The 56,278-nt window shown below is 73.4% G+C and carries 53 protein-coding genes, 1 tRNA gene, 1 other RNA gene and 1 pseudogene (1 of these 56 only partly in view); 20 read left to right on the forward strand and 36 right to left on the reverse strand.

All coding sequences use genetic code 11. From position 1 onward, the window contains the following. Together NLX85_RS33255 and NLX85_RS06560 are read left to right on the forward strand one after the other, a co-directional pair. A partial coding sequence (locus NLX85_RS33255; protein ID WP_305885013.1) for a DUF4153 domain-containing protein occupies positions 1-1,772 on the forward strand: 1,772 nt, incomplete at its 5' end. Positions 1,773-1,931: 159 nt separating this feature from the next. Then, complete coding sequence (locus NLX85_RS06560; protein ID WP_254332271.1) at positions 1,932-2,999, forward strand: glycerophosphodiester phosphodiesterase family protein; 1,068 nt, start codon at positions 1,932-1,934, stop codon at positions 2,997-2,999. A 46-nt stretch (positions 3,000-3,045) separates the two neighbouring features. Here NLX85_RS06560 and NLX85_RS06565 read toward each other — a convergent pair whose 3' ends face one another. Both NLX85_RS06565 and NLX85_RS06570 read right to left on the reverse strand, forming a co-directional pair. Continuing rightward, positions 3,046-3,387, reverse strand: a complete 342-nt coding sequence (locus NLX85_RS06565) for a VOC family protein (RefSeq protein ID WP_254332273.1) — start codon at positions 3,385-3,387, stop codon at positions 3,046-3,048. A 67-nt stretch (positions 3,388-3,454) separates the two neighbouring features. Beyond that, positions 3,455-3,808 carry a metalloregulator ArsR/SmtB family transcription factor gene (locus NLX85_RS06570; protein ID WP_254332283.1) on the reverse strand — a complete coding sequence of 118 codons (354 nt, stop codon included), beginning with the start codon at positions 3,806-3,808 and terminating at the stop codon, positions 3,455-3,457. 18 nt (positions 3,809-3,826) lie between these two features. On the opposite strand from NLX85_RS06570, the pseudogene NLX85_RS06575 reads away from it, so the two are divergent. From NLX85_RS06575 to NLX85_RS06595, 5 genes and pseudogenes are all read left to right on the forward strand, one after another. Further along, positions 3,827-4,132 (forward strand): annotated as a pseudogene (locus NLX85_RS06575) (heavy metal translocating P-type ATPase); the annotation flags it as partial. Positions 4,133-4,205: 73 nt separating this feature from the next. Then, positions 4,206-4,562: a hypothetical protein gene (locus NLX85_RS06580; RefSeq protein WP_254332285.1), complete on the forward strand. Its 357-nt coding sequence runs from the start codon at positions 4,206-4,208 to the stop codon at positions 4,560-4,562. Further along, positions 4,559-5,008 (forward strand): MerR family transcriptional regulator, encoded by a 450-nt coding sequence (locus NLX85_RS06585; RefSeq protein WP_254332287.1) that lies wholly within the window; start codon positions 4,559-4,561, stop codon positions 5,006-5,008. Before NLX85_RS06580 ends, NLX85_RS06585 begins: the two co-directional genes overlap by 4 nt. After that, positions 4,992-5,297 (forward strand): hypothetical protein, encoded by a 306-nt coding sequence (locus NLX85_RS06590; RefSeq protein WP_254332289.1) that lies wholly within the window; start codon positions 4,992-4,994, stop codon positions 5,295-5,297. Before NLX85_RS06585 ends, NLX85_RS06590 begins: the two co-directional genes overlap by 17 nt. Then, positions 5,294-5,629: a YnfA family protein gene (locus tag NLX85_RS06595; RefSeq protein ID WP_254332291.1), complete on the forward strand. Its 336-nt coding sequence runs from the start codon at positions 5,294-5,296 to the stop codon at positions 5,627-5,629. The genes NLX85_RS06590 and NLX85_RS06595 overlap by 4 nt, the downstream gene beginning before the upstream one ends. Positions 5,630-5,767: 138 nt before the next feature. Here the strand turns inward: NLX85_RS06595 and NLX85_RS06600 are convergent. Together NLX85_RS06600 and NLX85_RS06605 are read right to left on the reverse strand one after the other, a co-directional pair. Beyond that, positions 5,768-5,840 (reverse strand) — tRNA-Ala (locus NLX85_RS06600). Between the two features lie 90 nt (positions 5,841-5,930). Next, positions 5,931-6,521 carry a YqgE/AlgH family protein gene (locus NLX85_RS06605; RefSeq protein WP_091259972.1) on the reverse strand — a complete coding sequence of 197 codons (591 nt, stop codon included), beginning with the start codon at positions 6,519-6,521 and terminating at the stop codon, positions 5,931-5,933. Positions 6,522-6,653: 132 nt separating this feature from the next. Between NLX85_RS06605 and NLX85_RS06610 the strand changes: the two genes are divergently transcribed. Then, on the forward strand, positions 6,654-7,457 hold the full coding sequence (locus NLX85_RS06610) for an S-methyl-5'-thioadenosine phosphorylase (protein ID WP_254332298.1): 804 nt from the start codon (positions 6,654-6,656) through the stop codon (positions 7,455-7,457). Positions 7,458-7,564: 107 nt separating this feature from the next. Further along, positions 7,565-9,160: a benzoylformate decarboxylase gene (gene mdlC / locus NLX85_RS06615; RefSeq protein WP_254332300.1), complete on the forward strand. Its 1,596-nt coding sequence runs from the start codon at positions 7,565-7,567 to the stop codon at positions 9,158-9,160. A 3-nt stretch (positions 9,161-9,163) separates the two neighbouring features. On the opposite strand, the gene NLX85_RS06620 is transcribed toward mdlC, so the two are convergent. The 10 genes from NLX85_RS06620 to pruA form a co-directional block, all read right to left on the reverse strand. Then, on the reverse strand, positions 9,164-10,144 hold the full coding sequence (locus tag NLX85_RS06620; RefSeq protein WP_254332302.1) for a hypothetical protein: 981 nt from the start codon (positions 10,142-10,144) through the stop codon (positions 9,164-9,166). A 39-nt stretch (positions 10,145-10,183) separates the two neighbouring features. Continuing rightward, entirely contained in the window at positions 10,184-10,636 is a 453-nt protein-coding gene (locus tag NLX85_RS06625; RefSeq protein WP_254332304.1) for a hypothetical protein, read from the reverse strand. A gap of 117 nt (positions 10,637-10,753) precedes the next feature. Continuing rightward, entirely contained in the window at positions 10,754-11,416 is a 663-nt protein-coding gene (locus NLX85_RS06630; protein ID WP_254332306.1) for a hypothetical protein, read from the reverse strand. A gap of 78 nt (positions 11,417-11,494) precedes the next feature. Beyond that, positions 11,495-11,870, reverse strand: a transfer-messenger RNA (tmRNA) gene (gene ssrA, locus NLX85_RS06635). Positions 11,871-11,973: 103 nt separating this feature from the next. Further along, positions 11,974-12,453: an SsrA-binding protein SmpB gene (gene smpB / locus NLX85_RS06640; protein ID WP_254332308.1), complete on the reverse strand. Its 480-nt coding sequence runs from the start codon at positions 12,451-12,453 to the stop codon at positions 11,974-11,976. Between the two features lie 113 nt (positions 12,454-12,566). Next, a complete protein-coding gene (gene ftsX, locus NLX85_RS06645; protein WP_254332309.1) occupies positions 12,567-13,442 on the reverse strand; it encodes a permease-like cell division protein FtsX in 876 nt (291 codons plus the stop codon). 65 nt (positions 13,443-13,507) lie between these two features. Continuing rightward, the gene (gene ftsE, locus NLX85_RS06650; protein WP_013284225.1) at positions 13,508-14,188 is read right to left on the reverse strand and encodes a cell division ATP-binding protein FtsE; all 681 of its coding nucleotides are present in this window, start codon (positions 14,186-14,188) and stop codon (positions 13,508-13,510) included. Between the two features lie 118 nt (positions 14,189-14,306). Continuing rightward, the gene (gene prfB, locus NLX85_RS06655; protein WP_189192756.1) at positions 14,307-15,428 is read right to left on the reverse strand and encodes a peptide chain release factor 2; all 1,122 of its coding nucleotides are present in this window, start codon (positions 15,426-15,428) and stop codon (positions 14,307-14,309) included. A gap of 45 nt (positions 15,429-15,473) precedes the next feature. Beyond that, positions 15,474-15,989 (reverse strand): PadR family transcriptional regulator, encoded by a 516-nt coding sequence (locus NLX85_RS06660; protein WP_154230130.1) that lies wholly within the window; start codon positions 15,987-15,989, stop codon positions 15,474-15,476. A gap of 177 nt (positions 15,990-16,166) precedes the next feature. Further along, positions 16,167-17,795, reverse strand: a complete 1,629-nt coding sequence (gene pruA / locus NLX85_RS06665) for an L-glutamate gamma-semialdehyde dehydrogenase (protein ID WP_254332311.1) — start codon at positions 17,793-17,795, stop codon at positions 16,167-16,169. A 427-nt stretch (positions 17,796-18,222) separates the two neighbouring features. On the opposite strand from pruA, the gene NLX85_RS06670 reads away from it, so the two are divergent. Beyond that, positions 18,223-19,233 (forward strand): hypothetical protein, encoded by a 1,011-nt coding sequence (locus tag NLX85_RS06670; protein WP_254332313.1) that lies wholly within the window; start codon positions 18,223-18,225, stop codon positions 19,231-19,233. Between the two features lie 12 nt (positions 19,234-19,245). Here the strand turns inward: NLX85_RS06670 and NLX85_RS06675 are convergent, their stop codons facing one another. Then, the gene (locus NLX85_RS06675; RefSeq protein ID WP_254332315.1) at positions 19,246-19,755 is read right to left on the reverse strand and encodes a hypothetical protein; all 510 of its coding nucleotides are present in this window, start codon (positions 19,753-19,755) and stop codon (positions 19,246-19,248) included. A gap of 209 nt (positions 19,756-19,964) precedes the next feature. Between NLX85_RS06675 and NLX85_RS06680 the strand changes: the two genes are divergently transcribed. Next, entirely contained in the window at positions 19,965-20,192 is a 228-nt protein-coding gene (locus NLX85_RS06680; protein ID WP_254332317.1) for a helix-turn-helix domain-containing protein, read from the forward strand. Between the two features lie 91 nt (positions 20,193-20,283). Beyond that, positions 20,284-20,937, forward strand: a complete 654-nt coding sequence (locus tag NLX85_RS06685) for an Rv3235 family protein (RefSeq protein WP_254333671.1) — start codon at positions 20,284-20,286, stop codon at positions 20,935-20,937. A gap of 99 nt (positions 20,938-21,036) precedes the next feature. Here the strand turns inward: NLX85_RS06685 and secA are convergent, their stop codons facing one another. Further along, entirely contained in the window at positions 21,037-23,943 is a 2,907-nt protein-coding gene (gene secA / locus NLX85_RS06690) for a preprotein translocase subunit SecA (protein WP_254332319.1), read from the reverse strand. 160 nt (positions 23,944-24,103) lie between these two features. On the opposite strand from secA, the gene NLX85_RS06695 reads away from it, so the two are divergent. Further along, positions 24,104-25,267, forward strand: coding sequence for a GNAT family N-acetyltransferase (locus NLX85_RS06695; protein WP_254332321.1), 1,164 nt, complete (start codon positions 24,104-24,106; stop codon positions 25,265-25,267). After that, positions 25,267-26,373 (forward strand): GNAT family N-acetyltransferase, encoded by a 1,107-nt coding sequence (locus NLX85_RS06700; RefSeq protein ID WP_254332329.1) that lies wholly within the window; start codon positions 25,267-25,269, stop codon positions 26,371-26,373. Before NLX85_RS06695 ends, NLX85_RS06700 begins: the two co-directional genes overlap by 1 nt. 67 nt (positions 26,374-26,440) lie before the next feature. Here the strand turns inward: NLX85_RS06700 and hpf are convergent, their stop codons facing one another. The 5 genes from hpf to mtrA all read right to left on the reverse strand — a co-directional run bounded on the left by hpf (position 26,441) and on the right by mtrA (position 32,318). Beyond that, positions 26,441-27,085, reverse strand: a complete 645-nt coding sequence (gene hpf / locus NLX85_RS06705) for a ribosome hibernation-promoting factor, HPF/YfiA family (RefSeq protein ID WP_254332331.1) — start codon at positions 27,083-27,085, stop codon at positions 26,441-26,443. 249 nt (positions 27,086-27,334) lie between these two features. Beyond that, positions 27,335-27,988: a ComF family protein gene (locus NLX85_RS06710; RefSeq protein ID WP_254333673.1), complete on the reverse strand. Its 654-nt coding sequence runs from the start codon at positions 27,986-27,988 to the stop codon at positions 27,335-27,337. Between the two features lie 49 nt (positions 27,989-28,037). After that, positions 28,038-29,864 carry an LpqB family beta-propeller domain-containing protein gene (locus tag NLX85_RS06715; RefSeq protein WP_254332333.1) on the reverse strand — a complete coding sequence of 609 codons (1,827 nt, stop codon included), beginning with the start codon at positions 29,862-29,864 and terminating at the stop codon, positions 28,038-28,040. Continuing rightward, the gene (mtrB, locus tag NLX85_RS06720) at positions 29,861-31,537 is read right to left on the reverse strand and encodes an MtrAB system histidine kinase MtrB (RefSeq protein ID WP_254333681.1); all 1,677 of its coding nucleotides are present in this window, start codon (positions 31,535-31,537) and stop codon (positions 29,861-29,863) included. Before mtrB ends, NLX85_RS06715 begins: the two co-directional genes overlap by 4 nt. Before the next feature lie 91 nt (positions 31,538-31,628). Continuing rightward, positions 31,629-32,318 carry an MtrAB system response regulator MtrA gene (gene mtrA, locus NLX85_RS06725; RefSeq protein WP_046564340.1) on the reverse strand — a complete coding sequence of 230 codons (690 nt, stop codon included), beginning with the start codon at positions 32,316-32,318 and terminating at the stop codon, positions 31,629-31,631. 212 nt (positions 32,319-32,530) lie between these two features. Here mtrA and NLX85_RS06730 point away from each other — a divergent pair, with 212 nt between their 5' ends. The 5 genes from NLX85_RS06730 to NLX85_RS06750 are packed head-to-tail and all read left to right on the forward strand — an operon-like array spanning position 32,531 to position 37,596. Then, on the forward strand, positions 32,531-33,370 hold the full coding sequence (locus NLX85_RS06730; RefSeq protein ID WP_254332339.1) for a hypothetical protein: 840 nt from the start codon (positions 32,531-32,533) through the stop codon (positions 33,368-33,370). After that, a complete protein-coding gene (locus NLX85_RS06735) occupies positions 33,367-34,014 on the forward strand; it encodes a DUF4129 domain-containing protein (protein ID WP_254332340.1) in 648 nt (215 codons plus the stop codon). The genes NLX85_RS06730 and NLX85_RS06735 overlap by 4 nt, the downstream gene beginning before the upstream one ends. Continuing rightward, positions 34,011-35,303, forward strand: coding sequence for a DUF4350 domain-containing protein (locus NLX85_RS06740; protein WP_254332342.1), 1,293 nt, complete (start codon positions 34,011-34,013; stop codon positions 35,301-35,303). Before NLX85_RS06735 ends, NLX85_RS06740 begins: the two co-directional genes overlap by 4 nt. Positions 35,304-35,314: 11 nt before the next feature. Next, on the forward strand, positions 35,315-36,289 hold the full coding sequence (locus NLX85_RS06745; RefSeq protein ID WP_374628068.1) for an AAA family ATPase: 975 nt from the start codon (positions 35,315-35,317) through the stop codon (positions 36,287-36,289). After that, positions 36,286-37,596 (forward strand): DUF58 domain-containing protein, encoded by a 1,311-nt coding sequence (locus NLX85_RS06750; protein ID WP_254332346.1) that lies wholly within the window; start codon positions 36,286-36,288, stop codon positions 37,594-37,596. The genes NLX85_RS06745 and NLX85_RS06750 overlap by 4 nt, the downstream gene beginning before the upstream one ends. Here NLX85_RS06750 and NLX85_RS06755 read toward each other — a convergent pair. Then, on the reverse strand, positions 37,574-38,527 hold the full coding sequence (locus NLX85_RS06755; RefSeq protein WP_254332348.1) for a stage II sporulation protein M: 954 nt from the start codon (positions 38,525-38,527) through the stop codon (positions 37,574-37,576). The genes NLX85_RS06750 and NLX85_RS06755 overlap by 23 nt on opposite strands. A 23-nt stretch (positions 38,528-38,550) precedes the next feature. On the opposite strand from NLX85_RS06755, the gene NLX85_RS06760 reads away from it, so the two are divergent. After that, a complete protein-coding gene (locus tag NLX85_RS06760) occupies positions 38,551-39,519 on the forward strand; it encodes an RDD family protein (RefSeq protein ID WP_374628069.1) in 969 nt (322 codons plus the stop codon). A 6-nt stretch (positions 39,520-39,525) separates the two neighbouring features. Here NLX85_RS06760 and efeB read toward each other — a convergent pair whose 3' ends face one another. The 14 genes from efeB to NLX85_RS06830 form a co-directional block, all read right to left on the reverse strand. Then, the gene (efeB, locus tag NLX85_RS06765; RefSeq protein WP_254332352.1) at positions 39,526-40,842 is read right to left on the reverse strand and encodes an iron uptake transporter deferrochelatase/peroxidase subunit; all 1,317 of its coding nucleotides are present in this window, start codon (positions 40,840-40,842) and stop codon (positions 39,526-39,528) included. Positions 40,843-40,865: 23 nt separating this feature from the next. Then, positions 40,866-41,996, reverse strand: coding sequence for an iron uptake system protein EfeO (efeO, locus tag NLX85_RS06770; protein ID WP_254332354.1), 1,131 nt, complete (start codon positions 41,994-41,996; stop codon positions 40,866-40,868). 28 nt (positions 41,997-42,024) lie between these two features. After that, complete coding sequence (gene efeU / locus NLX85_RS06775; RefSeq protein ID WP_254332356.1) at positions 42,025-42,987, reverse strand: iron uptake transporter permease EfeU; 963 nt, start codon at positions 42,985-42,987, stop codon at positions 42,025-42,027. Positions 42,988-43,280: 293 nt separating this feature from the next. Next, positions 43,281-44,780: an adenosylhomocysteinase gene (gene ahcY, locus NLX85_RS06780; protein WP_254332358.1), complete on the reverse strand. Its 1,500-nt coding sequence runs from the start codon at positions 44,778-44,780 to the stop codon at positions 43,281-43,283. Between the two features lie 312 nt (positions 44,781-45,092). Then, positions 45,093-46,244, reverse strand: coding sequence for a mannose-6-phosphate isomerase, class I (manA, locus tag NLX85_RS06785; protein WP_254332360.1), 1,152 nt, complete (start codon positions 46,242-46,244; stop codon positions 45,093-45,095). Positions 46,245-46,246: 2 nt separating this feature from the next. After that, entirely contained in the window at positions 46,247-47,257 is a 1,011-nt protein-coding gene (locus NLX85_RS06790) for a cation diffusion facilitator family transporter (RefSeq protein WP_254332362.1), read from the reverse strand. A 108-nt stretch (positions 47,258-47,365) separates the two neighbouring features. Then, positions 47,366-48,562 carry an SIS domain-containing protein gene (locus NLX85_RS06795; protein ID WP_254332364.1) on the reverse strand — a complete coding sequence of 399 codons (1,197 nt, stop codon included), beginning with the start codon at positions 48,560-48,562 and terminating at the stop codon, positions 47,366-47,368. After that, positions 48,559-48,768 carry a Trm112 family protein gene (locus NLX85_RS06800; RefSeq protein WP_254332365.1) on the reverse strand — a complete coding sequence of 70 codons (210 nt, stop codon included), beginning with the start codon at positions 48,766-48,768 and terminating at the stop codon, positions 48,559-48,561. Before NLX85_RS06800 ends, NLX85_RS06795 begins: the two co-directional genes overlap by 4 nt. Positions 48,769-48,948: 180 nt before the next feature. Then, positions 48,949-49,932 (reverse strand): hypothetical protein, encoded by a 984-nt coding sequence (locus NLX85_RS06805; RefSeq protein WP_254332367.1) that lies wholly within the window; start codon positions 49,930-49,932, stop codon positions 48,949-48,951. 307 nt (positions 49,933-50,239) lie between these two features. Beyond that, the gene (nfi, locus tag NLX85_RS06810; protein ID WP_254332369.1) at positions 50,240-50,980 is read right to left on the reverse strand and encodes a deoxyribonuclease V; all 741 of its coding nucleotides are present in this window, start codon (positions 50,978-50,980) and stop codon (positions 50,240-50,242) included. Positions 50,981-51,052: 72 nt separating this feature from the next. Further along, positions 51,053-51,502 (reverse strand): hypothetical protein, encoded by a 450-nt coding sequence (locus NLX85_RS06815; RefSeq protein WP_254332371.1) that lies wholly within the window; start codon positions 51,500-51,502, stop codon positions 51,053-51,055. Then, positions 51,493-55,800 carry a toxin glutamine deamidase domain-containing protein gene (locus tag NLX85_RS06820; RefSeq protein ID WP_254333683.1) on the reverse strand — a complete coding sequence of 1,436 codons (4,308 nt, stop codon included), beginning with the start codon at positions 55,798-55,800 and terminating at the stop codon, positions 51,493-51,495. Before NLX85_RS06820 ends, NLX85_RS06815 begins: the two co-directional genes overlap by 10 nt. A 24-nt stretch (positions 55,801-55,824) precedes the next feature. Further along, positions 55,825-56,181, reverse strand: a complete 357-nt coding sequence (locus tag NLX85_RS06825; RefSeq protein WP_254332373.1) for a hypothetical protein — start codon at positions 56,179-56,181, stop codon at positions 55,825-55,827. A gap of 5 nt (positions 56,182-56,186) precedes the next feature. Beyond that, positions 56,187-56,278 carry the final stretch of a YbaB/EbfC family nucleoid-associated protein gene (locus NLX85_RS06830; protein WP_254332375.1) on the reverse strand. It continues 322 nt past the right edge of the window, so 92 of the gene's 414 nt are visible here — the last part of the coding sequence; its start codon lies beyond the right edge, outside the window; the stop codon is at positions 56,187-56,189.

The following is a 56,278-nucleotide window of genomic DNA, read 5'->3' on the forward strand; positions in this document are numbered from 1 at the left end:
GCACCGCGGCCCCGACCACCGGACCGGCGAGCACCGCGGCCCCGACCACCGGACCGGCGAGCACCGCGGCCCCGACCACCGGACCGGCGAGCACCGCGGCCCCGACCGCCGCTGCGGCGACGACCGGCACGCCGGCAGCGCCGCCCGGCGTCGTCCCGGCCCCGCCGGTCGCCGCGCCGCCCTATCCGGGGGCGGTCCACGGGCCGCAGCCCTGGGGCGGCTACGCGCCCGACACCGTCTGGACGCCCCGGCCGCGGACGCCCCGGACCTCGTTCCTCGGCGCGCGCTGGCCGGGCCCGAAGCAGGCCACCGGCCGCGCGGTCCCCCTCTCCGTGCTGGCCGGCGCGCTCGGCACCGCGTTCTTCGTGCCACTGAGCCGGGTCGGCATCGGCTGGTTCCTGGGCTGGCTCGCGCTGACCCTCGGCGTGCTGGTCGCGGTGCGCCGGCGTACCGCCGAACTGCCCCGCACCGAGCGGCTGATCCGCGGCGGGTGGGCCGCTGCGGCGCTGGTCCTGCTGGCCGTGCTGGCCTTCCGCAACGCGTGGTGGCTGGTGACGTTCTGCGTGCTCGGCGCCCTGGGCTGCGCCACCCTGGCCATCGTCGGCGGCCGGCTGGTCCGCTCGATCCTGTTCGGCCTGGTCGCCACGCCGTTCGCGGCCTTCCGCGGCCTGCCCTGGGTGCGCCGGCACGTCACCGCCTCCCCGGAGGCCGGGACCGTCCGCAAGGTCACCGGCTCGGTGGTCGCCACCGTGCTGGTGCTGCTGGTCTTCGGCAGCCTGCTCTCCTCGGCCGACGCGGCCTTCTCCGAGGTGCTGACGGCCATCGTCCCCGAGATCAACATCGGTACGGTGTTCCGCTGGATCTTCCTGGCCGCGGTCGGCGGGCTGATCGCGGTCGCGGCCGTCTACACCCTGGCCGCCCCGCCCGACCTGTCCACCGTGGACCGGCCGAGCAGCCGCCGGCTCGGCGCGCTGGAGTGGGCGCCGGCCATCGGGGCGCTGACGCTGCTCTTCGTCGGCTTCGTGATCGTGCAGTTCACCGTGCTCTTCGGCGGCCAGCGGCACGTGCAGAAGGTCGCCGGCCTCAGCTACTCCGAGTACGCCCGCAGCGGCTTCTGGCAGCTCCTCTTCGTCACCCTGCTGACCCTGGCCGTGCTGGGCGGGGTGAGCCGCTGGGCCAGCCGCGAACGGCCGGTCGAGCGCCACCTGCTGCGCGTCCTGCTGGGCCTGCTCAGCGCGCTCAGCGTGGTGATCGTCGTGTCGGCGCTGTCCCGGATGTGGACGTACCAGAAGGTCTACAGCTTCACCGGCGAGCGGATCTTCGTGATGGCGTTCGAGCTGCTGCTCGGCGCGGTCTTCCTCATGATCCTGGCGGCGGGTGTGCGGTGGCAGGGCCGGTGGATCCCGGGCACCACGGTGGCGCTGGCCGTGGCCATGCTGCTCGGCCTGGCCGTGCTGAACCCCGAGGACTACGCGGCGAAGCGCAACATCCTCCGGTACGAGCAGACCGGCAAGATCGACGCCTGGTACCTGCGCGCGCTCTCCGCCGACGCCACGCCCGCGCTGACCGAACTCCCCGACCCGGTCCGCCGGTGCACGCTGAGCTGGATCGCCGACGACCTCGAGGAGTCCGACCCCTGGTACGCCTGGAACCTGGGCCGGTACCGGGCCCGCCAGGCCCTCGACCGGGTCGGGCCGGACGCGATCGGCGGCCCGAAGGACTGCCGCCGGGCCGACCAGTTCGACCTGCCCAAGTCCCGCCGTACCCGGTGACGTCGCCGGCCGGGCCGCGGAACGCCGTGGCCCGGCCGGCGGCGCATCCTGCCCGTCCGCGAACGTTCACCGCCCCCTCACGTCAGGGCCACGACGGACACCGACCCCGCACCTAGCTTCGGCTGCGCGAACGTCAACCGAGGTAGCGGAGGTTTTCCCATGTCCGTCCGTCAGCTCATGACGGTGCTGGCCGCCGGGGCGGTGCTGGCCGTGCCGACGGCCGCCCACGCGGCCCCCGTCGCCGGCCCCGGCGTGCTGCCGCAGAAGACCCACTTCGACCTCCAGGCGCACCGGGGCGGGATCGGGTTGACCACCGAGGAGACCCTGGCCGGTTTCGCCAAGGCCATGCGCCTCGGCGTCACCACGCTGGAGCTGGACACCCAGGTCACCCGGGACGAGAAGGTGGTCGTCACGCACGACCGGCAGGTCAGCGCGCAGAAGTGCCGCGACACCGGGCCGGTGACCCCGGGCGACCCGATGTACCCGTACGTCGGGAAGTACATCAAGGATCTGACCCTGGCCCAGATCAAGACCATGGACTGCGGCTACCAGCAGCTGCCCGGCTTCCCGGAGCAGGAGCAGGTCGCCGGGGTCCGGATGGCCGAGCTGCGGGACGTGCTGGACCTGGTGAAGACCTGGCGCGCCCACCAGATCACGCTGAACATCGAGACGAAGGTGGAGGCCGGGGCGCCCGAGCAGACCGCCCCGCGCGAGCTGTTCGTCCGCCGGGTCTTCGAGGAGATCCGCGCCTCGGGCATCGAGGACCAGGTCACCATCCAGTCCTTCGACTGGGGCGCGCTGCGGGTGATGCACCGGCTCGCGCCGCGGTGGCCGCTCGTGGCGCTGACCAACTACGACTTCCTCCAGGTCGGCAGGCCCGGCGCCTCGCCCTGGCTGGGCGGCCTGGACGCGGACGACTTCGGTGGCGACTTCGTCCGGGCGGCCGCGGCGATCCCCGGCGTGACCACCCTCTCCCCCAACTACGGCTTCCCGCAGAACGGCACCGTCGCCGACCCGGCCTTCCGCTTCTACCCGGACCCGAAGATGATCGCCGACGCGCACGCCCGCGGCCTGAAGGTCGTGCCGTGGACCTGCGACGACCCGGCCACCGTGGCGGCGCTGATGGACCTGGGTGTCGACGGGATCATCACCAACTACCCGGACCGGGTCCGGCAGCTCATGGCCGAGCGGGGCATGCGCCTGCCCAAGGCGTACCAGCCGCGCTGAATCCCGTGGAGGCGTCCGTCCCGCGGGCGGACGCCTCCCGGCCCGGTCAGGCCGGGCCGCCGCCGAAGCCGATCTCGTTGCCGTCCGGGTCGCGGAAGATGGCCTTGCGGACGCCGTTGTCGTAGGTCTCCCGCTCGGCCGGCGTCAGGCCGCGCTCGGCGATCTGCGCGAGGCGGGCGTCGAAGTCGTCGACGAAGACGGTGTGCATGGCGTGCCCGGCGTGGTCGGGCCGCACCTCGATGAACAGGTACCGGTGCTCGGCGAGCTCCCACACCGCCTCGGTGTCGTTCGGCAGGAACGAGGGCGGGGCGCCGAGGAGCCGCTCGTACCAGGCCGCCGCCGCGCGGTAGTCACGGACGGGCAGGCCGGCGAACAGATCTACGGTCATGAGGCCATGCTGCCACTGATCACCGACATGACCTCGGGCGGAAGACGGCCGGCGCGGCGGACGCCTGTCAACGGGGGCCGGCTGCCGGCCTCGGCTCGTGCACGTGCGGCAGGTCGTCGTGTGAGTCCGGGTTGTCCGCGTGGTCGGCGTGGAAGAGGGCTTCGGCGAGCAGGGCCCGTACGTGGCTGTCGGCCGCGGAGTAGTGCACGAAGGTGCCTTCCCGGCGTCCCTTGACCAGGCCGGCGAGGCGCAGTTTGGCGAGGTGCTGACTGACGGCGGTGGGGCTGGCTCCGACCAGTTCCGCGAGGCAGGCCACCGACGACTCGCCCTGGAGCAGCGCCCAGAGGATCTTGATTCGGGTCGGGTCGGCGAGCAGCCGGAAGCCCTCGGCGGCCAGGTGGACCTGTTCGTCGTTGGGCATCTGGAAGGTGGGCACGCCGCCGACCTCGGTGTGACGATGGGCCGCCAGGGATCGGATCTCGCCCTGCAGACCGCTGACGCCGTGCTCGTACGCGACGACCTCAGCACCCTGCCCGCCGTGATCGCCCTGTCGCGGCGAGCCCGCCGAGTGGTCAAGGCCAACCTCCTGATCGCCGCGGCCTTCATCGTCGTCCTCGTGACCTGGGATCTCATCGGCCACCTGCCCCTCCCCCTGGGCGTCGCCGGGCACGAAGGCTCCACCGTCATCGTCGGCCTCAACGGGCTCCGACTCCTCCGCCGATCCGCCTGGCGGAAAACCAGATAAGAGGGTCAGGCATCGGTTCACCGACCACCTCGGGCTTGCATCCGATACCCAGGTACAGGCTTACCGTCGGAGAATGAACGACGGACAAGTAACAACCGATGACTCCTGGGCGCCGGATGCCTGCACCCTGCCGACGGCTGAACGGCCACTGCGGCTCGCCGAGTTCGATCAGTTCTTCCGCGAGGCGGTACGGGGTGCCGACCGAGTCTCCGCGCAGCATCTGCGGTTGCACCTCGCCGGAGGCGCGCAGGTCGAGGAGGCAGCACGGGACCTGACCGCCCGGGAGTCCTCGTGCTGCTCGTTCTTCGCCTTTGCCATCTCCCGGTCCGGCCCGGATGCGCTGACGCTGGACGTTCGGGTGCCCGCGGCCCACGTGGACGTGCTCGATGGCCTCGCCGGCCGTGCCGTGTCAGCGGCGGGCCCGCGATGAGCGAATCGGGGCTCCGCAGCGGCCAGCTCGCCGGCGCGGCCGGGGTCAACCTCCAGACGCTGCGCTACTACGAGCGCCGGGGACTTCTCGCCGCCCCGCGGCGCTCCCCCGGCGGCCACCGGCTCTACCCGGCCGACACCGTCACCCTCCTGCGGGTCATCAAGACCGCGCAGCGCCTCGGCTTCACCCTCGACGAGGTTGCCGACCTGCTCGACGCCGGCCGGCACAGGCACCGCGGCCGATCCGACAGCGGCCTCCAGGTGCGGGCCAGGGAGAAGCTCGTCGAGGTGGAGCAGAAGCTGGCCGACCTCACCGTCATCCGCGACACCCTGCGCGCCGCCATCTCGGCCGGCTGCGACGACCTTGTCGCCTGCGCCGGCAGTTCCTGCTGCCCCCTGCCGTTCGCCGAACTCGCCGGGAGGAACGACCGTGCCGGCACCTGCTGACCGGCTGCGCCGCCTGCTTCCCTCCGGCATGACGGGCCTCGCCGGAGCGGCCTGCGCCGCCTGCTGCGTGGTGCCGACGCTGCTCGCCGCCGGGATCCTCGGGGGCGCCGGATGGGCCGCGGTCAACCGTTTCCTGCCCGGCGTCGCCGTCGCCCTGGCCGTGCTCGCCGGCGTGTCCTGGTGGTGGGCCGGCAGACGCCGCCACACCCGCTGCCCCGGCGGCACCTGCTCCTGCGGCCAGCGTGACCGGAAGGACCGCGAGGTGGTGAAGATAGGGTCCGACGCATGACGGTTGCCCGCTCGATCCTGCTGTTCGTCATCGCCGCTCTGGCCGAGATCGGCGGGGCCTGGCTGGTGTGGCAGGGCTGGCGGGAACATCGCGGGCTGCTCTGGATCGCCGCGGGAGTCATCGCGCTCGGGCTCTACGGCTTCGTCGCCACCTTCCAGCCCGACCCGAACTTCGGCCGTATCCTCGCCTCCTACGGCGGCATCTTCGTCGCCGGCTCCCTCGCCTGGGGCATGGTCGTCGACAAGTTCCGCCCCGACCGCTACGACGTCGTCGGCGCCGCCATCTGCCTCGTCGGCGTCGCCGTGATCATGTACGCCCCACGGGCCAGCTGACCACGTGATCACTTCGCCTGGCTGGAGCAGCCGGGCTCGCACCCGCAGGCGTCGGCGCCCTCAGCCTGGGACCACCTTCGGCTCGGGATACGACGAAGGGCGTCCGTCATCGCTGACGAACGCCCTGATCGCTAAGGGTGGAGCCGAGGGGACTCGAACCCCTGACCCCCACACTGCCAGTGTGGTGCGCTACCAGCTGCGCCACGGCCCCTTGCGGTGTCCCCGGTCGCCCGGGCACGGAGAGAACTATACACACGCCGGTCGGCATGGTCATCTCGCGGGGGTACCCCCGGCCGGCGGCTCAGTTCAGGGCCACATCCGGCGGGAAGTGGGCGACCGCCGCCATCATGCCGCCCTGCCGGCGCAGCACCATCGGCCAGAGATCGTCCGGGCGGTCGACGAAGGCGTCACCCGGGAGGGCGTCGAGCACGAACCAGGACCCGTCCTCGATCTCCCGCTCCAGCTGACCGGCGCCCCAGCCCGAGTAGCCGGCGAAGACCCGGATCCCGCCCACGGCGTCGCGCAGCTTCTCCGGGTCGACCGAGAGGTCGATGGTGCCGACCGCGCCGGAGACCCGGTGGAAGCCCTTCACCGGCTTGATCGGGTGACGCATCCGGGCCAGGCAGATCGCCGAGTCGGGCTGCACGGGACCGCCCTCGAAGAGCACCGCGGGGTGTCGGGCCAGGTCGCTCCAGTCGCCCAGGACGTCGGCCACCGGGACCTCGGTGGCCCGGTTCAGCACCACGCCGAGGGCGCCGCCGGGCTCGTGGGCGACGAGCAGCACGACCGTGCGGTCGAAGTTCGGGTCCTTCAGCGCAGGCGTCGCGACCAGCAGCCGCCCGGTCATGGAATCCATGGCTCGGCCACCGATCGCCTGTCCCTCACCCTGCATGTCCGACACCCGTCAGCCGTACGCCGCGACCAGCCGCGCTGTCAACGCCATGCAAGGCACCATAGCTTGCGGTCCGCCCGCTGGCTAAGGTCTGACCGGCGGGTGATCGCGACGGAATTGAGGGAGGCCCGGATGGCGGCTACGGCCGAACTGGCGGTGATCGGCGGGTCGGGCCTCTACGCCCTCCTCGACGGCGCCACCGAGCACGTGCTGGAGACGCCGTACGGCGCGCCGTCGGACCCGGTCACGATCGCCGAGGTGGCGGGCCGGCGGGTGGCGTTCCTGCCCCGGCACGGGCGCGACCACCGCTACCCGCCGCACCTGATCCCCTACCGGGCCAACCTCTGGGCGCTGCGCTCCCTGGGCGTACGCCAGGTGCTGGCGCCCTGCGCGGTCGGCGGGCTGCGGCCGGAGCTGGGCCCGGGCACGTTCGTGGTGCCGGACCAGCTCGTCGACCGCACCAGCGGGCGCACGCAGACCTACTACGACCACGGCGCGGTGCACGTGTCGTTCGCCGACCCGTACTGCCCGGTCGGGCGGCGCACGCTGCTCGACGCGGCGGCCGGGCGGGGCGTGCCGGCGGTGGACGGCGGGACGGTGGTGGTGGTCGAGGGGCCCCGTTTCTCCACCCGGGCGGAGTCGCGCTGGTTCGCCTCGATCGGCGGCACGGTGGTCAACATGACCGGGCACCCGGAGGCGGTGCTCGCCCGCGAACTGGCCCTCTGCTACACCTCGATCGCCCTGGTCACCGACCTGGACGCCGGCGTCGAGGCGGGCGGGTCGGTCACCCAGGAGGAGGTCTTCCGGGTCTTCGGGGAGAACACCGACCGGCTGCGCGGGGTGCTGCTGGACGCGGTCGCCGCGCTGCCCGCCGAGCGGGACTGCCCCTGCGGGCGGGCGCTGGACGGGATCAAGCTTCCGTTCCCGCTGCCCTGAGCGCCGGGAAGCGCCCGAAAAGTCGGCCTCGGCCCGATAGATTCGGCTGGTCGGGACACTGATCACCGGGCCGTCTCCCGGCACGCGGGGGACGGGAGGAGCCGGCGATGGCAACGGTCCGCGACACGACCTACGACCTGCTCCGCACGCTGGGCCTGACCACCGTGTTCGGCAACCCCGGTTCCACCGAGGAACCCTTCCTCGCGGACTTCCCGGCCGACTTCCGCTACGTGCACGCCCTGCAGGAGGCCTCGGCGATGGCCATGGCCGACGGCTACGCGCAGGCCACCGGCCGTCCCGCGCACGTCAACCTGCACACCGCCCCGGGCATCGGCAACGGCATGGGCAACCTGGTCACCGCGTGGCACAACAAGACGCCACTGATCGTCACCGCCGGCCAGCAGACCCGGGAGATGCTGCTCATCGAGCCCCGGCTGGCCAGCCCCCGGGCGATCGAGCTGGTCCAGCCGTACGTCAAGTGGGCGCACGAGCCGGCCCGCGCGCAGGACGTCCCGGCGGCCTTCATGCGGGCGTACGCCTCGGCGGTGCAGCCCCCCGCCGGGCCGGTCTTCCTCTCCCTGCCGATGGACGACTGGAGCCAACCCGCCGACCCGCCGCCGCAGGTGCGGACGGTGGCCACCCGGATCGCGCCGGACCCGGACCGGCTGCGCGGCTTCGCCGACACCCTGGCCGCCGCGCGCGCCCCGGCGCTGGTGCTCGGCGCGGCGGTGGACCGGGCCGACGCCTGGCCGGCCGCCGTGGCGCTGGCCGAACGGCTGGCCGCCCCGGTCTGGGCCGCCCCGGCGCCGGAGCGGGCCGTCTTCCCCGAGGGCCACCCGCAGTTCCGGGGCGTCCTGCCGTACGCGATCGGGCCGCTGGCCGAGGCGTTGCGCGGCCACGACGCGGTGCTGGTGGTCGGGGCGCCGGTGTTCCGCTACTACCCGCACGTGCCGGGCGACTACCTGCCCGCCGACGCCCGGCTGCTGCACGTCACCGACGACCCGGACGAGGCGGCACGCGCCCCGGTCGGGGAGAGCCTGCTCGGCGACGCCGGGCTGGCCATGGACGGGCTCGTGGAGCTGCTGCCGCCGGCGGACCGGCCCCCGCCGCCGGCGCGGGACGCCCCGGCGCCGCCGGAGGCCACCGACCCGCCGAGCGCCGACGCCGTCTTCGCGGCGCTGGCCGGGCAGTGGCCGGCCGACGGGGTGCTGGTGCAGGAGTCACCGTCCAACCTGGCCGCGCTGCGCCGCCGGCTGCGGATCGACCGGCCCCGGTCGTACTTCACGATGGCCAGCGGCGGCCTGGGGTTCGGCCTGCCGGCGGCGGTGGGCATCGCGCTGGCCGAGCGGGACACCGGGCGCGGCCGGCCGGTGGTCGCGGTGATCGGCGACGGCTCGTTCCACTACTCGGTGCAGGCGTTGTGGACCGCCGCGCGGCTCGGCCTGCCGCTCCCCGTCGTGGTCCCGGTCAACCGGCAGTACGCGATCCTCAAGGCGTTCGCCGACCTGAAGCACACGCCCGGGGTGCCGGCGCTGGACCTGCCCGGCCTGGACGTCATGGCGGTGGCGCGCGGCTACGGCTGCGCGGCCGAGGTGGTGGAGTCGCCGGACCGGCTCGGCCCGGCGCTGGCCGCCGCGCTCGCCGCCGACCGGCCGACCGTGCTGCCGGTGCCGATCAGCACCGACGTGCCGCGGATCCTCTAACGGTCAGCGGCGCACGACGAGCGGGGTGCCGCTGGCCACGTCGAGCACGGTGCGGTCGCCGAGGGGTGCCTTGAGCGTGACGCTCACCGGCTTCATCACGAGCTGCATCGTGCACGGTCCGGTCGAGCGGACCACCCCGCCGCCGAGCACCACCACGTCGTCCCGCTCCAGCACCAGCGGCGTGGGTTCGCTGTCGCAGGCCCCGGTCCCGACCCGGTAGTCGACCCGGTTACCGGTCACCGCCCGCAGGTCGAGGGCCGCCACGATCCCGTCGTCCACCGGGCGGCTCGGCGCGGTCCCCACCGGCGCCGTGCCGACCGCGCTCGGCGCGACGGCGAGACGGGCCACCGGCGCCCGGAGCCCCTCCACGGTGAACAGCCAGGCGGGCACGGTGGCCTCGCCCCGGCTGGTCCGCACCGACGCGCTGCCCAGCTTCGCCCCGGTGACCGTCAGCGGCACGCACGGACTGGCCGCCTGGGTGGCGACCGGCCCGTCGGGGCCGGGCTCGACGGTCGGGCCACCCTTGGGCCGCGGCGCCGGGGCCATCGGCCGCCCGTCGCACGGCGGCGGGTCGCCCTGGTCCAGCTGGGCGTACGCCTCGGCGGCGCTGACCAGCGGGACCCGCAGCGTGCCGTCCGGGAAGCGGATCGTCCCGTCGGCGGGGCGGGCGGCCGGCAGGTCGATCTGGTCCCGGTACCAGCCGTTGAGGAAGGCCTGCTTCGTCTCGTCGGTGAAGCCGGGGTCGCCGACCAGCACGGTGGCCTCGTCGAGCGGGACGTACCCGCTGCGCCAGGCGGGGCCGGGGCGCCACGCGTCGGCCACCTCGGTGGCCCGCTGGCCGAACGCCTCCCAGCGGTGGTCGGGGCCGGAGGCCGACGGACCGCTCGGGCCGGCGGCCGGCGGGCCGGCCGGGTCGGCGCCGGGCGCGGCGCAGCCGGCCAGGACCAGGAGCGGCAGCCCGAGCAGGGCGAGGTGGCGACGCATGCCGGTTGGACGCGACGCTCCCCCGACCGGTTCCCCGGATCAGTTCTCCCCGCCCAGGTCGGCCTGGTACGCCTCCCAGAGCAGGTCCGCGCCGCGCTGCCGGTGCCGGTCGAGCGCCCGCAGCAGGTTCCGGACCTGCTCCCGCAACTCCTCGGCGGGCACCGCGGGGAGCCGTGCCGCGTGCTGGAGCGCGGCGATCGCCGCCGCGATGGCGGTGTGCTCGCCGGCCAGCAGGCGTACGCCACGGTCGAGCCGGGGCGCCTGGTGGAGCAGTTCGGCGTAGAGGCCGGCCGGCCCCTCGGTGACCCGGACGTGCTCGGCGAAGCCCTGCCGGACCGGGCCGAGGCGGCCGATCAGGTGCTCCCGCCAGCGCGGCTCCGCCGGTGCCGCGGCGAGCGCCCGGGCGAGGGCGTGCACGTCGCCGGGGTGGGCGGGCCGCGGCAGGGGCACGGCGGTGACGGTGGACGGCTGCTGGATCGGATTGGTGACCATGGCACCTCCCGCGCTGCTGCGCTACCGCGTACAGCGATGGTGAACCCGGTCACCCGACCTGTCCAGGAGGGGCGGGCGCCTCATCTGCCCCTTCCGCCCCTTCGACCCCACCGGCCTCTAGAGCCCCAGCGGATCGGCCGCCATGCTGCGCAGCCGGCCGGCGAGGGCGTGCGCGTCGGCGTCCCGGCCCTGGTCCGGCCGGCCAGCGGCGATCGCGTCGGCGAGCGCCCGCAGCTCGGCCGGGGGCAGGCTGCCCAGCCCGGGGCCCTGCAACGGGATGGTGACCCGCCGGCCGCTGTCCCGGTCCCGGGCGATCAGCGTGGGCACCCGCACCACCCCGTCGTCGCCGATCCGGTGGGCGACCGCGCCGCCGCGCACCTCGGCGGTGGCCAGGTCGACGGTGCGGGTGCCCAGCGCGCCCCGGACCGAGGCCCGGGTCCCGTCCAGCCAGGCGGCCGTGCACAGCACCCGCAGCACCAGGTAGAGCCCGAGCAGGACGAACGGCAGGCCGCAGAGTCCGGCCCAGCGCAGCGGCGCGGGCGCGGCGGTGGCGCCGTCGTGCAGGTCGGGCGGGAGCAGTTCGGGCGGCAGGTCGCGGACGTCGTCGTACGAGGGCACCGGGTCGCCGAAGCCGGTGACCCGGCGCAGCAGGCCGTCGGCGACCATCGGCAGCAGCACGAAGGCCGCGCCGACGGCGGTGAAGAGGACACCCACCACGGCGGCCACGGCGCGCGGGCCGGACGCCGCGCCGACGGAGAGTCGGATCCGCTCGTTCGTCACAGGCGGCAGCCTAGAGCCCGACCGGGCCCGGACACGACTGTGCGCCCCGGTCCGGTGGACCGGGGCGCACAGGTCAGGTGGTGGAGGTGCCGGGAATCGAACCCGGGTCCTTCGCCGCCTTGTCAGGGCTTCTCCGAGCGCAGCTCGCTGTGCCTCTACTCGGCCCCTCCGATCACGCGAGCGAGTCGGTGTGACGGGCCCAGTCGCTGATTAATCTCGCCGCACGGACCCCGCGACCGGGTCCGGTTGGCCAGCCTTCTAGCTGATGCCGGCTAACTGGGTCGAAGGCGCTCCCAGGCCGACAGACTTGCTACTCGCCTCAGGCGGCGAGAGCGAAGTCAGCGCGATTGTTCTTGGCGCTTATTGGTTTCCGACGAACGATTCTCGAGACGACGTCGGCTTCCTCGGCTCGCTTCCCCTGCCGCAACGTACGAAGTCGAAACCAGTCACCCCCTCGACGGGCTGCCCTGTCGGCAGCAACACCAAGCCTAACGCCTGGCGCAACCGGATTCATTCCGAGGCCGGCCGGAAGCCGGCTGCCGGACGAACCGGACGTTTCACTCACTCATGCCCTTGCCGCGCCGGCCCACCACCCGGGCGATCTCCCGGTCGGCGTCCCGCTTGGCCAGGTCCTGGCGCTTGTCGTACGACTTCTTACCCTTGGCCAGGCCGATCTCCACCTTCGCCCAGCCGTCGGAGAAGTAGACCTGCAACGGCACCATGGTGAGGCCGCTCTCCCTGGTCTTGCCGATCAGCCGGTCGATCTCCAGCCGCTTGAGCAGCAGCTTCCGGGTACGCCGGGGCTCGTGGTTGGTCCAGGTGCCCTGGGTGTACTCGGGGATGTGCATGCCGTGCAGGTAGAGCTCGCCGTCACGTTCCTGTGCGAACGCGTCGACAAGCGACGCCCGCCCGGCCCGCAGCGACTTGACCTCGGTGCCGGTCAACGACATGCCCGCCTCGTACGTGTCGAGGATGGCGTAGTCGTGCCGCGCCTTCTTGTTGGAGGCGACCACCTTGCGACCCTTTTCCCGTGGCATCGGCGCCACCTCCCTTCCGATCGCGGAGCGCGGATCATGCTACCGGAAACACAAGGACCCTCCCGCGCGGTTTATTCCGCGCGGGAGGGCCCTCGGAGAGCCGTGCGGTGGAGCTAGACGCGCAGGTAGAAGCGGAGCGTGACCCAGGCGGTCACCGCGCTGACCAGGCCACCGACGGCGGCCATCAGCGGGAACGTCAGGAAGATCTCGGACCAGGAGATCGGGGTGATTAGGCCCTCCAGGGCCGCCATCGAACTCCCTGCCGCGAGCACCTTCAGGGCGATCAGCGCGACCAGGCCGAGGATCGAGCCGATCAGACCGGCGACCACCGCCTCCAGCACGAACGGCGCCTGGATGAACCAGTTGGAGGCGCCGACCAGCTTCATGACCGCGACCTCACGCCGCTTGCTGTACGCGGCCACCTGGATGGTGTTGGCGACCAGCAGCAGGGCGGCCATCGCCATCACGATCGCGATGACCAGCGCCCCGTTCTGGAAGCCGCTGAGCACGCCGAAGACCTTGTCGAGCAGCTTGCTCTGGTCGACGATCGTGTCGATGCCCTCGGAGGTCTTGTACTCGTCGTAGATCTTCTTGTACTGCTCCGGGTTGACCAGCGTGAGCCGGAACGACTCGGGGAGCTGGTCGGGCTTGACCGCGTTCACCAGGTCGGGCGCGTCGGCGTACATCTGCTGGAAGCGCTTGTACGCCTCGTCCTTGTTGACGTACGTGACGTCCTTGATCATCGGGTCGGCCTTGAGCTTGGTCTCGAGGTCGGTCCGCTGCTGCTCGTTGACGTCGGTCTTCAGGAAGATCGAGACCTGGACGTTCTCGTAGTAGAGGTCCTTCATGTCGCCGACCTTCTGGTACAGAAGGCCGCTGCCGCCCAGCATGAACAGCGACACCGCCATGGTGATGATCATGGCGAGGGTCATGGTGACGTTGCGCCACAGTCCGACCAGTACCTCGGACAGGACGTACTTCATCCGCATCGGGATATTCCTCCGGCTCTCCGGCGTGAGGTGTTCGTCGTCAGGGTCAGCGGATCGTCAGCGGCTCAGCCGTAGACGCCGCGGGCCTGGTCGCGCACGATGCGGCCGCTCTCGATCTCGATGACGCGGCGGCGCATCTGGTTCACGATGTTGGAGTCGTGCGTGACCATCACGACGGTCGTGCCGGTGCGGTTGATCCGGTCCAGCAGGCGCATGATCTCGATCGAGGTGTCCGGGTCCAGGTTTCCGGTGGGCTCGTCCGCCAGGAGGATCAGCGGCCGGTTCACGAACGCCCGGGCCACCGCGACCCGCTGCTGCTCACCACCGGACAGCTCGTGGGGGTAGCGGTGCTCCTTCCCACCGAGCCCGACCAGCTCCAGCACCTCCGGCACGACCCGGCGGGCGACCGCCTTGGTCTTGCCGATCACCTCCAGCGCGAACGCCACGTTCTCGTAGGCGGTGCGGTTCGGCAGGAGGCGGAAGTCCTGGAAGACACAGCCGATGGAACGCCGGAAGTGGGGTCGCTTCCAGGAACGCATCGACGTGACGTCCTTGCCGTTGACGACGACCCGCCCCTTGTTGGGGGTGACCTCGTGCAGCAGCAACTTGATGATCGTGGACTTGCCGGAGCCGGATGGACCGATGAAGAAGACGAACTCGCCCTTCTCGATCGAGACGGACACGTTGTCGAGCGAAGGCCGGGACGCCTTCGGGTACGTCTTCGTCACTTGCTCAAGCTGAATCACGGGTCGAGAGTCTACGCGGTGTAACCGGAGAGCCAAGCCCCCCGCCCCTCCGAAGCGAGTCGCGTCATCGATTCAGCCGGTCAGACAGAGATCGATGACGCGCTGCGTCCGAGATCGATCACGCACCGTCAGCGGTGAGCTGCTGCTGCTTCCGCCAGCGGATACCCGCCTCGATGAAGCTGTCCAGCTCGCCGTCGAAGACCGCGGACGGATTGCCCGTCTCCTGCTCGGTCCGCAGATCCTTCACCATCTGATAAGGGTGCAGAACGTACGAGCGCATCTGGTCGCCCCAGGAGCCGGCGGCGTCGGTCTTCAGGCCCTGGAGCTTGGCCTGCTCCTCCTGCCGCTTGCGCTCCAGCAGCCGGGCCTGGAGCACCCGCAGCGCGGAGGCCTTGTTCTGCAGCTGGGACTTCTCGTTCTGGCAGGTGACCACGATGCCGGTCGGGATGTGGGTGATCCGGACCGCCGAGTCGGTGGTGTTGACGCTCTGCCCGCCCGGGCCGGAGGAGCGGTAGACGTCGATCCGCATCTCGTTCTCGGGGATCTCGATGTGGTCGGTCTGCTCCACCACCGGAAGCACCTCGACGCCGGCGAAGCTGGTCTGCCGGCGGCCCTGGTTGTCGAACGGGCTGATCCGGACCAGCCGGTGGGTGCCGGACTCCACGCTCAGCGTGCCGAAGGCGTAGGGCACCTTGACCGTGAAGGTGGCCGACTTGAGGCCCGCCTCCTCGGCGTACGAGGTCTCGTAGACCTCGGTCGGGTAGCCGTGCCGCTCGGCCCAGCGCAGGTACATCCGGAGCAGCATCTCGGCGAAGTCCGCCGCGTCCACGCCGCCGGCGCCGGCCCGGATGGCGACCAGCGCCTCCCGGGAGTCGTACTCGCCGGAGAGCAGGGTGCGGACCTCCATCTCCTGGATGGCCTTGGTCAGCCCGGTGATCTCCGACTCCACCTCGACCAGGGTGCCGGGGTCGGACTCGGCCTGGGCCAGCTCCAGCAGCACCCCGGCGTCGTCGAGGCGGGAGCGGAGGGTGCCGAGCTTGGAGATCTCGCCGTTGACGTACGACAGCTGCGAGGTCACCTGCTGCGCCTTGGCCTGGTCGTCCCACAGGTCCGGCGCGGAGGCCTCCTGCTCCAGGCGGGCCTTCTGCTCGCGCAGCTTGTCGAGGTCGAGCACCGCCTCGATGTTGCGTAGGGTGGCGTCGAGTTCCTTGAGCTGTTCGGCATAATCGGCAGCGGTCACGACAGACAAGCCTACTGCCTATGCTGGCCGGTCCGGCGCAGGTGGTCAGCCGACCGGTGCGCTCTTGAGCCAGGACAGCGCGGCCCGGTGGTAGGCGACGGCGAACTCCAGCGCGCTGGCGTCGTAGTTGTCACCCTCCTTCTTGGCGTTCTTGACCTGCTCGCGCACCGCCGCCAGGGCCTCGGTGTGGTACTCGTTCGCCGAGGCGTACAGGTTCTTGAGCTGGCTCGCCGAGTGCAGGCCGCCGAAGGCGATCCGCAGCGCTATCGGGTTACGGATGGTGTCCCGGCCGGGGTTCTCCGCCAGCCAGCGGGAAAATGTCCGTTTCCCGGCCGCCGTGATCGCGTACGGCTGGCTCAACCGCGGCCCGGGCTTGCCCAGCCGCACGAGACCCTTCTCGGCCAGGACGGGAAGCTCCCGGTAGACCTGGCTGCGGGTCATCGACCAGTACGGCGCCAGCCGGCGCTCGGCGGCGGCCATGAGTTGGCCGCCTGTCATCGGGCCGTCGTGCAGCAGGCCCAGCAGGGCCGCCGCCGTCGGGTTGACTCCGGATTCCGCCATGCCCTCTAAGCTGCCACTTTGTCGGACCTGGCGTCCACGATTTGCCGTTTTAGCCACCCGTTGGCTGGTCCGATGTGCACTGTCGGCGGACGACAGTCCGCCGGGGACGCCCGGGCCCTCCCCCGGCCGGCCGGTCGCCGGTGACGCTGCGTGCGCCACCGGCGACCGTCACGCAGGTCAGCCCATGTGCGGGTAGCCGTGGTCGGTCGGCGGGACGAAGGTCTCCTTGATCGTCCGCGGCGACATCCAGCGGACCAGGTTGTGCCAGGAGCCCGCCTTGTCGTTGGTGCCGCTGGCCCGGGCGCCGCCGAACGGCTGCTGCCCGACCACCGCGCCGGTCGGCTTGTCGTTGATGTAGAAGTTGCCGGCCGCGTACCGCATCTTCTCCGCCACCTGGTCGACCACCCGGCGGTCGTTCGCGAAGATCGACCCGGTCAGCGCGTACGGCGCGATCGACTCGGCCTGGTGGACCACCTGGTCGAAGCGGGCGTCGTCGAAGACGTGCACGCCGAGGATCGGGCCGAAGTATTCCGTGGTGAAGGTCTCGTGCGCGGCGTCCGAGCACTCGAAGAGGGTCGGCCGGACGAAGTAGCCGACCGAGTCGTCGGCGGTGCCGCCGGCCAGGACCCGGCAGCTGTCGTCACCCTTGATCAGCTCCAGCGCGGCGGTGTGCCGGCCGAACGCCTTGTCGTCGATCACCGCGCCGCCGAAGTTGCTGAAGTCGGTGACGTCGCCGTAGGTGAGCGATTCGGCGGTGGCGGCCAGCCGGTCGCGCAGCCCGCCCTCCCAGATCGACCGGGGGATGTACGCCCGCGAGGCGGCCGAGCACTTCTGGCCCTGGTACTCGTAGGCGCCCCGGATCAGCGCGGTGTGCAGGGCGTCCACGTCGGCGCTGGTGTGCGCCACCACGAAGTCCTTGCCGCCGGTCTCGCCGACCAGCCGGGGGTAGCCCCGGTAGCGGCCGATGTTGTCGCCGACGGTCTTCCACAGGTGCTGGAAGACCTTGGTGGAGCCGGTGAAGTGGATGCCGGCCAGGTCCGGGTCGGCGAGCACGACGTCGGAGACCTCCTCGCCGCGCCCCGTGACCATGTTGATCACGCCGGGCGGCAGGCCGGCCGCCTCGAACAGCCGCATGGTGAAGTGGGCCGCGAACTGCTGGGTCGGGCCCGGCTTCCAGACCACGGTGTTGCCGAGCAGGGCCGGCGCGGAGGGCAGGTTGCCGGCGATCGCCGTGAAGTTGAACGGGGTGACCGCGTAGACGAAGCCCTCCAGGGGCCGGTGGTCGAAGCGGTTCCACACGCCCGGCGAGGACATCGGCTGCTCCGCCAGGAGCTTGCGGGCGAAGTAGACGTTGAACCGGAGGAAGTCGATCAGCTCGCAGGCCGCGTCGATCTCGGCCTGGACCACGGTCTTGGACTGGCCCAGCATGGTGGCCGCGTTGAGGGTGTCCCGCCAGGGCCCGGAGAGCAGGTCGGCGGCGCGCAGGAAGATCGCCGCCCGCTCCTCGAACGGCAGCGCCCGCCACATCGGCGCGGCGTCCTTGGCGGCCTTGACGGCGGCGCGGGCGTCGTCGTGGGTGGCGTGGCCGGTCACGCCGAGCACGTGGGCGTGCTTGTGCGGCTGGACCACGTCGATCGGGTCGCCGGCGGCCATCCGCTGCTCGCCGGCGATGGTCATCGGCAGGTCGATCCGCTCGGCGGCCAGGTCGGCCAGCCGCCGCTGGAGCCGCTCCCGCTCGGCGCTGCCGGGCTCGTAGGTGTGGACCGGCTCGTTGCGCGGCTCGGGTACGGAGAACACGGCGTCCATCACAGGCTCCTGTGCGATCTCGACGGCGGTGGCGAGTTGGGGCCCGCGGGCGCCGGCCGGGAGGCCGGGTGCCGGGCACCGCGCGGCGGACCGGTCGCGGCGGCGGGACCTCGGCCAATTCTTCCATGCGAGGGGCCCGGCCCCGCCTCCACCGCCCCGGTTCCGGCCGCCTCCGTCGGCGCACCCGGACGCACCACCGCACACCGGACCGTAGGCGACAAGCCGCCCGCCCCCGACGAATCCTCGGCACGGCCCACGCTCTGCCTGCGATCCGTCACCGGACGAGGTGCGAGCACCGAGCCCCGATTCAAGATCGACAGGACCGGACAACCGGGTCCGGAGGGGGACCGGGAGGGCCGCGTACGCTGGATGACCGGTGACCTGCCCGGCCGTCGCGGCCGATCCGGCGTCCGTCGAGAGGGAGACGATGAGCAAGCAGCCCGGCAGCTCCACGGCCGCGGAGCCGGACCAGCCCGCCACCGAGCCGACGGTCGGGTCCCCCTCGGACGGGACCGTCGAGGCCGCGCCCGCCGGGAGCCCTCTCGCGCACGCGCCCGGCGCCCTGGTGCTGGCCGTGCTGTCGCTCGGCTGGCTGGCCGCCATGCTCTGGTCCACCCGGGCGGCGATCACCTCGGCCGCGGCCGGGGTCACCGCGATCAGCCTCTCCGCGTACGCCCTGCCCGGCGTGATCACCGCCGCCCTGGTGGCCGGCGCCGCGGTCGCCCTGGCGGCGACCAACCGGCTGGGCCGGGCCACCCTGCGCTTCCTGGCCGCCGTCGGCGCCGGCCTGCTGGTCGGGCTCGCAGCCGCCGTGGCGGTCAACCTGACGTACGCCGACAACGCGACCACCAACACCATCGCCGGCACGACGGCCGCGGCGGCGATCATCGGCGGGGCGATGGCCGGGGCGCGCAACGCCCGGGTGGTCGGCGGGCTGGCCGCCGCCACGCTCGCCGCGCAGGTCTTCGTGGTTGTGTTCAGCCGCGCCCGGGACCCGCTCTCCGACCTGTTCGGCGCCGGGGACACCCAACAGTCGATGCTCGACGCCGCGAAGTGGGTGTCCCGCACCGAGTCGCTCCTCGCCGGGCTGATCGCCGGCCTGGTGGCGTACCTCTACCTGGCCTGGGCCCGCCGCCGCGCCGCGCGGCGGGACGGCGCCGCCGCGCAGGTGCGCTGGCCGGGGTACCTGATGGCCGGTGCCGGCGCGGGCCTGCTCCTGCTGCTCACCGAGGTGATCATCCGGATCGGCGGGCGCGGGCTGCTCGACCTGGCCGCCGCACTCAGCGAGGCGGACCAGGTGGCCCAGACGGCGCTCGGCACCTCACGGGTGGACAACGGCATCTGGGTGCTCTTCGTGGGGGCGCTCACCGCGCTCATCCTGTTCGGCCGCACCCTCGGCCCGCGCGCCGTGGAGGACGGGGACGAGTCCGACTCCTGAGCCCTGCGGGGGTCAGGAAACCTCGCGCAGCAGCAGGTCCAGCTCGGTCACGTCGTACCACTCCAGCTCGTGGTCCTCGGCCCCGTCGACGGTGAACTGGGCGTCCGGATCGCCGGCCTGCGCCTCCGCCACCACCTCGGCGGCGGCGGCCACGTCCTCGGCGGCCTCCGCGCCGTCCACGTGGATCGCGGCCACGGACCTCACCGGCACCGGTCCAGAGAGGCGCACCACGCTGGACCCCAGCTCGCCGCCGATCCGGCCGACCGCGTGCACCGGCAGGTCCACCGAGACGACGACCCGCCGCCGGGGCGCGCCCGGATCGGCCCGGAGCAGCAGCAGCGCCTCCTGGGCGGCCCGGGTGAAGGCGACGTACTCCAACTCCTCCTCGTCGCCCTCGGCGTACCACTCGCGCAGCTCCGGGGTGACCGCGTGCGCCTCCCCGCCGGCCAGGCCCTCCTCGCGCAGCCGGGCCAGCATGGGGACGGTCGCCGGCACGTACACCCGGACAAGCTCGTCGGTCACCGGTCTCTCCCCGCCCTCAGGCTCCGGCCGGCGGACGCCGGCTCCGGGCGCCGATCATGCCGTACGCCGTGACCGTCATACACCTCGCACCCGCCGGGGGAGAAGTTCCGCGCCGGTGTGTCCCCCGGCCGGATTCGCCGTGGCGGGCCTGGGGCGACCGCGCTCCTGATGGCAAACTGAGGCAAACGAAGCGAACTGTGGGAGTCACCGTGGAGCCGAGGTTCCTGCTGCTGTCCGACGTGGCCGCCGAGCTGAATGTCTCGGACTCGCAGGTCTACCACATGGTGCGCAGCGGCGAGCTGCCCGCCATCAAGATCGGCGGCCGGGGCCAGTGGCGGGTCGAGCGCGCCCGGCTGGAGGAGTACATCGAGCGCAAGTACGCCGAGACCGCCGACTGGGTACGCGGCAACCCGCTCACCGACCGCGACGCGGAGTGAACAACCGGTATTGACGGTCGGCATTGTCCTACCCGAAGATGGAAACCTGTCGGAGGCAAACGAAGGCAAACGCAAGGAACAGGGGTTGAGGATGGTCGACACCCGCCGCCCGCTGGCGCCGCGTCCCCCGGTCCGGCTGAGGCCCGCCCCGCCGCTCGACCGGCCCTGCACCGATCAGGACCCGGCCTGGGGCGACGCCTGGGGCAGCGTCGACCAGCTCGCGCTCGACCTCTTCGACGCGCGCCGGGACCTCGACCGGCCCGCCGGCCGCGCCGCCGACCGCCCGACCCGCCGTCCCGGTCGCTCGCTCGATCGGGCCACCGGCCGGGCCGCCGACATCCGGCCGGCGCCGACCGGTCCGGGGCGCTCCGCCGGCCCGCCACCGGCCGCCCTCGTGACCGCGACCCCCGAGGCGGCCCGGGCGGCGCACCGGTTCGTCCGCACCTTCCTGGAGATCGTCAACGGCTACCGCCCACCCGGACAGCTCCGGCCGCTCTGCCTCCCCGAGGCCGCCGCCCGAGTGGCCGCCGAGCTGACCCGCGCCGCCCGCCGGGTCGGCCCGGCACGCCGCCGCGCCGCGCGACCGGTCCTCCAGCTCCGTCGCCTGCGGGTCTGCGAGCCCCGCGCGGGCGCGGTCGAGGCCGCCGCCGTGCTCGCCGGCGCGGGCGGGGCGAACTGGGCGGTCGCCCTGCGCTTGGAGCACCGCCGCGGCACCTGGCTCTGCACCGTCCTCACGGTCCTCTGAACCACCACCCCGCCCATCCGGGCGGGTGGCACGAGGGTGGGGACGGGGACGGGCCCCGGCCGGTGGCCGGGGCCCGTCGTGTCGGGGCGGGGTGGGCGGTCAGTTGCCGCCGTTGGGGGAGCCGTGGCAGCGCTTGTACTTGCGGCCGGAGCCACACGGGCAGGGCGCGTTGCGGGATGGGCCCTCGCCGGCGCCGTCGACCTGGCCGGGGGCGGCCCGCCGGGCGGTGCTCGCCGCGACCGCCTGGCCGCTCGTCCCGGCCGTCGACCGGCGCGGGGTGGCGGCGGCCGGGCGCTCCGACGTCTCGGGGCGGCCGATGCCCAGCGCCGGCGCCTGCTCCTCGGCGCGCTCGATCACGGGGGCGCCGCGGCCGGCCTCGCCGTCCACCGAGGGCGCCGAGTACTGCAGCCCCTGCTGCTGCGGCGCACGGTTGAGACCCTTGGCCCGGATCTCCACCGGCTTCTCCAGCAGCTGGACCTCCTCGGCCTCCGGCGCGGGCTCCTCGACCTGGACCTCCAGGTTGTAGAGGAAGCCGACCGTCTCCTCCTTGATGCCGTCCATCATGGTGGCGAACATGTCGAAGCCCTCGCGCTGGTACTCGATGACCGGGTCGCGCTGGGCGTACGCCCGCAGGCTGATGCCCTCCTGGAGGTAGTCCATCTCGTAGAGGTGCTCGCGCCACTTGCGGTCGATCACCTGGAGCAGGACCATCCGCTCCAGCTGGCGGACCGCCTCCTCACCGAGCGTCTCCTCGCGCCGTTCGTACGCGGCGTGCGCGTCCTCCTTGAGGCGGGCGAGCAGGAAGTCCTGGTCGAGGCCGGCCCGGGAGCCCACCTCCTCCTCCAGCTCGTCGACGGTGATGCCCACCGGGTAGAGCTGCTTGAGGTTGGACCAGAGCTGGTCGAGATCCCAGTCCTCGGCGTAGCCGTCGCTCGTGGCGCCCACCACGTACGCGTCGACCACGTCGTCGATCATGTTGCGGACCTGCTCGGAGAGGTCCTCGCCGTTGAGCACCCGGAGACGCTCGGCGTAGATCACCTGGCGCTGCTTGTTGAGCACCTCGTCGTACTTGAGGACGTTCTTGCGGATCTCGGCGTTCTGGCCCTCGATCTGGGCCTGCGCGCTCTTGATCTGGCGGGTGACCATCTTCGACTCGATGGGCACGTCCTCCGGGATGTTGAAGCGCTCCATCACCGCCTCGACGGCACCGGCCCGGAAGCGCTTCATGAGGTCGTCCTGCAGCGACAGGTAGAAGCGGGACTCGCCGGGGTCACCCTGCCGGCCGGCGCGACCGCGCAGCTGGTTGTCGATCCGGCGCGACTCGTGCCGCTCGGTGCCCAGCACGTAGAGGCCACCGGCGGCGGCGACCTCCTCCGCCTCGACGTCGCAGGCCTGCTTCCACTTCGGCAGGATCTCCTCCATCGCCTTCGCGTACTCATCCGGCTGCTCGACCGGGTCGAGGCCGCGCTGGCGGAGTTCGTTGGCGGCGAGGAACTCGGCGTTGCCGCCGAGCAGGATGTCCGTGCCGCGGCCGGCCATGTTGGTGGCGACGGTGACCGCGCCCTTGCGCCCGGCCTGGGCGACGATCTCCGCCTCCTTGGCGTGGAACTTCGCGTTCAGCACGGAGTGCGGGATGCCCCGGCGGCGCAGCATGTGGGAGAGGATCTCGGAGTTCTCCACCGAGACCGTGCCGACCAGCACCGGCTGGCCCTGCTCGTGCCGCTCGGCGATGTCCTCGACCACGGCGTTGAACTTGGCCTTCTCGGTCTTGTAGATGACGTCCGCGCGGTCGAGGCGGACCATCGGCCGGTGCGTCGGGATGGTCACGACGCCGACCTTGTAGACCTTGTTGAACTCGCTCGCCTCGGTCTGGGCCGTGCCGGTCATGCCGGAGAGCTTCTCGTAGAGGCGGAAGTAGTTCTGGAGGGTGATGGTGGCCAGGGTCTGGTTCTCCTGCTTGATCTCCACCCCCTCCTTGGCCTCGATCGCCTGGTGCATGCCCTCGTTGTAGCGGCGGCCGTGCAGGATGCGGCCGGTGAACTCGTCGACGATGAGGACCTCGCCGTCGCTGACGATGTAGTCCTTGTCGCGCTTGTAGAGCTCCTTGGCCTTGATCGCGTTGTTCATGTAGCCGACGAGCGGGGTGTTGACCGACTCGTAGAGGTTGTCGATGCCGAGCCGGTCCTCGATCTTGGCGACACCGCGCTCGGTGATGGCGATCGTCCGCTTGGCGTGGTCGACCTCGTAGTCGCCCTCACCGTCGGTGCCGGGCTGGAGGCGGGCCACCACGGAGGCGAACTCCTGGTACCAGCGGGCGGAGTGCTCGGCCGGCCCGGAGATGATCAGCGGGGTGCGGGCCTCGTCGATGAGGATCGAGTCGACCTCGTCGACCACCGCGAAGAAGTGACCGCGCTGGACCAGCTCGTCCCGCGACCAGGCCATGTTGTCGCGCAGGTAGTCGAAGCCGAACTCGTTGTTGGTGCCGTAGGTGATGTCGCACTCGTAGGCCGCCCGGTGCTCGCTGGCCGGCCGGTTGGGCAGCACCACGCCGACGGTGAGGCCCAGGAACTCGTGCACCCGGCCCATCCAGGCGGCGTCGCGCTCGGCCAGGTAGTCGTTCACCGTGACCACGTGCACGCCCTTGCCGGCGAGCGCGTTCAGGTAGACCGGCATGACCGAGGTGAGGGTCTTGCCCTCACCGGTCTTCATCTCGGCGATGTTGCCGAAGTGCAGCGCCGCACCGCCCATCACCTGGACGTCGTAGGGCCGCTGGCCGAGCACCCGCGAGGCGGCCTCCCGGCACACCGCGAACGCCTCGGGCAGCAGGTCGTCGAGGGTCTCCCCGTCGGCGAGCCGCTCCTTGAACTGGTCGGTCATGTCCCGCAGCTCGTCGTCGGTGAGGTTGACGTAGTCGTCCTCGATCGAGTTGACGGCGGCGGCGATGGCCTTGAGCCGACGCACCATGCGGCCCGCGCCAGCGCTAAGGACCTTTTCCAGAATCGACACGGATCAACGCTCCCCTAGACAGTCTCGAACCATCGTAGGCGCTCCGGCACGGCGATGGTCACTGGTGGCGGCGGTCCGGAGCCGCGAACCCGACATAACGCCGAGCCGGGGCGCTGAGCGGCGGTAATCGGGTTACGCCGTACGCGAACGATCCGGCACGATGGCTCGGGTGGAGCCTGTGGAGATCACCGAGGACGGCCTGCTGCTGCGACCCTGGCGGGCGGAGGACGCCGACGCGGTGTACCGCGCCTGCCAGGATCCGGACATCCAGCGCTGGACCACCGTACCTCGCCCGTACCTGCCCGAACACGCCCTGGGATTCGTGACCACGATCAGCGGGACGGCCTGGGCGGAGGGCACCGGCGCGCCGTTCGCGGTCTGCGACGCCGGGACCGGTGAGCTGCTCGCCTCCTGCGGCCTGGTCGCGATCGACCGGGGCCTCGACTCGGCCGAGATCGGCTACTGGACCGCGCCCTGGGCCCGCGGCCGGGGCGTGGCGGTCCGGGCCACCCGGGCGGTCGCCCGCTGGGCGTTCGACGCGCTGAAGCTGCGCCGGTTGATCTGGCAGGCCGAGGTCGGCAACCACGCCTCCCGACTGGTCGCGCTCCGCGCCGGCTTCCGCGTCGAGGGCGAGCTGCGGATGGCCCACCCGGCCGTCGACGGCCGCCCGGAGGGCTGGATCGGCTCCCTCCTCCCGGCCGAGCTGGCCGCGCCCGGCGAGCCCGCCCCGCACGGCCCGGACACCCTCCAGGCCCGCCGGGCGGCGGTCTTCGGCCGGCCCCAGCCGGTCCTGTTCGCCACCGCCGGCGCCACCGAGCTGCGGCTGCGCCCTCTGGAGGAGCGCGACATCGACGCGCTCGTGACCACCTGCCGCGACGAGGAGACCATCCGCTGGACCACGGTGCCGCACCCCTACCAGCGGGAGCACGCCGAGGGCTTCCTGCGGGACATCGCGCAGGCGGCCTGGGCCCGGGGCACCGGCGCCTCCTACGCGGTCGCCGATGCCGACGACCGGTACGTCGCCTCGATCGACCTGCGGATCTCCCCCGGCGCGCCGCTCGTCGCCGACGTGGGCTTCATGACGGCGCCGCACGCCCGGGGCCGGGGCTACCTGCCGGCCGCGCTCGCCGCGCTCTGTGCCTGGGGATTCACCACGCTGGGGCTGGCCCGGATCGAGTGGCGGGCCAACGTCGGCAACACCGCGTCCCGCCGGGCCGCCGAGAAGGCGGGCTTCACCGTCGAGGGCACCCTCCGCAGCGGCGTCCAGCACCGCGGGGAACGGCACGACGTCTGGGTCGGCGGGCTGCTCCCGCAGGACCTGTGATGACGCCGGAGACCATCGAGGCCCACGGGGTGCGGCTGCGGCGGAATCGGCTCAGCGATCTGGCGGACACGGCCGCCGCCTGCGCCGACCCGCTCACCCAGCGGTTCCTGCCCGGCCTGCCCGACCCGTACACCGAGGAGAGCGCCCGGTGGTGGATCACCGAGGGCGCCCCGGCGGCCTGGGCCACCGGCGGCGCGGCGTACGTGATCGCCGACCCGGCCACCGACCGGTTGATCGGCGCGGTCGGCCTAAGCCACCCGGTGGCGGAGCGCGGGCAGGCGGAGATCGGCTACTGGGTCGCGCCGTGGGCGCGCGGCCGGGGCGTCGCCACGGCCGCCACCCGTGCGCTGGCCGAGGCGGCCTTCGCCGCCGGCACCGTCCGGCTCGAACTGCTCACCGAGGAGGAGAACGGGGCCAGCCAGCGGGTGGCGCTGGCCGCCGGGTTCCGGCACGAGGGGGTACGCCGGTCGGCCGGCCAGGGCCGGCACGGTCGGCACGACCTGGTCGCCTGGGTACGCCTCGCCGACGACCCGCCCGGGCCGACCGCCCGGCTGCTGCCGGACCTGCCCGATGGCCGGCTCACCGACGGCGTGGTGACGCTGCGCCGGGTGGGGCCGGCGGACGCCGAGGCGCTGTACCGGCTGCACTCGCTGCCGGAGGTGGTGGCGAACCGGGTCCCGCCGGTGGCGCCGACGCGGGCGTCCATCGAGCGGCGCTGCCGGCTGGCGGAGAGCCGTTGGCTGGCCGGCCTCTCGGCCGATTTCGCGATCCTCGACGCGGCGACCGACGCGATGGCCGGCGGCTGTGCCCTGATGTACGACGAGCCCGCCACCGGCCAGGGCATGCTCGGCTACAGCCTGCTGCCGGAGGCGCGCGGCCGGGGGCTGACCACCCGGGCGGTGCGGCTCGTCGCCGGCTGGGCGTTCGACATCGGGCTGGCCCGGCTCTGGGCCGGCACCCGACCGGAGAACGTCGCCTCGCAGCGGGTCCTCGACAAGGTCGGCTTCCGGCGGGAAGGGCTGCTGCGCGGCCGGCTCCCCGGCCCGGACGGCAACCGGGTCGACTCACTCATCTTCGGGTTGCTGCCGGACGACCGCACCACCTGACGGCGGAAGCCGCGGTGGTCGCCCACCACGGCTTCCGGCCGGTCGTGTCCTGCGGGGTGGTCAGGGGTCAGGTGTCGAGCGAGATGATCCCGTAGTCGTAGGCGTGCCGGCGGTAGACCACGCTCGGGCGGCCCGACTCCTTGTCGTGGAACAGGTAGAAGTCGTGGCCGACCAGTTCCATCTGGAACAGCGCGTCGTCGACCGTCATCGGCTCGGCGGGGTGCACCTTCGCCCGCGCGATGTGCCACGGCTGGTCGTCGTGCTCCTCGTAGTCGCCCTCGTCGGGCCGTTCCGCGACGGCGGTGGCCGTCCCGTGCCCGTTCAGGGACGCCGGGCCGGCCCCGTCGAGGTCGGCCACCGGCAGGTCGGCGGTGGCGGCGGCGACGGAGAGCGGCGCGTGCCGGCCGCGGTGCACCCGGCGGCGGTCGGCCGCCCGGCGGAAGCGGGTGTCCAGCTTGGCGATGGCGGCGTCCAGCGCGCTGTAGAAATCATTCGTGCAGGCCTCGGCCCGGATCACCGGGCCGCGCGTCACGCAGGTGATTTCCACCCGCTGGCAGTGATCGGCCTGGCGCGGATTGCGCTCGTGGAACAACTCGACGTCCACGCGAATGAGCTTGTGGTCGTAGCGTTCGATCTTTGCGAGTTTCTCGGCTACGTGCACCCGGTAATGGTCCGGCACTTCGACGTTACGGCCCTTGACCACGATGTCCACGTGACCTCCCTTGTTCGGACGGTCGTTCGGTCCGGATCTTCCGGTCGACGCACCCAGGGAGAACCCCGTTCGGCGTCGACCGATGGTGTACGGCTACGCCTCCTTCCAGTGCCGGGGAAGGTTGGAGACCTCCTACCCCCGACACGAAAACGCTAACTCCTGTTCGGCCACCAGTCACCCCTAGTCGCCGGGAGAGGCCGCGAAATTTAACAGCTCATACACCATGGGGTGAAACGGAAACACGAAGCGTCACTGATGGTGCCGCTTTTGCGTTGCGGCGAGCACCGCCGCGACCTTTGGCGTCATTCCCGCCTCGCGCAGAACCCGACTCACCGCCGCCAGGGTCGCCCCCGTGGTGACGATGTCGTCGAGCAGCACCACGGACCCGTCCGCCCCGCCGGCCCGGCGCAGCCGGAACGCCGCGTCGGCCGCGGCGGCCCGGCCGGCGCTGTCCAGTGCCACCGAGTCCGGCCGGGGCAGCGCGCGCAGCGGGCGGAGCACGCGTACCGGCCAGCCGGCCGCGCGCAGCCGGTCCGCCGCGTGGCGGGCCAGCCGGTCCAGGTGGTCGCCGTAGCGGGCCCGGGCCGCCCGCGCAGTGTCCGGCACCGCCACCAGGGTCACCGCCCGGCGCGAGCCCGCCGCCGCGGCGACCACCTCGGCGAGCAGCGCGCCCAGCGGCCGGGCCAGCCCGTGCCGGCCCCGCTCCTTGTACGCCAGCAGCCCGTGGCGCAGCGCGCCCGCGTACGGGCCGAGGGCGACGCAGGGCGGCAGGCCGGGCGGGGCCGGATCGGGGCGGGTCGGGGCGGGTCGCAGCGACTCCAGCTCGGCGACGCATCGCGGGCAGAAACCCTGCCGCAGGCCGAGTGCCCGCTCCGCGCAGCCGGCGCAGCCGGCCGGCAGCACCAGGTCGGTCAGGTCCGACCAGAATCCGCCCAGGCCCGGCACCGGCGCCTCAGTAGAGGAAGAAGGGGGCCGTCGGGTTGGTCGCCCGGCTGCCCGCCGGCACGTCCAGCACCTGTTCCCGCTTGATGATGTCGATCGGGTTGTTCCGGTAGGCCGCCCGGTTCGCCTCGTACATGTACGACAGCGCTGGCGGCCCACCGACCGCGCTGCCGGGGTACGCGGCCAACTGGGTCACTTCGGCGCCGATGTCCCGCTTGAGCGCCGTATCCTGGGCGCCGTCGACCGTGATCTGGTGGATCGCCGGCCGCCGGTCCGCCTCGTTGCCGGCAAGCACCAGGTCGTTCTCGGCCACCCAGTCGACGGCACTGATGCCGGTGAGCAGGGTGGTCAGTTGGCGCAGCTGGCCCACGCTCACCACGCCGCCGTCGACGTTCACCGCCGCCACATAGAGGGCGCCCCCGATGACCAGGGCGATCCGGTGCCCGTCGAGGGACCCGGCGACCGCCACGACGGGACCGGTGACGGCCAGCGGGACGGGGCTCATCCCGGCCGCCCCGTCGAACCGGTAGAGCTTGCGGTCCGCGGCCACGAGGCCGGCGGGGTGCCGCTCGTCGAGCGAACGGAGCCAGCTGGGTCGGCTGAGAGTGCCGTACGTGTCCTTGCTGATGTCGAACACCGCCACCGGGTCCGGGCCGGAGCCGACCTTGAGCCGCTGCCGGCGGTCCGTGCCGGTCACCACCAGCGCGGCCAGCACCTGGTCGTCGGCGCGGGCCAGCGCCGCGGCGACCACGTTCTTGTTGTCCTCCGGCGCCAGCGGGACGGCGGCTCTCGCCTCGTTGGCGATGGCGAGCGGGCGGACGGCGCCGTCGTAGACGCTGTACCGGACCGGTCGGTCCCCGGTGGGGTACACGGCGTGTTCCGCCCGCTCCTGCTCGAGGTCGATGGTCCGCCGCTTCTGGTTCTGGATCTTCAGGTCGAGCTGACCGCTCAGCTCGGGCAGTGACCAGGCGAGCTGGGTGGCAAGGAGGCCGAGCTTCTTGTCGTCGGCCCCCGGCATGGTGAGGTTGACCTCCCAGTGCCCGTCCGCGCCGGTGGCGTTGTTGATCGGCCGGGTGCCGTCGGGCAGCCCGGTCACCCCCTGCGCCAGCCACTTCGACGGGCCCCCGGTCAGCCACTTCACCACGTCGGTGACCCGCCGCTCGGTCGGCACCGACGAGGGCAGGTAACGCAGGTCGGGCACCAGCCGTGACCGGTCGGAGTTCCAGAAGTAGATGGTGCGCGACCGGTAGTACTCCCGCAGTGCGGTGTCGCTGACCAGCAGCACGTTGGGCACGTTGGAAAGGAGCAGCCCGGAGCCGGCCGGATCCGCCCGGCGCAGCTGGAACTGGTACTCGGTCTCGCTGGCCTCCGGCGAGTCCAGGGCGCCGTCGGCGCGCAGCACGCCGACCTGCTGCACCTTGACCGTCACGTCGCTGGTGCCCTGGTTGTTCGGCGGCGTGACCTCCGGCTTCTCCAGCAGCCGCACCACGGTCAGCTCGATCTCGCTGCTCTGCGGCTTCTCCCGCAGCAGGCCCTTCGCCTCCTGCCCGACGAACTCCTTGACCCGGGCGTAGGCCTGCTCGCGCTCCCCGGCGGCGGCCGCCCGCAGGTAGTTCTCGATGAACGGGACGGGCTCGACGCTGTCGCCCGGGGTGGGCGGCCGAGCGGGGCTGCCGTTCAGCGCGCCGGCCTCGGCGGCCGGGCCCGAGCCGTCGACCTGCACCTCGGTCTCGTTCGGGATCCCGCATGCGGCCAGCCCGGCGGGAAGCAGCACGCCGCCCAGCAGCGCGACCAGCACACGCCGCCTGAGGGTGACGGGCTGACGTCTCGCACTCATGGCCCCACCTCCGCCCGTTCGCCCGGCTCCGCCGGCCCGACGGCAAGCGCCCCGGCGCCGCTGCCCGGACCGATGGCGAGCAGCCCGCCGGAGCGCGGGCCGCCGAACGGCAGGGTGGCGTCGGCCGGCACGAGCCGCAGCGGCGACGTGGTCAGTCGGTCGCCGGCCCGGACCGGCAGGGTCAGCCGGAACTGGGCGCCCTGCCCGGGCGCGCCCCACGCCTCCAGCCAGCCGCCGTGCAGCCGGGCGTCCTCGAGGCTGATCGACAGGCCCAGGCCGGTGCCACCGGTCTGCCGGGCCCGGGACGGGTCGGCCCGCCAGAACCGGTTGAAGACCAGCTTCTCCTCGCCCGGCTTGAGCCCGACGCCGTGGTCCCGCACGGTGATCGCCACCGCGCTCTGGTCCATGCCCAGGGTGATCCGCACGGGCTTGGCCTCGCCGTGCTCGACCGCGTTGCCGACCAGGTTGCGCAGCACCCGCTCGACCCGGCGCGGGTCCACCTCGGCGATCACCGGGCTGTCCGGCAGGTCCAGCTCGATGGCCACCCCGACCCGCTCGGCCAGCCCGGCCAGCCGCTCGGCCACCCGGTGCACGACCGGCACCACGTCGGTCGGCTCGCTGTCGAGCATGGCGAAGCCGGCGTCGAAGCGGCTGATCTCCAGCAGGTCGGTGAGGAGTTCCTCGAACCGGTCCAGCTCGGCCTGGAGCAGCTCGGCGCTGCGCGCCACGGCCGGGTCGAACTCGTCCCGCTCGGCGAAGATCAGGTCGGCGGCCATCCGGACCGTGGTCAGCGGGGTCCGCAGCTCGTGGGAGACGTCGGAGGTGAACCGGCGTTGCAGCCGGGACATCTCCTCCAGCCGGAGGATCTGCCGCTGCAGGTTGGTCGCCATCTGGTTGAACGAGGCGGCGAGCAGGGCCAGGTCGTCCTCGCCGTTGACCACCATCCGCTGGTCGAGCAGGCCGGCCGAGAGGCGCTGGGCGGTCCGGGCGGCCACCCGCACCGGGGTCACCACCAGGCGGGTGACCAGGGCGGCCAGCAGGCCGAGCAGCAGGACCAGGGCCGCGCCGGTGGCCACCACGGTGGCCCGGGCGTCGGCCGCCGTGGCGTCCTGCCGGGCCAGGGGTACGAGGTAGTAGAGCTCCACCTGCCCGAACCGGGTCGGCACCGGGGAGCCGTAGACCAGGTACTTGGTGCGCTGGCCGTCGAGCGTGCCGGTGCGGACCTGGTGTGCCACGTTCCCGGCCGCCACCGAGGCCCGCAGCTCCCGGCTGATCAGCGGACGTACCTGCACGTCGGGTGAGGTGCGCGACTCGATGTAGCCGGCGAAGTTGTCGGCGGTGATCGCCACCACCACGCCGCTGGTCTGCGCCGGGTCACCGCCGGCCAGGTAGTTGACCGTGCCGTCGATGGTGTCCTGGAGCTGGGCCTCCTGCGGCTGGCTGTAGAGGTTGAACTGCTTCGAGGCGTAGTCGCTGCCGTTCTGGAGCCGCAGCAGGACGTCGGTCTCGGCGTTCTCCAGCAGGATGTTGGTGAGCTTGTCGGCGATCAGGTAGGCGAACCCGCCCACCAGCAGGCTGGACGCCACCAGTGTGATGGATACCACACGGACCTGGAGCGAGCGGCGCCAGGTCTGGTGGACGCCCGCGGCGAGCCGGGCCGCACGGCCGGCCAGCACGCGCCACAGCGCCCGCGCGGCGGGGAGCCGGCGGGACGCGGCGGTCGGCGAGTCGGGGCGCGGGGAGGTCACCACAGTGCTGACCAGGCTATCCGGTGCCCGCCTTGTAGCCCACGCCTCGCACGGTGAGGATGATTTCGGGTCGCTCCGGATCCGGCTCGATCTTGGCGCGCAGCCGCTGCACGTGCACGTTGACCAGGCGGGTGTCGGCGGCGTGCCGGTAGCCCCAGACCTGCTCCAGCAGCACCTCCCGGGTGAAGACCTGGCGCGGCTTGCGGGCGAGCGCGACCAGCAGGTCGAACTCCAGCGGCGTCAGCTTCACCTCCTCGCCGTCCCGGCTCACCGTGTGCGCGGGCACGTCGATGGTGATCTGGTTACCGGGCGGGCCGATGGTGAGCAGCTCCGGCGCCACGTCCTCGCCCCGGCGCAGCCGGGCCCGCATCCGGGCCACCAGCTCCTTGGGCTTGAACGGCTTGACCACGTAGTCGTCGGCCCCGGACTCCAGCCCGAGCACCACGTCGACCGTGTCGCTCTTGGCCGTCAGCATCACGATCGGCACGCCGGACTCGCCCCGGATGGCCCGGGCCACGTCGATGCCGCTCATGCCGGGCAGCATCAGGTCGAGCAGGACGATGTCGGGCCGGCTGTCACGGAACGCGGCCAGTGCCCGTTCTCCGTCCGCGACGAAGGAGGGCACGAAGCCCTCGCTGCGCAGGACGATGCCGAGCATCTCGGCGAGTGCTGGGTCGTCGTCGACCACCAGTACCCGGGCTCTCATGGGGTTTATCGTTCCATCCCCGTTCGTTCGTAGGGTCCGCCGTCTTCACGGCACCGTAGCGCCGAGGGCCGTCCGGCACCACAGCTGACGGCGTGGCCGCCCGCGTGGCGCGTCGTGGCGGACGGGTCCACCGGGCGCGGACGCGCCGTGCAACCATGATCCCTCGGGCGTGTCGCCGCCCGCCACCTCGACCCGCTCGCCAGGAGTACCCCGTGCCCGACGTCGGCCCGACCGCGGTGCTCCCACGCCGTCCGCTGACGGTCGGTGAGCTGCTCGACTCGGCCGTCCTGCTGCTGCGCAACCAGGCCCGGGTGCTCGTCCCGCTCGCCGTCCTGCTGGCCGTCGGTGAGCAGGCCCTGCTGCACCCGCTGCGGGTGCTGGCCGGCGCCCGGCCGCCCGGGTGGTGGTTCGACCCGGACCGGCTCGGCTGGTACTGGCTCCTGCTGGCGCTCGGCGCCGGCACCGAGGCCATGATCATCGCGCTGCTGGGCAACCCGGCCGCCCGGAGCGCCGGGGCCGCCCTGCTGGGCCGCCGCACCGGGGCACGCGAGCTGCTGCACGGCGCCCGCTGGGGGGCCACCCTGCTGGCCGGGGTCGCGGTCGGGTCGACCGTCCTGCTCGCCGGGCTGGCCGGGCCGGCCTGGTTGGTCGCGTACGGGCTGCTCGGCGCCGTGGTGCCGGTGCTCGTGGTGGACCGGGTGGCGGCGCACCGGGCGCCGGGGCGGGCGCTGCGGCTGGCGGTCCGGGTCGGCGGGCGGGCCGCCGCGATCCGGCTGCTCGGCTACCTGGGCTGGTGGCTGATCCGGCTCGGCATCGGGCTGGGCGTCTACCACGGCCTCGGCCTGCTGGGGCTCTTCGACGTCTCCGCCTGGGCGCTGCCGGTCGCCACCGTCGCCTGGGCGGCGGTCAACGCGGTCGCGTACCCGGCGCTGGCCTGCCTGGACGCGGTGCTGCACCTGGAGACCCGGATGCGCACCGAGGGGCTGGACATCCGGCTCTCGCGCGCCCCGGCCGGCACCCCGGAGCCCGTCCTGCTGGCGGTGCCGAGGTGAGCCGGTGGTGGACCGAGTCGGTCGCCGCGCTGGGCGACGCCGTACCGCTGCCGCTGGCCGCCCTGCTCCTGCTGGCCGGGGCGCTGCTGGTCGCGCTCGCCTGGTACTTCTTCCCCGCCTGGGTGCCCCGCCGGCTGCCCCGGGTCGGCCGGCCACGGCTCCCCCGGCTCCCCCGGCTCCGCCTGCCCCGGCTCCGGCTGCCCCGCCTGCGCCTGCCCCGACTGCGGCGGCCGAAGCTGCGGCTGCCCCGGCGCCGCCGCCGGGCCCGGCCGGACACGCCGGCGGTGCCGCTGCCCGCGCCCCGGTTGCCCGAGCCGGGGCCGGCCGCCACCACCGGCCTCGCCGACCGGCTCGCCGCCGAGGGCCGGTACGCCGAGGCGGTCCGGGAACGGCTGCGCGAGATGGTGCGCCTCCTGGTGGCGCGGCAACTGGTGGAGCCCCGCCCCGGGCTGACCGTCACCGAGCTGACCGCGGCAGTCGCCCGGGTCCGGCCCGGCGTGCACCCCACCCTGCACGCCGCCGGGGTGATCTTCTCCGACCTCTGGTACGCCCAGCGCCCGGCCACCGCCGCGCACGACCACCGGATGCGTGACCTCGCCGCCGACCTGCGGCGCGAGCTGGCCGTGGAGGGGGACCCCCGGTGACCGCCACCCTCGACCCGGCCCGCCCGGCAGCGCCGCCCGCGCCCCGCCGCCGGTGGCACCGGATGCTGGTCCCGCTCGGGCTGGCCGTGCTGCTGATCGTGACCACCCTGGTCCTGCACGCCGTGGACCAGCCCGACCCGGCCGACCGGGGCTTCCTGTCCCCGGTCGCCACCGGCGGCGACGGGGGCAGCCGGCTGGCCGAGGCGCTGCGCGGCCAGGGGGTGCCGATCCGCCGGGAGACCGACACGCGGCAGGCCCTGCGGGCCGTCGGGCCCGGCCCGGTCACCCTCTTCGTGCCCGCCCCCGAGCTGGTGCACCCGGACACCCTGGCCGCCCTGACCGTGCTGCCCGGCGGCAGCCGGCTCGTGCTGGTCGAGCCGTCCCGCCGGGTGCTGACCGGCCTGGCCCTGCCGCTGGAACCGACCGACCGCCGGTGGGCCACCCGGGCCCTGCCGCCGGACGCCGACGGCTCGTCCTGCCGGCTGCCGGAGGCGCTGCGCGCCGGCACCGCCGCCGTCGACCACCAGCGGTACGCCGGGCCGTCGCTCGTCGACCGGTGCTACGCGGGCGCGCTGCGCCGGGTCTCCTGGGGCGCCGAGGTGGTGGTGATTGGTGCCAGCGACCCCTTCCGCAACGACCGGATCGACGAGTGGGGCAACCGGAGCCTCGCCACTGGCCTGCTCGGCGGCGACCGCCCGCTGGTCTGGCTCGACCTGCCCGGACCCGAGCCGGCCCCGACCGGGCCGAGCTGGTCGCCGACCCCGGACGGCGACGGGACCCCGGTGCCCCGGCGCACCGGCGGGCGCGCGGAGGACCGGGCGGACCCGCCGCCGAACTGGCACAACCCGCTCTGGGACGCCTTCCCGCCCTGGTTCTGGGCGGTGCTGGCGCAGCTCGCCGTGGCCGGGCTGCTGCTGGTGCTCTGGCGGGCCCGCCGGCTCGGCCCGCCCGTGCCGGAGCCGCTGCCGGTGACCGTCCACTCCGCCGAGACGGTGCTCGGCCGCGCCCGGCTCTACCGCCGGGCCGGCGCCCGGGACACCGCCGCCGCGACGCTGCGCGCCGCCGCGCTGGACCGGCTGCTGCCCCGGCTCAACCTGCCCCCGGACACGCCGCCCGACGAGGTGGCCGCCCGGGTCGCCGCGCACGCCGGGGCCGACCCGGAGCGGGTGGCCGAGCTGCTGCACGGCGCTGCCCCGGAAGACGACCGGGAGCTGCTGGAGCTGGCCCGCGACCTGGACGCCCTGAGCCGTACCCTGGCCCCCCACCCGACCGAAGGAGATCCCCGGTGACCGGACCCGTCATCGCCGCCGCGTCGCCCGCCGCGCAGCCCGACGCCCGCGCCGCCCTGCACCGGCTGCGAGCCGAGGTGGCCAAGGCCGTCGTCGGGCAGGACGCCGTGGTCACCGGCCTGGTCATCGCGCTGCTCTGCCGGGGGCACGTGCTGCTGGAGGGCGTACCCGGGGTGGCCAAGACCCTGCTGGTGCGGACCGTGGCCGGCGCGCTGGACCTGGAGTCCAAGCGGGTGCAGTTCACCCCCGACCTGATGCCCGGCGACGTCACCGGGTCGCTGATCTTCGACCCGCGCACCGCCGCCTTCACCTTCCGCGAGGGGCCGGTCTTCACCAACCTGCTCCTCGCCGACGAGATCAACCGCACCCCGCCGAAGACCCAGTCGGCGCTGCTGGAGGTCATGGAGGAGCGGCAGGTCTCCGTCGAGGGTGAGCGCCGCCCGCTGCCCGACCCGTTCATCGTGGCGGCCACCCAGAACCCCGTCGAGTACGAGGGCACCTACCCGCTGCCGGAGGCGCAGCTGGACCGGTTCCTGCTCAAGCTGACCGTGCCGCTGCCGCAGCGGGACGAGGAGCTGGGCGTGCTCCGGGCGCACCATGCCGGCTTCGACCCGCGCGACCTGCGCGCCGCCGGCGTACGCCCGGTGGCCACCGCGGCCGACCTGGCCGCGGCCCGGGCGGCGGTGCGCGCGGTGCACGTGGCCGAACCGGTGCTCGGCTACATCGTGGACCTGTGCCGGGCCACCCGGGTCGCCCCGGCGCTGGAGCTGGGCGCCTCGCCCCGCGGCGCCACCGCCCTGCTGAGCACCGCCAAGGCGTGGTCCTGGCTGGCCGGCCGGGACCACGTCACCCCGGACGACGTGAAGGCGGTCGCCCGGCCCACCCTGCGGCACCGGCTCCGGCTGCGGCCGGAGGTGGAGCTGGAGGGCGTGACCGTGGACGCCGTGCTGGACGCGGTGCTGGCCACCGTGCCGACGCCGCGATGACCTGGCGGGCGGGTCTGCTGCTCGCGGCGAGCGCGGCGACCCTGCCGGCCTGGCCGGCGCCGTTCCTCGGCGTCGCCGTGCTGACCGCGGCGGTGCTGCTGCTGGTCGTCCTCGACTGGACCCTCGCGGCGCCGTTGCACGGGGTCACCGCCACCCGCGCCGGTGACCGGGCGGTTCGGCTCGGCGGCACCGCCACGGTCACCCTGCACCTGGCCAACTCCTCCGCCCGGACGCTGCGCGCCCAGGTGCGCGACGCCTGGGTGCCGTCGGCCGGGGCGCGACCCGACCTCCCCGACGGGCGGGTGCTCACCGTCGCACCGGGCGGCACGGCCACCCTGCCGGTCCGGCTCACCCCGGCGCGACGCGGCGACCGGCCCGCGGTGGCGTTGACCGTGCGCTCCCTCGGGCCGTTGCGGCTGGCCTTCCGGCAGCGCGCCGGCCACCCGGCCACGCCGCCGTGGACGCTGCGCGTGCTCCCCCGGTTCGACTCGCGCCGGCACCTGCCCGAGAAGCTGGCCAAGCTGCGGATCATCGACGGCGTCCAGGTGACCCGGGGGCGGGGCCACGGCACCGAGTTCGACACCCTCCGCGAGTACGTGGTCGGCGACGACGTGCGCTCGATCGACTGGCGGGCCAGCGCCCGCCGCTCGGACGTGCTGGTGCGTACCTGGCGGCCGGAGCGGGACCGGCGGCTGGTCTGCGTGCTGGACACCGGCCGCACCTCGGCGGTCCGGCTCGGCGACGAGCCTCGGCTGGACACCGCGATCGACGCGGCGCTGCTGCTCACCGCGCTGGCCGCCCGGGCCGGCGACCGGGTCGACCTGCTCGCCGCTGACACCGTCGTGCGGGCCCGGGTGACCGGCAGCGGCCGGCCCGCGCTGCTCGCCCGGCTGGTGGACGCGGTCGCCCCGCTCCAGCCGGCGCTCGTGGAGACCGACTTCGAGCTGATCGCCGGGGAGGTGCTGCGCCGGGAACGGCAGCGCAGCCTCGTGGTGCTCTTCACCGCCCTGGAGGCGGGCGCGCTCGGCGAGGGGCTGCTGCCCGTGCTGCCCCGGCTGGCCGCCCGGCACCGGGTGGTGCTCGCGGCCACCCACGACCCGGTGCTGACCGGGCTCACCACCGCCCCGCCGACCGGCCCCGACGACGCGTACGCCGCCGCGGCGGCCTGGCGGGCCCTGGCCGAGCGGGACCGGGTCCGGGCCGCGCTGTCCCGGCACGGGGTGACCGTGGTGGACGCCCCAGCCGACCGGCTCGCCCCGGCGGTCGCCGACACCTACCTGCGGCTCAAGTCCCTCGGCCAGCTCTGACCGCCCGGCCGCCGAGGAGCAGCGCGTACGCCAGGAAGGCCAGCCAGACCGTGGCGCCGATCCCCACCCGGACGGCGACCGGCAGCGGCGCCGGGGTCACGAACGCCTCCAGCAGCGCGGAGACCGCGAAGAGGCCGACCAGGCCGGCGGCGACCACGATGGCGGAGCGGCCCGCCTCGGCGACCGCGCGGCCCCGGCTCAGGTGTGCCGGCGGGGCGATCCAGGCCCACGCGGTACGCAGCCCGACGCCGGCCGCCACGTATATGCCGGTGAGTTCGAGCAGCCCGTGCGGGGTGATCATGCCGAAGAACACGTCGGCCCGGCCGTAGGAGATCATCACGCCGCCCACCACGCCGATGTTCAGGGCGTTCTGCCAGAGCAGCCAGAGCACCGGCACCACGAGCACCCCGGCGGCCAGGCACTGCGCGGCCAGCCAGGCGTTGTGCGTCCACAGGTGGAACGCGAAGGTCGGCGCGGTGAACTCGGTGTAGTAGCCGGCGAAGCCGGAGTCGACGAGCTGCCGGGCCGCCTCGGCGCCGATGAACGCGGCGGCGGTGTCCGGGTGGCCGGCGACGAACCAGATGAGGAAGGCGGTGAGGGCGCTGAAGCCGGTGGCCACCGCGCACCACCAGGGCCAGGCCCGGTAGAGGGCGGCCGGCAGGTCGCCGACGAGGAACCGGCCCACCGCCGCCCAGGAGGGCCGGGGGCGGCCGGTGATCCGGGCCCGTGCCGCGAGCACCAGGTGGGAGAGGCGGCCGACCAGGGCCGGTTCGGGGGCCCGGCTGCGCAGCGCGGACAGGTGGGTGGCGGTGCGCTGGTAGAGGCCGACCAGCTCGTCCACCTCGGCCGCGTCCAGCTTCCGCCGGCCGGTCAACTGCTCCAGCCGCCGCCACTCGGCGCCGTGCTCGGCCACGTACGCGTCGAGATCCACTCGTCCTCCCCCGTCCGGCGCACATAGTGTTCACTGTCGGGGTGCGCGCGCAACCTCCCCCACCGGCCCGGTGGGCCGACGCCGGTCTGGTCAGCGGCGAGGCGGTGGAGCTGGACGTCCGGGCGGCCCGGCTGGGCTCCCGGGTGCTCGCCCTGCTGATCGACCTGGTGGCCCAGCTCGTGGTGGCCATGCTGCTCAGCGCGGCCCTGTCGGTGCTGGTGTTGAGCCTGCCGCGCGACCTCATGGACGCCGCGCTGGCCGGCGCCCTGCAGCTCGTGGTGCTGGTGCTGGTGCTGGTCGGCTACCCGGTGCTCATGGAGCGCTTCGCGGGCGGCCGGACGCTGGGCAAGCTGGCCGTGGGGCTGCGGGTGGTCCGCGCCGACGGGGGCCCGGTCGGGGTCGGCCAGTCGCTGACCCGGGCGCTGGTGGGCGTGGCCGTGGAGTGGCCGGGGCTGGTGCTGCCGCTGCTGAGCTGGGCGGCGAGCGTGACGGTGATGCTGACCGACCCGCGCGGGCGGCGGCTGGGCGACCTCGTCGCCGGCACGCTGGTCGTGCACACCCGCGGCGCCGGGGTGTGGCGGCCGGCCCCGCCGCCCGTGCCGCCGCTGCTCGGCTGGGCGGCCACCCTCGACCTGAGCCGGGTGGACGACGGGCTGGCCCTGGCCGTCCGGCAGTACCTGGGCCGGTTGCACCAGCTCGCCGAGCCGGACCGGAGCCGGCTGGGCCGGGGGCTGTGGGCCGAGGTCGCGGCGGTCACGTCGCCGCCCCCGCCGTGGGTCGCGCCCGAGTCGGCGTACCTGGCCGCCGTGCTCGCCGAGCGGGGTCGCCGGGCCGCGTACCGGCTGGGCCGCGCCCGGGCGGTCACCGCCACGCTGTGGCCGGAGCTGACCTCCACGCCGGCCACCCCGGCGCCGGCCACCCTGCGGCCCGCCGTCCCCACCCAGCCCGATCCGGTACGCGGACAGCCCACCTCGGTTCGCGCCGGGCGCTGACCCCGGTCAGGAGAACAGTTCCCGGCCCCACCAGTCGGCGGCGTCGCGGACGCCGGGCGGGCAGGCGAACAGGCCGCTGGAGACGTGCCGCAGGTATTCGTTCATGGCGTCGTTGCGGGCCAGCCGGGTCTGGATCGGCACGAACTGCTTGCGCGGGTCCCGCTGGTAGGCGATGAAGAAGAGCCCGGCGTCGAGCCGGCCCAGCCCGTCCGAGCCGTCCACGAAGTTGTAGCCGCGACGCAGCAGGCGGGCGCCGTCGTTCTGGTCCGGGTGGGCGAGCCGGACGTGCGAGGTCTCGGCGATCACCGGCTCGCCGTCGTCGCCCTTGGCGGCGAAGTCCGGCTCGTCGAACTCGGCGCGCTTGCCGAGCGGCGCTCCGCTGCCCTTGGTCCGGCCGACGATCATCTCCTGCTCGGCCAGGGGGCTGCGGTCCCAGGTCTCGACCAGCATCCGGATCTTGCGGGTGACCAGGTAGGACCCGCCGGCCATCCAGGCGGGGCCGTCGCCGGGCTGGGCCCAGAGCTGCTCGCGGAGCAGGTCGGCGTCCTCGGCCTTGAGGTTGGCGGTGCCGTCCTTGAAGCCGAACAGGTTGCGCGGGGTGGCCTGCCCCCGCGACGTCGACGAGGTACGCCCGAAGCCGAGCTGCGACCAGCGGACGCTGACCACGCCCATGCCGATCCGGGCCAGGTTGCGGATGGCGTGCACCGCCACCTGCGGGTCGTTGGCGCAGGCCTGGACGCAGATGTCGCCGCCGGACAGTTCCGGCTTGAGCGCGTCCCCGGCGAAGTGCGGCAGGTCGGCCAGGGCGGCGGGCCGCTTGTCGGCGATGCCGAAGCGGTCCCGGCCCTGGGCGTCGCGGAACAGCGTCGGCCCGAAGCCGACGGTGATGGTGAGCTGCGACGGGGGGAGCCCGAGCGCCTCGCCGGTGTCGTCCGGCGGGGCCTCCGGCACGCCGTCGACCGCGCCGATCAGGCCGGCGTCCTTGCCGGCGGTCATCCGGGCCGCGGCGGCGCTCCACTCCTGGAGCAGCGCGACCAGCCGGGCCCGGTCCTTGGTGATCACGTCGAACGCGACGAAGTGCAGCCGGTCCTGGGCGGGGGTGATGATGCCGGCCTGGTGCTCGCCGTGGAACGGGACCGCGCCGGCGGCCGTCTCGGTGGCCGACGCCTGGTCGCCGCCGCCGAACAGCGCGCCCGCGCCGACCGCCACCCCGGCGACACCGGCCACGCCGGCTCCGGCCAGGGTGATGGCGCGGCGCCGGGACACGCCGGTACCGCGGGTCGTCTCGTCGGTGTTCGTCTCGTCGGTGTTCGTCTCGCTCATCACGTCACCTCCGGACCCGGTCGTCATCGGGCGACGACCGCGGCAACCTTGCTGATCGGCTCGGCCAGGGCGTTGATGCTGTCCGAGAGTTCCTTGAGCTCGGCCTTGCTGAGCTGGGTGTGCAGCTTCCAGCCGTCGCCGGCACGGTGCTTGCCGAGCGCGGCCTCGACGTTGGCGAACTCGGTGTCGAGCTGCTTGACCAGGTCGGGCGAGCGCTGCTCCAGGGCGGGGCGCAGCGCGGCGATGGCCGCCTTCGAGCCCTCCAGGTTGGCGTTGAAGTCCCAGAGGTCGGTGTGCGAGTACCGCTCCTCCTCGCCGGTGATCTTGCCGCTGGCGACCTCGTCGAGGAGCGCCTTGGCGCCGTTGGCGAGCTGGAGCGGGGTGAGCTTCTCGGCGTTGGCCTTGGCCACGATCGCCTTGACGTCGACGAGGAGCTGGTCGGCGATGGCGCCGTCCTTGCTGACGTCGCCGGTGGTCCACAGGTCCTTCTCGATCCGGTGGAAGCCGGTGAACGGCATGCCCTCCTCGACGACCTCCTCGCGGCCGTCGATCTTCGGGTCGAGGTCGCCGAAGCTCTCCGCCACCGGCTCGATCCGCTCCCAGTAGGTGCGGGCCACCGGGTACAGCTCCTTGGCCTTGGCCACGTCGTTGGCCTTGACCGCGGCCACGAACTCCTCGGTCTTCGTGAGCAGCGCGGCCGTCTGGCTCTGCACGTAGCGCTGGTAGCTGGCGGTGGCCTGGCTGAGCGCCGCGTCGGGCGCGACGGTCGCGGCGGTGCCGCTGACCTTCAGGGCGGCCCGGATGCCGCGGCCGCTCATGCCGGGCTTGCAGGCGGTCTCGTACGTGCCGGCGGGCAGCTCGACGTGGAGCTCGCGGCTCAGGCCGGGGGCGATGTTCTCCACCTCGCCCATCACCCGGTCGCCGGCGGCGTAGACGTAGAACTCGTTGACCTTGGACCCGGAGTTGGTCACCTTGAAGGTCACCTGCCCGGCCTCGACCTCGGTGACGCCGACCTCGCAGGCGCTGTCGGTGGCCTTGACGGCGATCGGGCCGCCGGCCTTGGCGTCGGAGTCGTCACCGCCCCCGCAGCCGGCCAGCCCGGCGACGGCGAGCACCCCGGCGGCGGCGGGCGCGACGAATCGAGTGGTACGCATCGGTGGTGTCTCCTCGGAAACGGGCCGGTCAGGCGCGCTGGGTCGCGGTGGTGGTGGGAGCCTCGGCGGCGGCCGGCTCGGCCGGCTCGGCCGGCGTGGTCGCGGCGGCCGGCTCGGCCGGGGAGGTCGCGGCGGCGCCGGTCGCGGCCGGCGGGGCGGCGGGTGCGGCGGGCCGGGCCGGGGCGGCCGGCTTGCGCAGGAAGAGGACGAGCACCGGGACCGCGTAGGCCACCCAGGCGATCATCTCCAGCACGGTCGGGGCGGCGGTGATGTTGAACATGCCGGCGAGCAGCGCGCCGTACCAGGCGTTCGGGTCGAGCGTCGAGGAGATGTCGAAGGCCTGGTTGTTCAGGCCGGGCAGCACGCCGGCCTCCTGGAAGTCGTGCACGCCGTACTTGAGGATGCCGGCGGCGACCAGGATCAGCAGCGCGCCGGTCCAGGTGAAGAACTTGCTCAGGTTGATCTTCAGGGCGCTCCGGTAGAGCAGGAAGCCGATCACCACGGCGGTGGCGACGCCGCCGGCCAGCGAGAGCAGCGCGCCGGCGCCGGTGCCGCCGGCCGCGCTCTGCGCGGCGGAGTAGAAGATCAGCGCGGTCTCCAGGCCCTCCCGGATCACCGCGAGGAAGGCCATGCCGGCGACCGCGAGGGAACCGACGGCGAGCGCCTCGGTGAGCTTGCCGCGCAGCTCGCCGGCGATCGTCCGGGCGGCCCTGCGCATCCAGAAGATCATCCAGGTCACGAAGACCACGGCGGCCACCGAGGTGACGGCCTCGAACAGCTCGCGGTCCTCGGAGCGCGCCAGCAGCGAGGTCGAGGTGTACTCGATCAGCCAGCCGAAGAAGACGGAGAGCGCCACGGCCAGGCCGACCCCGGCCCAGACCTGCGGCAGGCGGTCACGCCGCTGCGACTTCACGAGGAAGGCGACCAGGATGCTGACCACGAGGGTCGCTTCCAGTCCCTCCCGCAGGCCGATCAGGTAGGTGGCGAACATCGGTACTCCGTGTTTGGTTAGGCACGCCTCAGTTAACTTAGGGCAGCCATACCTTGCTCCTGATCGGGCACCGAGTCAAGTCGATCGGCCGAACGTCACCCCACCCGTCGACATGCTGACATGCCCTGGTCACCTCACCTTCGCCCGGCGGCGGTCACACCCGCCAGGGTCGTTCGGCCCCACCCGGCACCGGGAGCCGGCGCGCAGCGCCGGAGCCGCCGGCGCCCCGCGTACGCGAAGGGGACCGGGACGGCCGCGCGGCGGCCGACCCCGGTCCCCTCCGGGTGCGGAACTCAGTAGCGGTAGTGCTCCGGCTTGAACGGGCCCTCCGGGGACACACCCAGGTAGGCGGCCTGCTCCTTGGTGAGGGTGCTCAGCTTGGCGCCGAGCGCGCCCAGGTGCAGGCGGGCGACCTTCTCGTCCAGGTGCTTGGGGAGCACGTACACGCCGACCGGGTATTCATCCGTCTTGGTGTAGAGCTCGATCTGGGCGATGGTCTGGTTGGCGAACGAGTTCGACATCACAAAGCTCGGGTGGCCGGTCGCGTTGCCCAGGTTCAGCAGGCGGCCCTCGGAGAGCACGATGATGGCGTGGCCGTCCTCGAAGCGCCACACGTCGACCTGCGGCTTGATGTTCTCCCGGGTCACGTCGGAGCGCTTCGCCAGACCGGCCATGTCGATCTCGTTGTCGAAGTGGCCGATGTTGCCGACGATGGCCTGGTGCTTCATCCGGGCCATGTGCTCGTGGGTGATGACGTCGAAGCAGCCGGTCGCGGTGATGAAGATGTCGGCCTGCTCGACCACGTCGTCCAGGGTGGCCACCTGGTAGCCGTCCATCGCCGCCTGGAGGGCGCAGATCGGGTCGACCTCGGTCACCACGACCCGGGCGCCCTGGCCGCGCAGCGACTCGGCGCAGCCCTTGCCCACGTCGCCGTAGCCCATGACGACCGCCATCTTGCCGCCGATCAGCACGTCGGTGGCCCGATTGATGCCGTCGATGAGCGAGTGGCGGCAGCCGTACTTGTTGTCGAACTTGCTCTTCGTCACCGAGTCGTTGACGTTGATGGCGGGGAAGAGCAGGGTGCCGGCGCGGTGCATCTCGTAGAGCCGGTGCACGCCGGTGGTGGTCTCCTCGGTCACGCCCTTGATGCCGGCGGCGATCCGGGTCCAGCGCTGGCCGTCCTCGGCGAGCGAGCGGTGCAGCAGCTGGAGGATGACCGCGTACTCCTCGGAGTCGGCGGACTCGACCGGCGGCACGACGCCGGCCTTCTCGAACTCGGCGCCCTTGTGCACGAGCAGGGTGGCGTCACCGCCGTCGTCGAGGATCATGTTCGGGCCCTGCCCGTCGGGCCAGGTGAGCACCTGCTCGGTGCACCACCAGTACTCCTCCAGGCTCTCGCCCTTCCAGGCGTAGACCGGGACGCCGGCCGGGGCCTCGGGGGTCCCGTCCGCGCCGACGACGATCGCGGCGGCGGCGTGGTCCTGGGTGGAGAAGATGTTGCAGGACGCCCAACGGACCTGCGCGCCGAGCGCGACCAGGGTCTCGATCAGGACGGCGGTCTGGATGGTCATGTGCAGCGAGCCGGTGATGCGGGCGCCGGCGAGCGGCTGGGCCTCGGCGAACTCGCGCCGGATCGCCATCAGGCCGGGCATCTCGTGCTCGGCGAGACGGATCTCCTTACGCCCGAACGCGGCGAGCGACAGATCCGCCACCTTGTAGTCGCCCTCGGCGAGGGTGCTCGGCCGGGCTCCGGACGACGCGCCACGGGGGGCCGCCGGGAGGGTGCTGGTCATGGAAGCTCCTGTCGAACGATGACTGCGCAGCCTTCCACCTTACGCGCGTGGACTTCTTCTCCCGTGCCCGGTTGACCGACGAGGCGGCGGTCCGGTCGGCGGACAGCGCACGGGGCGGTCGGTCGTGAACGGACTTTCCGCTCACGGCCCGGCCGCCCCGTGCATCCCCCCGGTTTGGTTCCCCCGCGCGTTACCGGACCTTCGTCGCGACAACGCTGCGTACCCATAGAGTCACACCAGGTCAGGGTCGCGTCAAGCCATTTCGGGAAAGTCGGACTTAGGGCGGAGCTGAGCCGCCGCGCAGCGCGCCGGTCAGCGCAGGCCGGAGGTGGCGACGAACGCCACGCCGGCCCCACCGAGCACGAGCGGGCCGCCGGCCGCCGTGCCGATCGCCGCCTGGCCGGCCGCCAGGGTGACCGTCCCCACCCCGTCGGCCACGGTGACCTCCCCGGCGCGGCACAGCACCACCCGCGGGCCGGGCACGTCGAGCCGTGCCTCCGGACCACCAGCAGTCACCTCGACCCGGTGCAGCGCGAAGTCGTCCACGGGCACGAGCCAGGTCACCACCCCGGGCGCCACCTGCTCCGGCCGGACCACCGGCTCGTCGAGCACCTCGAAACGCAGCACCCGCAGCAACTCGTCCACGTCCACCCGCTTCGGGGTGAGCCCGCCGCGCAGGACGTTGTCGCTGGCCGCCATGATCTCCACGCCGGTGCCCCGCAGGTAGGCGTGGAGGTTGCCGGCCGGCATCCAGATCGCCTCGCCCGGCGCCAGCCGGACATGGTGCAGCAGCAACGCCACCACCACACCCGGGTCGGCCGGGTAGTCGACCGCCAGCGCCCGGGCCAGCCCGGCGTCCGGACCGGCGGCCTCCGCCGCCAGCACGTCCGCCACCAGCCCGGCACGCTCCGCCTCCGGCCAGCTCAACAGCAGGCGTACGGCCTCGCGCAGCCCTTCCGGCCCGGTCCGCAGCGCCGCCACAACGGGCTCCAGCGCGGGTACGCCGAACGCCGCGATGGCCGCCGCCGACTCGGCCGGGTCCCGGAACCCGCAGAGCGCCTCGAACTCCGAGAGCGCGACCAGCAGCTCCGGCTTGTGGTACGGGTCCACGTAGTTGACCCGGCCGGTGTCCGCGGCGTAGCCGGCCCGGGCCTGCTCGGCGTCCGGGTGGGCCTGGAGGCTCAGCGGGGCGTCCGCGGCGAGGACCTTCAACAGGAACGGCAGCCGGGTGCCGAACCGGCCGACCAGGCGCTCGCCCAGCCAGTGCTCCGGCTCCCCGACCAGCAGCTCGGTGAGGCTGACCGGGTTGCCGTCGCGGTCCACCGTGGCCGGTGCGCCCGGGTGGGCACCCAGCCACAGCTCGGCCTCCGGCCCGGCGCTCGGCACCGACCGCCCCTGCAACTCGGCGATCGCCGTGCGGGAGCCCCAGGCGTAGTCCCGGATCCGGCCCTGCAACAGCTCCACGGTCAGCTCCCGGGCCGTCCGGCCACTTCGTCGCCGGTGTCCGCGTCCGGCTGCGGGACGGCGGTGTGCGCCGCCTGCCCCGTGCCCGCCCGGTCCGCCGCCGCGCTGTAGATGTCCGGCTCCAGGTAGATGACCCGGGCGATCGGCACCGCGGCACGGATCCGCGCCTCGACGGCGTTGATGCCCCGCGCCACCTCCTCGGCCGTCTCGCAGGCCGGCACCCCGATCTTCGCGGCCACCATCAGCTCCTCCGGGCCCAGGTAGAGCGTCTTCATGTGGATGATGCGCTCGACCTCGGGCCCCTCGGTCACCGCTTGCGCGATCTTCGCCAGATCGTGGCGCTCCGCGCCCTCACCGAGGAGCAGGCTCTTCGTCTCGATGGCCAGCGTGATCGCGATGATCACCAGCAGCACGCCGATCATCGCGGTGCCGGCCGCGTCCCACATGCCGTTCCCGGTGATCAGGGTCATTCCCACGCCGAACAGCGCGAAGACCAGACCGATCAACGCGCCGAAGTCCTCCAGCAGCACCACGGGCAGCTCCGGGGCCTTGGCCCGGCGGATGAACCGCACCCAGGACTGGTTGCCCCGGATGTGGTTGGACTCCTGGATGGCGGTCCGGAACGAGAAGCTCTCCATGCCGATGGCGATCACCAGGACGACCACCGGGACCCACTGCCAGCTGGTGATCGGCTCGGGGTGCTGCGCCTTGTGGTACGCCTCGTACAACGCGAAGAGGCCACCGACGCTGAACAGCACGATCGCCACGATGAACGCGTAGATGTAGCGCTCCCGGCCGTAGCCGAACGGGTGCTCCGGGGTGGCCTCCCGCTTGGCCCGCCGGCCGCCGAGCAGCAGCAGGCCCTGGTTGCCGGAGTCGGCGACCGAGTGGATCGACTCGGCCAGCATCGACGAGGAGCCGGTCAGCAGGAACGCGATGAACTTGGTGACGGCGATGCCGACGTTGGCCGCCAGCGCGGCGACGATCGCCTTCGTCCCCCCGTTGGCGCTCACGCCGCCGCCCCGCTTCGCTTCCCGGCGGCGCGAGGCGCCGCGCTGCCGAGCCCGATGGTGAGCCCGCTCCGCTCGCTCACGCTTCTCCCCGCCCGATGCCGCACGTGCTCACTGGTTCGCCAGCTCCTTCATCTCGGTGATGGCCGGTACGGCCATCGGGTCCAGTCCGTGTGCCAGGGCGAGGTAGACCGAGGCGAAGTCCGGGACCGCCATCAGCGACGCGAGCCGCTCCAGCGCGGACCCACCCTCCGCGGTGACCACGTCGCAGCGCACCCCGCGCCGCTCGGCGAGCGTCTGCACCGCGTCCGCGCGGCGCTCCTCCACCGCCAACGGCTCGTCCGTGTCGTCCTCGGCGTTGAGGCCGCCGTCGCGCAGCAGCACCAGCCGCAGCCGGGTGGCGTCGCCGTCGGTCTCGTCGGGGTCGGCGAAGATGTCCCGCTCCCCCTCGACCAGGCCGCCGAAGACGCCGTCGAGCAGGCCGACCCGGCCCCGGCCGGCCTCGCCCAGCGCCCCGGTCACCACCGGATAGCGGGCGTTCGCCGACAGCGTGTCACCGAACCGGCGGGCCGCCACGGTGGCCAGCGGCGACGAGCCCCAGACGATCGGGATCGACCCGGACAGGCCCAGGGCCAGCGACTTCGCCGGGTTGACGAAGGACTCGGCGGTGGGCCGGCACCGGTCGGCGTCGGCGTCCAGCCGGGCCGCGGTCTCGGCCAGGTCCGCCTCGTTGACCTTCACCAGCCCGAGCGTACGGGCGGCGAGCAGGACCGGCACGGTGAGCGCCCAGAGGCTGGCCCGGGCCGGGGCGCGCCGCGGCACCGGGATGAACGGCGCCCGGGCCCGCTCGGCCACCGACTGGAGCTGGGAGTCCGGCGCGCCGACGGCGACCAGGCGGGCGCCCCGCCGGTGCGCGGCCTCGGCGGCGCCCAGCGCCTCAGGGCTGCGACCGGAGGCGCTCACCGCGATGACCACGTCCGCCGCGCCCACCCAGCCCGGCACGCCGGCGCTGCGGTGCGGGATGACCGGCACCGGGCAGCGCGGGCCGGCAACCGTGGCCAGCACGTCCCCGGTCCGCCCGGCGGTGCCGATGCCCGCGATGACCACCGCGCGGGGGCGGCCCTCGTCGGCGAGCACCGTCAGGTTGGCCTCGGCGGCCAGCGCCGCCGACTCCCGGACCTGCGCGCCCCCGGAGGCGGTGAACCGCAGCATGCCACCCGGGTCCTGCTCGGCCAGCCGGTCCGGATCGTCCAGCAGTGACTCGTCGGCGTGCCGGTGGCCGCTGACCCCGGCCGTACCCTCCATCATCGCGACGACCCGGAGCCGCCGCGCGCGTCGTCGGCGGGGCCGCCACGCGCCTCGTCGAGCAGCAGCACCGGGACGTCGTCCCGGACCTCGAAGATCCGACCGCACTCGGTGCAGGTCAGCGTCTGCGCCTGCGCGTCGTAGTCGAGCGGTGCGTGGTGTGTGTCCGGGCAGGCGAGAATCTCGAGCAACTGCGGGTCCAGGGCCACGGCGCGGCTCCTTCCACGTATGTGGTCTCACCGGTCGGCGGTGCCGTCCGGCGCACGCGATCTTATCGGCGAACCGGCGCGGGCACCGTGCCACATCTCGGCACCCGGCGGGCACGGCCACCCGGTCAGGTCGCCGTCACCCATCGTCACCGTAACCCCGGCGACCGGCCGGGTTCTGGCTCAGCGGGGCATGCGGGGCAGCACGGTGGTGGCGTCGCCGCCCGCGGCGGCCGGCGGCTCGCCGTCCGGCCCGTCGGCCGTGGCCGCGGGGGCGCCGTACACGTTCCCGGCCGGGCGGGGCGGCGCCGGGGCGGGCGGCTCCTGCCCGTACACCTGACCGGCGGGCGCGCCCGAGCGGTAGGTCGTGCTGCTGCGCGGCAGCGGGACCGGCGGGTGACCGGCCCCCGGCTGCCCGTCCGTCTTCTCCGCGCGGTTGCGGCGGACCAGCAACACGATCAGCGCGACGCCGACGAGCACCAGTGCGATGCCGAACCACATGATCGGGGAACCTCCGGAGGACGATTCGGCGGCCGCGGTGCCGGCGGCCGGGTCGAGCGCGGCGGCGGCCACCGTCGAGGTGGTGTCGGCCTCGGCCGGCGTGGTGGCGACGGCGCTCGGAGTCGGCGAGGGCTTGCGGGACGGCGTCGGGCTGGGGCTGGCGGTGCGCTCCGCGCCCACCACCCGGGCCGCGGTGGCGGACCGGCCCAGCACCCGGCCGCTCGCGGCGCTCGCCTCGCCGACGACGGCCAACCGGCCGCCGACCGTGCCGGCCAGGAAGGCCACCCGGTAGCGGACCGTGATCCCCTTGCCCTTGCACAGGGCCGCGTTGGCGGGCGACGTCTGCGCCGTGGCGACCGCGCCGCCACCACCGGAGACCGGCACCGGCACCCACCGGCCACCGGTCGCCACCTGCACCTGGACCTGGTCCGCCCGCAGACCGTCGAGCCGCAGCCCGAGCGCGGTACGAAGAAGTACGCAGCCGTCGGTGCGCTTACGCACCTCGACCGCCACCGTGCCCGCCGAACCACCGGCCGTGAAGCTGCTCGCCGAGCGCACCTCCACCCGGTCGTCGGCCGCCAGCGCCGGCGACGCCGCGCCGGCCACCAGGCCGCCGAGCATCACGCCGACCGTGGCCCACCGCGCCGCGTGCCGCCTCACCGACATCTCCACCTCACCGTTTCCACCCGGACGGATCCGCCGGTCAGGTTACTACCGGGCCGTGGGGGCACCCGCCCATCGAGCGCTCCGCATGTGTGCCGCGACACGCCGGGGCACCCGCACCATCTTCGCTGCGGCGGGGCCCGCCCGCATGATCATGTCCAGCGCTCGCCGGCGGGCCGTCGGCGGGACCGGCCGCTGAGCGCGGCCGGAGATCTTGGGCACTTACCGTTCACCACGAACGGCAACTGTCCAGGATTCACCTCGGCCCGCGACCGCCACGTCGACGCCAGCTCGGCGCGGCGGCTCGCCGTCACACGCTCGCGGCCGGGTCGTCGTCGCCGGCCCGTGTCGCGGCTCGGCGGTCAGCGTCGGCGAGGGCACGGCGGCAGAGGTGGTCGGCTGTCCTGGTGGTCTCCGGCAGCCGGTAGCGAGGCGTCAACCCCAGCACCCGGTCGACCGCGTTGTCCAGGCTCATCCGGTGCCCGACGCTGACGAAGACCGGCTTCACCCCGTCCCGCGTCCGCAGCACCCGGCCCACCACCTCACCGCCGTCGCGCAGCGGCGTCCAGGCGCCCCGCTGCGGCGCCGGCTCGTCCCAGACCCCGACCAGCGGCGTCTTCCCCACCCCGATCGCCGGCAGCCCCGTCACCAGCCCGAGGTGGCAGGCCAGCCCGAACCGGCGCGGATGCGCCAGCCCGTGCCCGTCGCAGACCAGCAGGTCGGGCCGGACGGTCAACCGCTCCAGCGCCGCCAGCAGCGCCGGCAGCTCACGGAACGCGAACAGCCCCGGCACGTAGTCGAACGCCGGCCGGCCCACGTCCACCGCCTCGTCCACCACGGCGAGGGTCGCCGCGTCCAACACCGTGACGGCCGCCGCCAGTCGGTCACCGCTGTCCGCGTAGGCGACATCCAGCCCGGCCACCGTCGCGGGCGCCGTCGGCCCCGGCCCGACCAGGTCGACCCGGGAGCGCAACTCCTCCTGGATGCGCAGCGCTTCCGCGACGTCGGCCGGCGGCCGGTAAGCGGCCTGACGTAGAGGCGAGCGCGTCATCGGATCACCGTAGCCGCCGGGCACGTTCGAGGCCTCCGCGGCAGGCACCACGGTTAGGAGGTTGCGGCGGGGTCAGGTTGCGTTGGCGATGGTCGGGTCGGCACCAGGGTCGCCAGCCTGTTGAAGCTGTTCTTCGAACATCACAAACGTCCGTCGCCGGATGCCCGTAATCAGCGCAGCCTCCTCGGGTGTGTAGGCACGCCCCTCGGCAATGGCCATGTCCTCGATGGCGGTGACCGTTTCGTAGAGCGCGAAGACAGGCCCGTCTCCCTTGGTGTAGCGGCCACGCTCTTCCTCTACGCGCTGCACAAACCGTTCAGCCGAGCGGACGAAGATGTCTCCACCCATCGCGAAAAGAATCTCGTCGACGATGTCGTTCGCCGGTCGCCAGCCGCCTGTCTGGCGATCCAACCTCCAAGCGGAGAGCCCTCCCTCGCGGGTCGGCACGATCTTCACCGGAGTGTCGTAATAGTCGTAGTAACCGGTGCGGGTCAAGCCGTCCGTCATCTCCGTCATTCCCATCCGCCGCTCATCGTCGATTGGAGCGCAGCCCAGAAGTGCTCACGCTGACGCTGGACGATGCCCTTGCGGATCGTCGACTCCGTCTCTCCGAGAATACGGCCCTGTTCGCGGGGGACTGCTTCGAGATCACGCCACACCTCGAACAGCGAATGCTCCCACTCCGTCACCTGATCGAGTGCAGCTAGTTGAAGCCGAAACTCGCCGACATGCCCAGTCGAAGTCCGCACCAGAAATTGGATGTCGCGGTAGCCGCTGTCCTGCGGCTGGCGGAATCGGTCTTCGAACCGCACCACCTGCATCTGCGAGTTTGCGCTGAGATGCGCCAAGCCCAGGTAGAGGTCGTCCAAAGTTCGATAGGAGACGCGGCCGGCTGCGAGATCCCGAAGACGAGAGGCGTTCCCGCCGTGCTTCGCCACCTTGTCCTCGGCCCGCTTGCGCTCCTTCGGCCCGGGTCGTGGTTGGTACTCAGCCCCCCTCGATGACATCTCGGCCAACTCACGACCGAGCAAGTCAAGCTCGTGCTGTGCCGTCGCGGCGGCCTCGTACAACTGGTCCAGGTAGTGCTCTCGATACGTCATGTCGCCGGACCGTGCTTCATCGAACCCTGGTTGCAAGGCCGGCGGCCGGTCGCCATCGAGCTGAGAGCTCAGCCTTACCTGCTCCGGATTGAGCGGCGTGGGTTCGACAGGCGGTGTCGGCGCTGTCGCGACAACACCGGTGCCCCGCTCGGTAATGTCGTCCAGGACCTCGCCCAGGACGTCGATCGCCTTCTGGTGGCTGGCCAGGTGGTGGAGGGTGACCGGGCGGGCGATCAGCGAGTTGGCGAGTTCCGGGGTCGAGAGGATCATGCGGACCAGGTCGGGCCGCTGCGCAAGCTGCCGTACCAGAGTTTCGGCCAGCAACTCCTCCCGCCGGGGCGGCGCCTCCCAGGTCTGGTCGAGCATCTGCCTGACGCGAGGGTCGCCGAGCAGCCGCGTCAGGTCGTCGGCCGCCGCCGGCGCCAACTCCGGTACCAGCCGTTGCAGCGTCGGCCCGTCCAGGTGTTGCGCCAGCTCGACCGGCGTCACCCCGGCGGCGAAGACATCGTCGAGGCTTCCGCTCGCTGCCAGCGCGTCCCGGACGTAAAGCCCGGCGGCGATCCGGTCGGCGTGCGCATCGCGATGCGCGTTCCGTAGCTGCACCGCCTCCGACTCCGCGTCGGGAGCCCGCCCGGGGAACGAGGTGCCGTCGGGTCGGTGGAAGGTGGTGGATTCGCCGAGCAGGTGGACGTGGTTGAAGTCGGGGGCATTCCTGTCGTCGGATGGTGGCGGCGGTTCGAGGGGCCGGGGTGGCGCCGGTCGTTCCACCGGGTCGGGCAGGACGTTGTAGTCGCCCGGCGGCCGGTCGGCGAGCGGCATCGGGTGACCATCGGGCCCGAGTACGAGCGCGTCGATGCCCACCACGTTGTGGGGACCCCGGATACCGCTGTGTGAGTAGAGCGGATGCCTGCCTATCCGGCCCGTCTGGGGGTCGAGATAGAGGACCGTGCCGTTCTGGTTCAGCGCCACCCAGGCGTGTGAGCCGCCGCCCTCGATGGCCGTGATGAGGAAGGCGTAGCTGCCGTGGCCACCCGCCAACAGCTGCGCCTGCAGGTCGCGGTAACCGTCCTCGATCATGTCGCGTGTCTCGGGATCGGGGACGCCCGGCAGGGCTGTCGGGCACAGGTTCTGGAACCGGCCGCCGGTGATCTCCTCGACGCGGCGCGGCCCGTCCACCTCGCCGCCCACCGGCTGGCGGACGTCCCCCTGAAGGTAGCCGTCGAAGGTCCGCGGCGCAGAGACCCGCGGCCGGCCGTGCATCCAGGTCTCGAAGAGCGACAACGTGCAGTCCAGGCAGTTGATGCCCCGGGTGGCGTCGGCGGCGGGGCCACCGTCGTTCGCCAGCCGGAACCATCCGCCCTGGCGGGGATCGGCGGTCCGCACCACACTGCCGTCGGGATTGCGCGGCATCTGTCGCTCCAGGTCGGTCTGGTGCAGCGCGAGCGGTGGCCGGAGTCCGCCCCGCACGCCGTACCGGCGGGAGCGGTCGATCGGCGGTGGGTGGCCGTGACCGGTGAGGGCCGAGTGGTCCGGTGTCTCCACAGCACCCAGCGCGAGGTCCGCGACGTCGTCATTGATCCGGTAGAAGTCGAGGTCGTCCTCGACCATCACCTCGATCGGCGCTACTGAGCCGGCGAGGACCTGTTCGGCCATCCCGCGCAGGTCGTGGGCCTCAGTGCTGGCCTCGTGAGCGGCCTGTTGCCACCGCTGCGCGAGTAGCTGGTGGCCTGCCTGATGAAGCTGGAACGCCCGCTCACCGTATTCGCCGGCGGCCCGGTGGAACTGGTCAGCTCGGACACGCAGCCATTCCGCCTCCTGTTGCCGCCGGCCTTCCTCATACCACTGCCGTTGTTCCTGAAAACCGCGTTCGTAGCGAAGTCTCTCCAGGGTTTCCCGGCCGGCTGCCAACCGCGCCGCCTGGTCGCCCTGACGGCTTCGATGCGGCGGTGGCAGCGGCTCGAAGGGACCGGGAAGCGTCGACGGATCAGCCGCGGGTCTCTGCGGGGCAAGCGTCTCCAACAGCGGAAATCGGGGACTCGGCGCGGGGCGGGCGTCCGGCACGGGGGCCGACGGCGCGGTCACCGGACCGGCGGCCGGCGCGACGTGCGGGTGCGCCGGTGGGCCGGCCGCCGGTCCGGACGGGCTTGCGGCACCGATCGCCGAGCGGTCCGGCGGCACCGACATCGGCCCGTTTGGCTGGGCAGCAGCGGTGGCCTGCGACTCCACGACCGTCGCCGCCGCCTGCACCGGCGTCGCCTGATTCGGTGCACCGATGCCGACCGCCGCTGAAGCGTTGACTGGACCGGGACTCGGCTCGGTGGCACCGCTTACGGGAGAACCCGCGATGGGCGCCTCGACGGCCACGGACGAGAGCGTCGGGCTCGCTGTGCCCAGCGCCGAGCTCGTCGTCAACTCGACGCTCGGCCGGCTCGTCGCAGCTTCCGCATCCATCCGGTGAGGTGGGGAAGCACCTACCCCCTCCACGGCCTGCGGCACGTCGACAGACGGGAGATTCGCCGGGGCAGGTCCGTCGCCGACGAGCGGTGACCGAGGGTTCGACGCCGAGAGGGAATCCGCCGCCGCAGGTTGAAGCACCGGTCCGAGGCCGGAATCCCCGAGCAGCGGTGCCGGTTCCGGGACTCGCTGGGAGGGAATGAGGCCGGCCGCGTCGCCGGACGGTGGGAGCCCCAGGTCCACCGGCTGCGTGGGAAGGCCGGCCAGCTTGTCGTCGAGCCGGTGGTGCAGGGCGCTGTCGGCCTGTCCCGTGGCGGAGCCGCTGGCGCCCGATGCCGCGGCGCGGGCAAGGTCCTCCAGCGAAAGGTCCTGTCCGGTGGCGAGCCCCGCGGCGCTCTCGGCCAGGGTCTCGCCGGCCATCTCCCGCCCGAAGCGCTCACCGATCTGGGCGAACCGCCCGTGCGCGTGCCGCCCGAGGCCGGCCAGCGGCGCCGCCGCGCCACCGGCGAAGCCACCGAGCCCGGACATGCCCACGTCGGTCAGGTCCAGGCCGTCCCGGCGGCCGGTCGAGTTCTGGTACGCCTGCGTCGCCAGGCTGGTGCCGGCCTCCTGCCCCGCCTCGACCAGCCCGGCGAGCACGGCCCGGCGGGCGAGCCCGCGAGCGCCGCTCATGACGACCTCCTTGGCGGCCCGTTCGCCGGCCTCCTTCAGCCCTTCCTTCACCGCCTTGCGGGCCAGCTGGGCCACCAGCCGCTTGAAGATCTGCTGCACGGCGACCCGGCTGGCCGTGATCGCGGCACCGGCCGCCGGCGAGGCGGCGCCCATGGTCAGCACCGTGGCCACCGCGAGCGAGAGCAGCTCGACGACCAGGATGCCCAGCTCGATCCAGGCTTCCAGCTTGGCGCCCTCGATGTCGCAGCCGCACGAGTCGACAAGCCGGCCCAGCTCGCCGGTGGCCGCCACGAGCACGTGCAGGGGTGCGTCTTCGCCCTCGGCGACCTTGCCCCAGGCGACGTCGAACGCCTGCGCCACGAGCCCGACGCCGCCGTACCCGCTGCGGACCTCGCCCGCGGCCGTGGTGGCGTCGTTCCGTGGGCCGGCCAGGACGTCGGCGACGCCGTACCACTGGTCGGCCAGGTCCCAGACGGCGCGTTCGTCGCCCTCCGGCCATTCGACGCCGACCACCCAGTCCAGCGCCTCGTAGATCCAGCCGGGCACGTCCCAGGGGCAGTAGTCGAGCGGGTGCGGGATCGGGCTGGGCAGCATGCTCACGCGCGGATCCTCCGGTGGTCAGCGCCAGGGCCGGTGCGGGTTGTGCTGCTGGTGCGGGATCTCGCCGAGTTGGCGAGCGTGGGTCAGATCGGTCTCCACGGTGGCGATGACGGAACGCACCACGTCGCTGCCCAGCCCTTCGAGCGAGCGGCCGAGGATCTCCCACGCCCGCAACAGGGTCTCCGCGTAGCCCTGGTAGTGCTTGTCGAAGGCGGCGCCGATGTCGTCCCGGCCCCACGGCCGCTGCGCGCTCGCCGCCGCGATGGGATCGCCCGCCTCCCCACGGGAGGTGGTGACCGCTTTCCCGGCCAGGGCCAGGTCGGCGCCGCCGCGCCGGGCCCGGTCAGGGTCCAGCCAGATCTGCCCGTCGGCCACCGCCGTCACTCTCCACGGGACAGGGCGGCGTCCGCCCGACCCAGCAGGGCGCCGAAATCATGCGTACGCAGGAACTCCACCGACGGCGAGCCGGGCG

Source organism: Micromonospora sp. A3M-1-15 (assembly GCF_024213425.1).
Taxonomy (GTDB): domain Bacteria; phylum Actinomycetota; class Actinomycetes; order Mycobacteriales; family Micromonosporaceae; genus Micromonospora; species Micromonospora chersina.

What these genes read in the sequence shown, in the direction of transcription:
- NLX85_RS06625 (WP_254332304.1), bottom strand. Translation starts at nt 10,636, where the DNA reads ATGGTCACCAATCCGATCCAGCAGCCGTCCACCGTCACCGCCGTGCCC.
- ahcY (WP_254332358.1), bottom strand. Translation starts at nt 44,780, where the DNA reads ATGACCAGCACCCTCCCGGCGGCCCCCCGTGGCGCGTCGTCCGGAGCC.
- NLX85_RS06685 (WP_254333671.1), top strand. Translation starts at nt 20,284, where the DNA reads ATGGTCGACACCCGCCGCCCGCTGGCGCCGCGTCCCCCGGTCCGGCTG.
- NLX85_RS06695 (WP_254332321.1), top strand. Translation starts at nt 24,104, where the DNA reads ATGGCTCGGGTGGAGCCTGTGGAGATCACCGAGGACGGCCTGCTGCTG.
- NLX85_RS06605 (WP_091259972.1), bottom strand. Translation starts at nt 6,521, where the DNA reads ATGCAGGGTGAGGGACAGGCGATCGGTGGCCGAGCCATGGATTCCATG.
- smpB (WP_254332308.1), bottom strand. Translation starts at nt 12,453, where the DNA reads ATGCCACGGGAAAAGGGTCGCAAGGTGGTCGCCTCCAACAAGAAGGCG.
- NLX85_RS06815 (WP_254332371.1), bottom strand. Translation starts at nt 51,502, where the DNA reads ATGGGAATGACGGAGATGACGGACGGCTTGACCCGCACCGGTTACTAC.
- NLX85_RS06570 (WP_254332283.1), bottom strand. Translation starts at nt 3,808, where the DNA reads ATGCCCAACGACGAACAGGTCCACCTGGCCGCCGAGGGCTTCCGGCTG.
- NLX85_RS06670 (WP_254332313.1), top strand. Translation starts at nt 18,223, where the DNA reads ATGAGCAAGCAGCCCGGCAGCTCCACGGCCGCGGAGCCGGACCAGCCC.
- NLX85_RS06805 (WP_254332367.1), bottom strand. Translation starts at nt 49,932, where the DNA reads ATGTCGGTGAGGCGGCACGCGGCGCGGTGGGCCACGGTCGGCGTGATG.
- NLX85_RS06560 (WP_254332271.1), top strand. Translation starts at nt 1,932, where the DNA reads ATGTCCGTCCGTCAGCTCATGACGGTGCTGGCCGCCGGGGCGGTGCTG.
- mtrA (WP_046564340.1), bottom strand. Translation starts at nt 32,318, where the DNA reads ATGAGAGCCCGGGTACTGGTGGTCGACGACGACCCAGCACTCGCCGAG.
- NLX85_RS06700 (WP_254332329.1), top strand. Translation starts at nt 25,267, where the DNA reads ATGACGCCGGAGACCATCGAGGCCCACGGGGTGCGGCTGCGGCGGAAT.
- pruA (WP_254332311.1), bottom strand. Translation starts at nt 17,795, where the DNA reads ATGGACGCCGTGTTCTCCGTACCCGAGCCGCGCAACGAGCCGGTCCAC.
- NLX85_RS06580 (WP_254332285.1), top strand. Translation starts at nt 4,206, where the DNA reads ATGAACGACGGACAAGTAACAACCGATGACTCCTGGGCGCCGGATGCC.
- NLX85_RS06610 (WP_254332298.1), top strand. Translation starts at nt 6,654, where the DNA reads ATGGCGGCTACGGCCGAACTGGCGGTGATCGGCGGGTCGGGCCTCTAC.
- NLX85_RS06715 (WP_254332333.1), bottom strand. Translation starts at nt 29,864, where the DNA reads ATGAGTGCGAGACGTCAGCCCGTCACCCTCAGGCGGCGTGTGCTGGTC.
- NLX85_RS06595 (WP_254332291.1), top strand. Translation starts at nt 5,294, where the DNA reads ATGACGGTTGCCCGCTCGATCCTGCTGTTCGTCATCGCCGCTCTGGCC.
- NLX85_RS06660 (WP_154230130.1), bottom strand. Translation starts at nt 15,989, where the DNA reads ATGGCGGAATCCGGAGTCAACCCGACGGCGGCGGCCCTGCTGGGCCTG.
- NLX85_RS06750 (WP_254332346.1), top strand. Translation starts at nt 36,286, where the DNA reads ATGACCTGGCGGGCGGGTCTGCTGCTCGCGGCGAGCGCGGCGACCCTG.
- ftsX (WP_254332309.1), bottom strand. Translation starts at nt 13,442, where the DNA reads ATGCGGATGAAGTACGTCCTGTCCGAGGTACTGGTCGGACTGTGGCGC.
- efeO (WP_254332354.1), bottom strand. Translation starts at nt 41,996, where the DNA reads ATGCGTACCACTCGATTCGTCGCGCCCGCCGCCGCCGGGGTGCTCGCC.
- NLX85_RS06620 (WP_254332302.1), bottom strand. Translation starts at nt 10,144, where the DNA reads ATGCGTCGCCACCTCGCCCTGCTCGGGCTGCCGCTCCTGGTCCTGGCC.
- NLX85_RS06795 (WP_254332364.1), bottom strand. Translation starts at nt 48,562, where the DNA reads ATGATGGAGGGTACGGCCGGGGTCAGCGGCCACCGGCACGCCGACGAG.
- efeU (WP_254332356.1), bottom strand. Translation starts at nt 42,987, where the DNA reads ATGTTCGCCACCTACCTGATCGGCCTGCGGGAGGGACTGGAAGCGACC.
- NLX85_RS06565 (WP_254332273.1), bottom strand. Translation starts at nt 3,387, where the DNA reads ATGACCGTAGATCTGTTCGCCGGCCTGCCCGTCCGTGACTACCGCGCG.
- NLX85_RS06585 (WP_254332287.1), top strand. Translation starts at nt 4,559, where the DNA reads ATGAGCGAATCGGGGCTCCGCAGCGGCCAGCTCGCCGGCGCGGCCGGG.
- mdlC (WP_254332300.1), top strand. Translation starts at nt 7,565, where the DNA reads ATGGCAACGGTCCGCGACACGACCTACGACCTGCTCCGCACGCTGGGC.
- nfi (WP_254332369.1), bottom strand. Translation starts at nt 50,980, where the DNA reads ATGACGCGCTCGCCTCTACGTCAGGCCGCTTACCGGCCGCCGGCCGAC.
- efeB (WP_254332352.1), bottom strand. Translation starts at nt 40,842, where the DNA reads ATGAGCGAGACGAACACCGACGAGACGAACACCGACGAGACGACCCGC.
- NLX85_RS06820 (WP_254333683.1), bottom strand. Translation starts at nt 55,800, where the DNA reads ATGCTGCCCAGCCCGATCCCGCACCCGCTCGACTACTGCCCCTGGGAC.